This is a genomic window from Rhodoluna sp. (genome assembly GCF_024639375.1).
In the GTDB taxonomy this organism is placed as follows: Bacteria; Actinomycetota; Actinomycetes; order Actinomycetales; family Microbacteriaceae; genus Rhodoluna.
In genome coordinates this window covers 1-57,054 of sequence record NZ_JAHEIM010000013.1, presented here as the reverse complement: position 1 = coordinate 57,054, position 57,054 = coordinate 1, and the positions used below count along the sequence as shown (strand labels likewise).

Here is a 57,054-nt window from a genome sequence, read left to right as displayed (position 1 = left end):
CGAACATCAAGTTTGAAGTTGAAGTCGATCGAATCGACCAGATTGCGCCGGTGCTTGCAGCAAATGTCGACATCATCATGCTCGACAATTTCACTTTGGTTGAACTGCGCGAAGGTGTTGCATTGATTGGTGGCAAGGCCGTGGTTGAGGCATCCGGAGGGGTTAATTTGAATACCGTTGCGGCAATCGCAGCAACTGGCGTAGATGTGATTTCAGTTGGCGCGTTGACTCACAGTGCACGCGCCCTCGACCTCGGGCTCGACGTAAAGATCAACTAATGATCTATCTCGACAACGCAGCCACTACCCCGGTTAAACCCGAGGCTCTGCAGGCTGCGTGGCCATGGTTGACTTCTGAGTTTGGAAACCCATCGAGCCAACACGAGCTTGGGTTTCGCGCCAAAGATGCGCTTGCCGATGCACGCGCACGAGTTGCCAAGTTCTTCAACGCCAAGGCGAGTGAAATTATTTTCACTTCCGGTGGCACCGAGAGCGACAACCTTGGCATCGTGGGCTTGGCATTAGCTATGCCTCGCGGCAAACACATCGTGAGCGCTCGCACCGAACACGAAGCCGTATTGCAATCGCTCGATTACCTTCAACGCGTGCACGGTTTTGAAATCACCTGGTTGCCGCTCGATGAGTTTGGTCAGGTGAGCGGTCTTGAAGCAGCACTGCGCGACGAAACAACTTTGGTCACGTTGATGGTTGCCAATAACGAAATTGGCACGTTGCACCCGATTGCCCAACTTTGCGCAATTGCTCACGCTCGCGGTGCCCTTTTTCACACGGATGCGGTGCAGGCCGTTGGCTGGGTTGACCAGAATGTTGCCGAACTTGGCGTTGATGCCTTGAGTATTTCGGGCCACAAGTTTGGTGCACCCAAAGGCAGTGGCGCTTTGTTTTTGAAGGGTCGCACCGCAGCTGAACCGCTGATTCACGGTGGCGGCCAAGAGAGCGGTTTGCGATCGGGCACCGAAAACGTGGCCTGGGCGGTTGCACTGGCCACAGCGCTAGAACTTTTAACACCAGCGGCCGCCGCAGCCGAACGCGTTGCAAAACTTCGCGATGACTTCATCCGAAGTGTTTTGCAGGCAACACCGAACGCAATATTGACCGGGCACCCAACCAACCGTTTGCCAAACATCGCATCGTTTTGTTTTGACGGTGTGAGCGGCGAGGCACTTCTGCTAGAGCTCGAGCGCCGCGGAGTAATCGTTAGCAGCGGGTCGGCATGCGCGGCTGGTAGCGATGAACCTTCACACGTATTGACTGCCATCGGCATCGACGCAGAGCTTGCCCAAACCGCTGTTCGCTTTAGCTTTGCGCACGACACCTCGGCCGAAGACCTACAGAACGCAGTTGGCGCGCTTAGCAGAGCATTTGAAGGCTTTAAATAAAAAACTCGCCTATTGGCGAGTCAGTTTGTGCACCCCCCGGGACTTGAACCCGGAACCCACTGATTAAGAGTCAGTTGCTCTGCCGATTGAGCTAGAGGTGCGTGTTTCGCAATAAGCGCAACGAGACAAAACATTACCACAACAACGCCTAGAATCGAGCGTATGAGCGCAGTTGAAAAGCTAGAAGAGGGCTCGAAAGCCCCAAGTTTCAAGATTCTTGACCAAGACGGCAACAAGGTTTCGCTTGCCGACTTCAAGGGCACCAAAGTTGTGCTCTATTTCTACCCTGCCGCAGCAACCCCTGGTTGCACCAAAGAGGCCTGCGACTTCAACGACAGCCTCAACCCATTTAAGAAGGCTGGCTATGTTGTGCTTGGTGTTTCACCAGATGCCCCAGAAAAGCTTGCCAAGTTCAAGGCTGCCCAAGGCCTCAACTTTCCGCTACTAAGCGACCCAGAGCTTGCCGTGCACGAGGCATACAGCGCCTATGGCATGAAGTCGATGTATGGCCGCGAGTATGAAGGTGTGATTCGATCAACTTTTGTGATCGACGAAAAGGGCAAGATCGCCCACGCGCTTTACAACGTGAAGGCCACCGGCCACGTAGCCAAGCTTCGCGGCATTCTGGGCATCTAAAGCCCGATCATTTAGCTAGTCTTCGGTCTTTTCCATCGTGGCTGCGATTGTGGACTTTTGAAAAAGCAGCACCAAAACCAATGCACTCGGCAAAATCAGCGCCCAGCCGATTGCAGCATTTCCAAACTGGCCGGTAAAACTGCCCGTTGCCACAGCCAATTGAACCAACTGCCAAAACAGTGCCCCGCTGCGAGCCCAGCGCTTTCCTTTGGATAGCGCCAAGGCCACTGAGATAACCCAGGCACCGGCTGCTGCCACCAGAACAACAAGTGCAATCAAGGTGACCACACTGCGTGCCTCACCGGTTAGCAGGCCCACCAGCATGCTGCCAGCCAAACCCAACACAAACAGGCCTTCTAGCCCCACGAGGGCCGCTACCAAGCGCAGGCTGACTGGCTTTTCGGCCTTTTGTTTGCTCATAGTTCCTCAAATTGGGTATTGCCAAACGGGGCTGGGTGTGAAACGATTTTCAAAGGAAAATTCGACTGAAATCGCTGTTCAAGCGTATGACAACTTCGATTAATTCCAACAATCTCCGTTCGGCTTTGTGCCGAAGTAACACCCAATACAAAGGAATAGCTCCATATGGACATGCAGTGGCTGAACCAATCTCGTTGCCTAACCGAAGACCCAGAACTTTTCTTTCCGGTAGGAAACACAGGCCCTGCAGTAGACCAAATTGATCAAGCTAAAGCAGTTTGTCGCGAATGTGGTGTGGCAACTCAGTGCCTTGAATATGCAATCAAAGAAAACCAAGACACTGGCGTTTGGGGCGGCCTAAGCGAAGACGAGCGCAAGTCACTAAAGCGCAAGTACGCTCGTGCACGCCGTGCTGGCTAAACCTGCCGGCTAAACCAAGCCTCTAAAAACATCAAAAGACCCGTCCATTCGGACGGGTCTTTTTTGTGCTCAAACTTACAGAGGTATTGAAATGGCAACTCTTGCGCCACCCTCGTGCGGTGACGACCAGTGAATCGATCCGCGAAGCTCACCCTCAATCAGGGTGCGAATAATTTGCGTGCCAAGACCGCTGCCAACTTGGCCATCGGGCAAACCCTTGCCGTTATCCGAGACGGTGATCAAAAGTTGCTTTTGCTTGCGCTCGGCGTTGACGGCAACCACACCGCTGCGATCTGCCAATCCGTGTTCCACCGCATTGGTAATAATCTCGGTTAGCGCCACCGCCAATGGTGTTGCAATCTCACTTCGCAGCTGACCAAACCGGCCATCCATCAAAGTCTTGATCGAGGTGTTCATGCTTGAGGCAACCTCGGCAGCCAACATCAAAATTCGGTCGAAGACCTCATCGAAGTTAACATCCTGAGCCAGCCCCTCAGAAAGGGTGTCGTGCACCAACGCAATTGCCGAAACGCGACGCATCGCTTGGTCAAGGTTTTCTTTAACTTCTTCGCTCTTTGAACGACGTGCCTGCATGCGCAACAAACTTGCCACTGTTTGCAAATTGTTTTTCACTCGGTGGTGAATCTCGCGGATGGTCGCATCCTTAGTGATTAGCTCACGCTCTTGTCGGCGCAACTCAGTCACGTCACGGCACAGCACGATCGCACCGATTCGTTCATCGTGTGACTTGAGTGGAATCGCTCGCACAGTCAGCGTCACGTTGCGTGACTCCATGTCGGTTCGCCAAGGTGCGCGGCCGGTCAGCACCAGTGGCAGCGACTCATCAACGTTTCGACCCTTAAGCACCGGGGTTGCGGCTGTTGCCAGCGACTTGCCCTCGAGCTCACCCAAAATGCCAAGGCGGTTAAACGCCGACAACCCGTTGGGGCTCGCAAAGGTGACATTGCCATCGACATCGAGTCGCAACAATCCGTCGTTGGCACGCGGTGCACCGCGACGTGGGCCGGTTGGGTTGCTGAAATCTGGGTAGGCGCCATCGGCAACCATAGCCAGCAAGTCGTTTCCGCAGCCAAGGTAGTTAAGTTGCAAACGGTTTGGTGCTTTTGCTTCGGATAGGTTGGTGTGCCGAGTTATGACCGCAATTGGATGTTCGGTGGCCTCATCCGACTTGGTCGACAATCGACGACGCACCGGAATAGCGCTGAGCCGAGTTTTGATTCCATCGGAACTTTGCACATTTACATCAACGGCCTTGCCGGTGGTGAAAGCTTCGTGTACCGGGGCAAGCCATTCTTTGCGAATTTCTTCGCCAAAGATGTCGCGGTAGAAGATTGTGGCTGCACTTGATGGGCGGGCGTGGCCGCCGGCAACAAAACCACCTTCTTTGGTTGGCACCCAAAGCACTAAGTCGGCGAACACTAGGTCGGCAACCAATTGCCAATCGCTAATTAGAAGGTGCAGCCACTCAATGTCGGCGCTGACCGCCCGACCTTTGCTTCTGATTAGCTCACTGAGTGTTGACACCTAAATGAGTTTAGCCACGCGCCTATCAAGGTCACTGCGCTCAGCCAAAATTTGGTTGCGCACAAACAGCGCGATGGCCTGCCTCGCCGAGGAACTGCGCTTCGCCAGACTCAATGGCATTGAATCGCGCAGGGCCAAATCGGCAGCTATCGGATCATCTGGAATGTAGCCAGAAACAGAGGCCTGGGCCAACCGGGAAAGCGTCTCGGCGATCTGCTGTTTGGCCGAATTGCCAAGCACGGTGTTGCGCAAACGATTTACCAAAATGTGCTGTTGCCCGTCGATCTTGAGAGACTGAAGATTTTCTAGCTGGGCCAGATATCGATGAACGCCAATCGGGTCGGCGTTCACAACAGTTATCAATTCGTTAGCGCTGCTGGCCAGCCAGCGAGTCAGCGCATTTCGCTCCAAACCGGTTTGAAAATGTCGCAGCCCAACTTCCAGCGGGCTCGCTAGATCACAAACAATGAAATCAAAATGTGCACTCGCCACCAGCAACACTTGTTCAACTCGATCGGTGGTGAGTTCAGGCCAACGCGATGGCGTGCTGAGGCCGGTCATCAAGGTGAGGTTCCTGGTTCCCGTTGAATAAGTGACGCTCAACCGAAGTAATTGCTCAAGATCAAAACGCTCGGCACTCACTAAGCGACAGGCGGCGGCAATTCCGGCTGGGTGATCGGTTAGGCCCAGCATCAAATCCAGCGAAGGCGAAACTACGTCGGCATCCAACAGAAAGACCGAATGATCGGCCTCGGCTATTTCAGCAGCGATTGCCAAAGCAAGTGTTGAGCGCCCTGCTGAACCGGGTGGGCTCCACACCGAGATCAAACGCGCATTAGCCATCGGCAAATGTTGGTCTCAAGATTAACGAGATTGAAGCCCCCGAAGCCTTTGCTTGCAAAATAGGCCCCACTGCTTCGGTTGGCACCCAAAGCTCGACTCCAGGTTTTGAATCGGCAAACATAGTGTTCTTTTCAAGCACCTTGGCAACCTCTGCGCCAAGTACTAATCCAAAGGGCTCGCCAAAATTATTCTCTGCATCTAACGGGGTGACCCACACATCCACCGATGCTCCACCCACTAGCCCTGTTGGAAGATCCATCTCAGACTCGACTACGACTGGAACTCGAGAATCAATTACAGCACTTGCCAACATGCTTCGTGGAATGAGCTGCCCTGCGCGAATTGGGCCAAGCAAATATGAACCCACTGGCAACTCGCCCGAACGAAGGTACATGGAATTGCTTGAGCCAAGATTCACCGCAATCAAATTTGCTTGCGAGTTTGCTAGCGTGCTGCCAGCGGGTAAGTCTTCAGCAGCAATTAAATATTCTTCGGTTTTGTTATTCGTTTGAATTACAAAAACTACTGCGAGCATGGAAACCAAAATCAAAAATGTAGCAAGCAAAAGCTTTTGAAATCTCTTGCGCTGTGGTGAAAGAAGTTTTCTTGTTATTTGCATGCCTTGATTTTGCAGACGAATCAAAAATCGCCATTTAACTTATCCACAGATTCAATCGATAGTTCTTGAATGCTTTGGATGGGCACGGCTACAAGGCCACCTTCGGATGGGTCAACCAGGCAAATTAGATTGCCAACCAAGCCAACTATTTGACCCGCTCGTTGGTGCTCAATAGCGCCTAGAACCCGCCATTTTGCTGGGTTTGGCATGGGTGTTGCACCTAAAAACTCAACGAGAGTTTTGTTCAACTGGCGCACTTTTGGTAAGTCTTCGGTTAATTCATGGACGAACCTTATGTTGCGCACTGCATGAAATGGCATCACATGCCAAATTGGCACCAGCAGGTCTAGTCCGGCAACAAAATCCGTGGCAATTATTGGTGCAATTAATTCACGCTGCAGGCTATTTGCAGTTTTCACAATCACCAAGTTTGTTGAATCAAAATTCGAAATCGATGCGTTCGACATGTGCGCATTTGCAAACTGTGCTTCAAGATCTTCAAACAGATTTTCAAAATTCATAACGGCATTTTGATGAATGTTTAATTTCCGGTAAATAGTTATCCACATTTTGATAATTGCTCTTGTTTACAAAATCATTTTCCAAATATATTCACAAATGGACACAAACGTGTTTGTACGAACAGTCGCTCGGGGGAATTATGGAAAAGGCAACAAAAGCTACAAACCAGACCAGCGCAGCAAAACAGCGCAAGCACACAGTTATCAATCCACTTGAATCTGAAGAATTTTTCGGTCAGCAATACAACAGCACTTCAGAATTGCCCGACCCTGAGTCGCGAATCAAGGTAATTGCCACCGGGGTTATCGAAGTTATCAAAGGCATGCGTTCCGCCGAACAACTAAGCCGCGACTTGACCGAAGATGCATATATGCAATTGCAATACGAAGTGGCCAAAGAGCAGCGCCAAAGAACCAAGGCCGGTCAAAAAGCGAAATACATCTCGTGCACTTTTAGGAATCTAATGAAATCATCGCCCCGCGATGGAGTGGTTGAATCAGTAGCTTTGGTTAGCGTGGCAAACCGACTTCAAGCCGTGGCCATTCGGCTCGAAGGTATTAACCATAGATGGCGAGCGACCTCGGTTCGATATATCTAAGACTTGAAGAAAGAGCTACCAGCTTCACCTTGCTCAGGCTTTTGCTGAGCCGGTGCTGCTGGTGGCTGCTTCGGGGCACGCAGCTCAGAGCCACTGTGCACTTCGGCAGCGCCATCTTCGTTAGGAGCGGTGTAAGTCAACTGAGACTGGTCGATAGTTGGCTGTGACGGGGTCACCTCAACTTCGATGTTGAACATGAAGCCAACCGCTTCTTCCTTAATCGCGCCCATCATCTGCTGGAACATCACGTAGCCCTCACGCTGGTATTCAACCAACGGGTCACGCTGTGCCATGGCACGAAGACCAATTCCCTCTTTCAGGTAATCCATCTCATAAAGGTGGTCACGCCACTTGCGGTCAACCACTGACAGCACAACGCGACGCTCTAGCTCGCGCATTGCCGACTCACCGATCTTCTCGGTGCGCGCAGCGTAGGCAACGCGAGCGTCACTAACTAGTTCCTTGGTCAGCCAATCCTTAGTTAGACGAGAACGGTTGCCCGCTTCTGCCAAAACTTCTTGAATCTCTAGACCAACCGGGTAGATTGCCTTGAGCTCTGCCCAAAGTGCTTCGAGATCCCAGTCAGAACCAGCGTGGTCTGAGATGTGACCGTCAACAATTGCGCCAATCGCATCAGCCAAGAAGCCATCCACGCGAGCCGCGATGTCATCGCCCTCAAGAATGTGGCGACGGTCGCTGTAAATTGCCTCACGCTGGCGGTTAAGCACATCGTCATACTTCAGCACGTTCTTGCGAATCTCGGCGTTGCGGCCTTCAACCTGTGACTGCGCCGAAGCAATCGCACGGCTAACTAGCTTTGACTCGATTGCTGTGTCGTCTGGCACACTTGCGCGGTTCATCAGCGAGCTAGCAGCACCTGAGTTGAACAGACGCATTAGGTCGTCGGTTAGCGATAGGTAGAAACGAGACTCACCCTTGTCGCCCTGGCGGCCGGCACGACCACGCAACTGGTTGTCGATGCGGCGAGATTCATGGCGCTCGGTGCCCAAAACGTAGAGTCCGCCAACCTCAAGAACCTTGTCGGCTTCTTCTGCAACGCCCTGCTTGATGTTGGCAAACTCGGTTGCCCAAGCCGCTTCATATTCTTCTGGGGTTTCTTCGGCGTTCAAGCCACGCTTGTTCAAAGCATCAACGGTTAGGAACTCGGCGTTTCCACCAAGCATCACGTCGGTGCCTCGACCAGCCATGTTGGTTGCCACGGTGACGGCACCCAGGCGACCAGCCTGCGCAACAATTGCTGCTTCGCGAGCGTGGTTCTTGGCGTTCAGCACTTCGTGACGAACTCCTGCCTTAGCCAAAAGTTTTGAAAGGTACTCGCTCTTCTCAACGCTGGTGGTACCAACCAAAACTGGCTGACCCTTGGCGTGACGCTCAGCGATGTCAACGACAACCATGTTGAACTTGATTTCTTCGTTCTTGTAAATCAGGTCTGCTTGGTCGATACGAATCATCGGCTTGTTGGTTGGAATCGGCACAACACCCAACTTGTAGGTGCTCATGAATTCGCCCGCTTCGGTTTCAGCGGTACCGGTCATGCCCGAAAGCTTCTTGTAAAGACGGAAGTAGTTCTGCAGGGTTACAGTTGCCAGAGTTTGGTTCTCGGCCTTAACCTCAACGCCTTCTTTAGCTTCAATTGCCTGGTGAATACCCTCGTTGTAGCGGCGGCCGGCAAGAATACGACCGGTGTGCTCATCCACGATTAGAACTTCGCCGTTCATCACAACGTAGTCTTTGTCGCGCTTGAACAGAGCCTTCGCGCGAATCGAGTTGTTCAAGAATGAAATCAGCGGGGTGTTGGCCGACTCATACAAGTTGCCAATGCCGAGGTAGTCTTCAACCTTTTCGATGCCAGGCTCAAGAATTCCAATGGTGCGCTTCTTCTCGTCAACTTCGTAGTCAATGACTGGCTGAAGTTTCTCAGCAATCTTGGCGAACTCGGTGAACCAGCGGTTGGCTTCTCCGGATGACGGACCCGAGATGATCAGAGGCGTGCGAGCCTCGTCGATCAGAATCGAGTCAACCTCGTCGACAACTGCGAAGAAGTGACCGCGCTGAACCATGTCGGCCTGCTGCCATGCCATGTTGTCGCGCAGGTAGTCAAAACCAAACTCGTTGTTGGTTCCATAAGTAATGTCGGCAAGATACTGCTCGCGTCGCTCGGCAGGGTCTTGACCAGAAATGATGCAACCGGTGGTCATGCCAAGGGCACGGAACACGCGACCCATTAGGTCGCTCTGGTAGCCAGCCAAAAAGTCGTTAACGGTAACCACGTGCACACCGCGGCCAGCAATTGCATTTAGGTATGCCGGAAGGGTTGCCACAAGGGTCTTACCTTCACCGGTGCGCATTTCTGCGATGTTGCCAAGGTGCAGAGCTGCACCACCCATCAACTGAACATCAAAGTGGCGCAATCCGAGGGTTCGCTTTGAAGCTTCGCGAACGGCAGCAAAGGCCTCTGGAAGCAAGTCATCTAGGCTCTCGCCGGCAGCATAACGCTCACGCAGAACCGTGGTCTCGTTGCGAAGTTCATCGTCGGTCAATCGAGCGAAGTCCTCTTCAAGGTGGTTCACTGCGTCGGCATAATTGCGAAGCTTGGCCAGAATTCGGCCTTCGCCAGCGCGCAGGATTTTGTCGATGATTGATGCCAAGATTGTGCTCCAGACCGTTGATTGGGACTTGTTCAATCTTAGGCTAGAAGCCCCGACCCATAAGGGCCGAGGCTTCTATCGCTGGGTTTGCCAGCAAACTCTAAGCGAGCGTAATTACTCCATAATTCCAACCCTTGCGGCGGTAAACCACGCTGGCTTTATCGGTCTCTGAGTCGTGAAATAGGTAGAAATCGTGCCCAATTAGCTCCATGTTGTAAAGCGCGTCGTCCACGGTCATTATCTGATCGGCAAACTCCTTGCGGCGAATAACCACAGGGCTTTCGCCCAGGTCGGTGGCGGCAGCCTCATCCGAGGCAACTTCACCGGCTTTTGCCTTGCCTAGCAGCACATCGCCATCAACGGCATGAATGTCGAGCTTGGCAAAATCATTAGCGGTCAGCTCGCTGGTGCCCACTGAGCCGTGACGGCCATGGTGCACCTTGCGGCGGTCGGCTGCCCGGCGAAGACGCTCTGAGAGCTTGCCAAGGGCAATGTCGAAGGCGGCAAACTTGTCGCCGGCTTGGGCCTCGGCGCGAACAATGTTGCCTGGTTCATAAACGGTTAGCTCTACCTGATCTTCGATTCCGGCAGATTTGCTGTGGTCATGTCGGGTCACCTTAATTTGAAGGGACTCTACTTTGTGGGCTAGCTGTTCAACCTTGTGCGTGCGATCGGCAACATATTGGCGAAAGCGGTCTGATACCGCGAGGTTTCGGGCTGTGATTTTGACTTCCATGATGACCTCCGTCTGCAGGCTACTTTGCCTGTGTACTGAAAGGTACTCCTTAATTTGCAAACCCGTTGCCAATTTTGCGAATTGTCTCGGCAAAAGTTACAAAAAAGATTGGCAGCCCGCCGGCTTGGGTCACAGCTCGAGCCGCCTCGTTCAGGGTGGCACCGGTCGTGACTATGTCATCCACCAAAATCACTGATTTGCCTCGGATGGCTTCGCTTGCTTGCATGCTGTGCATCACGTTGGTGGCACGCTGCTCTCGCGTGAGAGCGGCTTGGTCGGCAATTTCTGCGACGGGTTTAATGGCACTGAAATTTGCTAGGCCACATTGCTTGCTCAATTGGCGGGCTATCACCTGTGCTGGTTGAAAACCCCGAGTGGCAGTGGTTCGCTTTCCACTCGGCACAGGAACCAAAATTGCATTAATTTGCTTCAGGCTTGTCAGCCGCGGTGCAATTAGCGATGCAAAATATTTTGCCAAGGAAGTTTGTCCGCGCTCTTTAAACTCGAAAATAAGTTTGGCGGCTTCTTCGGAATAAGAAGTAGCGGCAAACCCGCTGAGAGTTTTGCGGCGAATATCAAAATCTCGGGCGCTGAAATTATTTTCGCAGTTTCGACAGATCGGCGGCCCGCTCAAACCGCACAAGGCACAACCACTCGGCAGCAATAAATCGAGCAGTTCCATTCGCCAATTTTGACGTTGGTATTACCCCATAAAGTCCGATGACAAAAAGTTGTTGAAAACTAGTCACTAGAAACGTGAATGGCAACAACGTCTTCCCTAAGTGGCATCCATGATGAATTTCTATAGAAGTAAAGTTCTCCATCAATCGTATGCACGTAGAAACCATTCACGCTGCTCGTGCTTGCAATATTGGTCGCGCCTGCAACAGCTGGCAATTCAAAGCTCGCACCGCCGAGAGTCGCGATTATCGGAGTGACCATGTTGTTTCCGTCATCGTGCAGCATCGCAACCGTGGAATCCTTCAGCCAAACCGCTTTGCGAATCGATTTTCCGTTCAAGAACGGCTCAATGGCATCACCGAGGCCAATTGGCACTCCGTTTTTATCGCGAATAACCACTGCCGCATAAACCGAACCGCCAGCACTGGTAAGAATGACACGCGAACCCTCTGGGCTCAATGAGAAGCCGGCTCGCGAGCGGCCATTAAGCCAACCGCTGTAGAAACCCACCGGTTCACCATTGGCGTTGAAAACCGAAACCGGCTGGTCTTTGTCTTTTGGCACCGCCCAAATAAAGCCAGAAGAGTCAATGATTGGCGCCAGCAAGCGCTTGGCTTTGAGCAGCAATTGCGGCGCGGTTCCAACTCGGGATGTGTTGTAGGCATAAAGGCCAAGCCCATTTAAGAACACAGCACGTTTGCGATCTGAAGTGATGGCAAAGTCGGATGGGCTTATTGCTTTCATCGGAGTGTTAAATTCACTCAGGGCCATGGAGTTGCTGCCGCTGAGCTCAATCAAGTTGCTGTTTTGCAATATCACTGGCTGATTGGCGAATCCAAATCTATTTGGGTTGGTGAAGGCGAGGATGTCTTGCGGTGCTCGTTCAATCAGCAGTTGCACCGAAAGCACATTGCTCAGTTGCATCAGAGTCTCAGTTATTTGCGCCATCATAAATTTGCGTTCGCTGGCAGAAGCTTGCAGGGCCGTATTTGAAAGGTCCACGGTGGCAACACCATTTGCCACTGCAACCGCACTAAGTGAAAGTTTCGTTCCACTTGGAATTGCAGTTTTCACACCTGGTCGAAGCCAGCTTGACGGCCCATCTAGCAACGCCGCAATGAGTCGAGTGCTCGTAGAGGCTCGGGATGGAAACCATCTCAGGTCGGGCACTAGATGTTGGAATTGGTTGTCGAAGAAATACAACGAGTAGCCGTGGAAAATAACATCAAACACCGGCTGAATGACCATGGTTAGATCTGGTGCGCTCGCGATGCGCCACTCGTCGGCCTCAAGCGCGAGTTTATAGTGAAGTTCTCGAGTGGTGCCATTTGGTAATTGCGTGTATTGCCCTTGGGCATCGACCTCTGCCTTGACTTTTAACTTCACGGTTGCGCCGTAGGCGTTATCAAAGGTGATCTCTGGTCGGCCCTCTTGAATCAACACATTTTTGTTTGGCACCCAGTTGGCTTTGAGATCAGAACTCAAATATTCACGAGCGGTGGCGTAGTCATTTTGCGGACCGGTTCCGGCATTTAGAAATCCCGCCAAAATTTCATCCGGAGTTGAACCAGCAACTGGGCTGCCCGGTGAGTAGTAAAGGTAATCACTCTCTAAGCCTGATTGAAGGTCTGGGCCAATTTGAATTTGGCCATCTCGAGGCAATTGCGCGCAGCCGGTGGTTGATGCCAGCAACAGGGTTGCAATTATCGCAATCCAGGTTTTTAGAAATTTAGGCATCTTGCTTGCCCTTCTTGAGCGGCTTAGGCGGCAAAGGCAATGGAGACTGTGTGAATACAGCCCCCTGACGCCTTGGCAAAGTCAATCTGAAGGATGCGCCTTCATGCGGCTTTGCCCAAACCTGCAGCCAACCGTTGTGCAGGTGAGCGTCTTCGAGTGAAATCGCCAAACCAAGGCCGGTTCCGCCAGTGGTGCGCTTTCTAGCCGGGTCTGCGCGCCAGAAGCGGTCAAAGACTCGATCAACCTCGGCACGAGTCATGCCAACACCGTTATCGGTAACACTGATGGCAACCGCATGTTCATCAGCACCAACCGCCACCCGAATTGGCTTGCCCTCACCGTGTTCGATTGCGTTGGCCAACAGGTTTCTAATTAGGCGCTCAATGCGTTTGGCATCAATTTCGGCCTCAACTTCACCACTGCCAATTTCAACCAGAATTTGAGATCCTTTGCTCACCGCTAATGGCTCGAGGCCTGCAATGGCCATGCCAACAACGCCATTCAGGTCTTGCATTTCAAATTCGGCCGCAACCGCACCCGCGTCATAGCGTGAAATTTCGAGCAGGTCGTTGAGCAAAACTTCAAATCGAATGATTTGATCGTGCATCAACTCGGCCGATCGTTTTGCGGCCGGTTCCAGCTTTTCGCGACTAGCAAAAATCACATCGCCGGCAAGCTTGATGGTGGTGAGTGGTGTGCGCAGTTCGTGGCTAACGTCTGACACAAAGCGCTGCTGCATTTTTGAAACCGAAGCCAGTTTTGTAATTTGGGTCTGCAGTGAATCAGCCATGCGGTTGAAGGATCTGGCCAAAGTCGCAATAACGTCTTGGCCGCGCTCAGTCAATCTTCGATCAAGCGCACCTTCGGCAATTTGCTCTGATACATCGGCGGCCACCTTCACCGGTTTTACCAACCAGTTGGTCACGAAGAAACTCACCGCACCAATCAGCAAAATAAGAACTAGGCCGCCCACCGCAAGAGTGTTTTGCATGAAGTCAAGAGTTTGCTGCTCGCGCTGCAAATCAAAAACAAGATAAAGCTCATATTTTCCAGCGATTGGAATTTCCAGCGGTGAGCCGACCACGATGCCAGGGTGCACAGATCCATCAATCATTGGAATTCCAATTGACTGGTAAATCAGGTTATTTGCTGCGGCTCGAACACGATGTTTGAAATCCACCGGGATTATGCCGACGTCAAGGTCTGCTGAGATTGGGCTCTGCAAAATTAGATTTGAGCCTTGTTCTGGGGTGCGCAACATTGCAACTTTGCGGGAACCCGAAGTGTCAGTGGATTCAAGCGTTGGAATCACGGAGTTAAGCAAAGTTTGCAAAGTGATTTCATCGGTAACCGCAGATGCCGAAAATGTGTTTTGAACCTCTACAACGCCGCGTTCAGACTCGGCAAGAATCTGATTTAGTCGAGTGTTAAAAAGACCGTTACCAATTGAGTAAGAAAGAAAACCACCAACCACCACGAAGGCGATAGTGCCAAGCGCAACGGTAGTGAAAACTGCACGCACCTGAAGCGAGCGCCGGAATAATCCGAGCGCCCATTCAAAGGCGGCGCGAACCTTCACTTAGTTCTGGCCAGCCTTATAACCAATGCCGCGAACGGTGGTCACAATTTGAGGGTTGTCTGGATCGTCCTCGATTTTTGAACGCAAGCGCTGAACATGAACGTTCACCAATCGGGTGTCGGCTTTGTAGTGGTAACCCCAAACGGTCTCAAGTAGCATCTCGCGGGTGAAAACCTGCTTTGGTTTTAGCGCCAAAGTTAGCAACAGGTTGAACTCAAGTGGAGTCAGCGGAAGCTTTTCGGCGCCACGACGAACTTCGTGGCCAACGATGTCTACGGTCAACGGGCCAATCTCAACTTTTTCTTCGCTGGCAGATGCGATTGGGCGTAGGCGTGCCTTGATGCGAGCAATTAAAACTACTGGGTCGAAAGGCTTCACAACGTAGTCATCTGCGCCGGCCTCGAGGCCACGCACAACATCGTCGCTCTCTGTTTTAGCGGTGAGCATGATGATTGGAGTGCCAGAAATTGCGCGAATCTCACCGCAAACTTCAATGCCGTCCTTGCCAGGCAACATCACGTCTAGCAGCACTAGATCTGGTTGAGTGGTTTGAAAAACCTCAACGGCGCCGGTTCCGGCATCGTGATAGGCAACCTCAAAGCCCTCGGCTTCAAGAATGATGCCAACCATTTCTCTAATCGAGCTCTCGTCATCGATTAGCAAAATCTTGTGCGCCATGAATTTCCCCTGTTTCCGTGTTGCTTCTAGTAGCGGTAGTGGTCGACCTTGAAAGGACCATCAACAGACACGCCGATGTACCTAGCTTGGTCAGAAGACAACTTAGTCAATTCAACACCAAGTGCGTCTAGGTGCAAACGCGCTACCTTCTCATCGAGAGACTTTGGCAGGATGTGCACACCCAGCTCGTATTGTTCAGGCTTCGAAAACAGTTCAATCTGCGCCAATACCTGGTTGCTAAATGAGTTGCTCATTACAAAGCTTGGGTGGCCGGTGGCGTTACCCAGGTTCATTAGGCGACCCTCGCTCAGAATCAAGACTGAACGACCATTTGGCAAACGCCATTCGTGAACCTGAGGTTTGATTTCAACCTTTTCAATGCCCGGGATGCGGTTGATGCCCGCCATGTCAATTTCGTCGTCGAAGTGACCGACGTTGGCTACTACGGCAAGGTGCTTCATCTGCAACAGGTGCTCAGGCTTGATGATGCCGGTGTTGCCGGTTGCAGTTACAAAGATGTCTACTTCAGCAATTACCGATTCAAGAGTGGCAACCTGGTAGCCATCCATAGCAGCTTGCAAAGCACAGATTGGGTCGATTTCGCTAACGATTACTCGAGCGCCTTGGCCGCGAAGTGCTTCGGCCGAGCCCTTGCCAACATCGCCATAGCCTGCAACGAAGCAAACCTTGCCGCCAATCAAAACATCGGTTGCGCGGTTGATGCCGTCTGGAAGCGAGTGGCGAATTCCATATTTGTTGTCGAACTTAGATTTGGTAACCGAGTCGTTCACGTTGATTGCCGGAAACAACAACTCTCCGCGCTTGTGGAATTCATAAAGGCGGTGAACACCTGTGGTGGTTTCTTCGGTCACGCCAATAATCTCGCGAGCAATTTTGGTGAAGCGATCAGGTGTGCTTGCAATGCTGCCGCGCAGCAAATCAAGAATCACTGAATATTCGTGGCTGTCGTCGACAGCAGTTGGTGGCACAGAACCGGCCGCTTCAAATTCGGCACCCTTGTGCACCAAAAGCGTTGCATCTCCGCCGTCATCCAAAATCATATTTGGGCCAACGTAGTTTGCGCCCTCTGCTGCTGCTTCTGCAGACCAGTCGAAGATGCGGTCAGTGCACCACCAGTACTCCTCGAGCGATTCGCCCTTCCAAGCGAAAACTGGGGTGCCCTTTGGCTCGGCTGGCGAACCGTTTAGGCCAACCACTACAGCCGCGGCCGCTTCATCCTGAGTAGAAAAAATATTGCAAGAAGCCCAGCGCACCTGCGCACCAAGGGCAACCAAGGTTTCAATCAATACTGCGGTTTGCACTGTCATGTGCAACGAACCAGCAACGCGGGCACCCTTTAGCGGCTGGGCGGCAGAGAATTCGGCGCGCAATGCCATTAGGCCAGGCATCTCGTTTTCGGCCAAACGAATTTGGTGACGACCGGCTTCTGCCAAAGCAAGGTCGGCAACTTTGAAATCAAAAGTGGTTAGAGTCTGAGACATTTTTAGCCCTTCTGCTGAATGAGGTTTAACACTTCATCGCGAATCTGAATCATCTTGGCTTCGGATGAAGCTTCGACGTTGAGACGCAACAGTGGTTCTGTGTTTGATGCACGCACGTTGAACCACCACCACGACCCGGCTTCGGCAGGCTTGCCTAGCTCTTGGTTATTTGTTGCTGTGATGCCATCGAATTCGTCAAAGTCTGCGCGATCTGCAAAGGCAGACTGCACGCGAGCTTTGGCGGCTGCGACGTCTGAAACGGTCGAGTTAATCTCGCCGCTCAAAAAATAAGGATTGTACTTTTTAGCAAATTGCGAAAGTGGTAATTCTTGAGAACCAAACTCGGCAAGCACGTGCATCGCAGCAAGCATGCCGTTGTCCGCTCCCCAGAAATCTCTGAAGTAATAGTGCGCTGAGTGTTCGCCACCAAAGATGGCATTGGTTGCTGCCATCTGGTCTTTGATTAGCGAGTGGCCAACCTTGGTCTTTACGGCGCGAGCGCCATCCTCGGCAATAACTTCTTCTACTACTCGTGAAGTCAGCAAGTTGTGCAACACAGTAATCGGCGCACCGGGGTTGTTGTTGCGCTCGCGAGCAATTTCGCGACGAGCCACAATTGCCGCCACAGCTGATGGGGTTACCGCGTCGCCGTTTTCGTCGATCACAAAACAACGGTCGGCGTCACCATCAAATGCAAGACCGATGTCGGCCTTGTGCTCAATTACCGCACGCTGAAGGTCAATTAGGTTTTTTGGGTCAAGAGGGTTTGCCTCGTGGTTCGGAAACGTGCCGTCAAGCTCAAAATACATCGGGATGATTTCGAGCGGCAGTTGCTCTAGGTCGTTGGCGTGACCAAGCACGGCAGGCACAGTCATGCCACCCATTCCGTTGCCGGCGTCAACTACAACTCGCAATGGGCGAATTGAATCAAGCGCCACAAGTTCGCGAAGGTAGCTGGCGTATTGAACCAAGATGTGAAGATCGCGGAACGAACCAGGCTGCTCTACTTCGTCAATGCCATCTGCTAGGTACTTCTTGGCACGGTCGCGAATTGCGGCAAGGCCGGTGTCGAGGCTGATGCCTCGGGCACCTGCTCGAGAAAACTTAATGCCGTTATAGGTGGCTGGGTTGTGGCTGGCCGTGAACATGGCGGCTGGGGCATCGAGCACACCTGAAGCGAAGTAAGACTCATCTGTAGAGCAGAGGCCAATTGAAACCACATTTGCGCCACGAGCCTGGGCGCCATAGGCAAAGGCATCGGCAAATTCTGGCGATGAATCGCGCATGTCATGGCCAACAATCACGTCTTGACCGGCAGCGCCAAGCTCGTCAACAAAACCCGCAGCCAAGGCTGAAACCACCTCGGGGGTTAGGGCCTCGCCCACCAGCCCACGAACGTCATAGGTTTTGACCAGGGCATCAAGAATTTGGGGATTTTTCATCGCCTCAAGGATACCAAGGCCCCAGTTCGTAAACTTGACCCATGGCAGACAAGGCAGCCCCAAGAGGCACCCAGAGCGACCGACATGGCCGCGGCATTCGCCAGCCATTGATGAGCAGCCTTTTTAGAAAGGGAAGCCGTGCCAAAGGCTTCGATCAAATTGTTGCCGGAGCTTGCGATTATCTTCAGGCCTCATGGCCAGAAGAACTGGCCGACCTCAAATGGCAAGTGCTGGATGCACCCACCATTACTAAGGATGCAAAAGCGGTTCGTCGTTGGGCGGTGAAGCGCGAGGAAATGACCATCGTCATTTATCGCCTGCCAATTGAGCGCCTTGGGCACCATCGCAGAACCGATGCGCTGCACGAGCGCATGCACATCGAAGAATATGTTTTTACCGCAGTGGGCAACCTGCTTGGAAAAGATCCTTGGGAACTGGTTCCCGAAAAATATCGCCCTTAGGCAGCTAGCGAAACTTAGCGAACGCTGACGGCAACTTTGCCGCCCGAGTTCCTTTGATCAAGCACTGCTATGCCGGCGACTGAGCCATCCACGTCAACAATCAGGTTTGCAAAAAGAGCAGCGCTGGTACCACCGAGTGAAACGGTTGAACCGGCGGTTGCCAAATTCACTTCATAACTTTGTGTGGCCTGGTTATAAATTGCTAGCTTGCTAATGCCTTGAACCGGCACTGATATTTTTCTAAGCGCGCTTGAGCCTTCGGCAGCCGCAAGCCAGGCAAAGTCAGGCGCCTTGGCTGAAACAACTCGCGAAAGGCGCAAAGCTGTTTGCACCTTTACATTTGAATTCACCAAGACTGCATAATCGCCATCGGCAACCGAACCGAATGGCAGATCAATAACTGAACCACCTTGCACCGTGGCTTGAATTACTGTTCCAAAAGTTTTTGCCGTTGAACCAACCAGCTGAGCTGTCACAGTTGCCGATTTGGCTCCTGGCACATAAACACGCAACACAGTTTGCAAATCTCCGTAATCGGCATCCGCTGCGATTAGTTTTTTCGCCAACTTAGCGCCACGAATCAAAACTCCAGGAATCACCTGTTGCTTTGCTGGCTGCGGAGAAGGAGAAATGTAATCAAAACCCGAAGCGGTCAAACCGTGAACTGTACGCTGCTGAATCCAGGCTGCAATTGCGCCGCCCTTTGCAGTCACATGAGTAGCAAAACTTGTAGTCTTCGGAATCAATCCAGACAGCGGAATGATTGTCGTCTTGCCACCGATAACTGAGATTCCAGTTAATCCAGGGGCGTCAACTAAACCACCCTCGCTAAAAACCTGAAGGTCCACAGTTGAATCAACGGTGGTTGGGTTTTTCAAAATGAGCAACGCCTCGCGACCAACGCGGGTGTCACCGCCTACCAACCAAAGGTCTTGAGTGGCGCGTTGGCAGGCCGTGCCTGAGAGCCCTGCCAGCGTTGCACCATCGAGCGCTTGCACCTGGTTCACATTCAACAGTGCTGAGCCCTGGGCGTCGCTGCCTGCCGGGTCACTCACCGTATAAACGCCGTCTTGAACCGATAGCGAAGTGCTTGCCGAGCCGTTGAATTGCGACGAAATAAGCGGCGAGCCAATTTGTTCGAACTCACCCAGTTTCGAAGTGGCTTTGTAGGCGCCGCCGACACAAACCAAAGAAAGATCACGCGCTTTCACATCGAGGGTTGTCGTGTTTGGCAACTCTCCAATCTGAAGGCTGATTGCTGGTGCCCAAACTACGGATGCCGCCAGCGCGGCAGCGACCACCAAAATCGAAGCAATTCGCTTTAGCATCAGTTGTCTTCACCAGCCTCAACAAAGATGGCGCTATCGGTTTGTTTCGCACGAGCGGCACGAGAAGTTGGCAGCGCCAACAAAATAAACGCCAACAACACTGCCAGTTGCACGGCCTTGGTGATTGACCACATTGATTGCGCGACTGGTTGGCCGTGCTGCAAAGCCTGGTCTGGTGATTTAACTCGCCAGAGTTTGCCAAATTCAGTGATACCAACGGCTTCAAGCTCTTTGATCGAGTCGAGGCCAATGGCCAAATCGCCTGACGCTTCGGATGTGCTGGTGGGCAACAAAACATAGCCAACCCGAACGCGATCAAGTTGTGCTTGCAGGGGTTTGCCATTTGCCGAAACTAAATCGGCTACCAGCTCAGCAGCTTGTGCGCGTCTGGCAATCAACTCATAACCAAAACCGTTTGCGGTTGCTCCAACAGCAAAGCGGTAGCCAAGACTCACGTCTTCAAGTTGAACGCCGTCGCCGGCAACCAGCTCCGCGGCGTAAGCAGGTTTGCCTTCAGCGTTTTTTATTGGATTGATGACCAGCAAATTAAGTTGACTGCCCTGCTCTGCCTCAGCAGCAACAATGGATGGCACCACTCGGCCATCGTTATAGCTGAGGGGGTTAACGGCTGTGGCAGCCATTGCAGCCGCTGGCACAATTGCCAGAATCGTTAGCAACACCGCTAAGACTTTTTTCAATTTTGTGCTGTTGAGTGCTTCGAAAAGAATCGCGATCAAAACAACCACACCTAGTGCCGCAAATGTCATCAAAGCAAATGGTGAACCGTTTACAAATTCACCAGCAAAGGTTGCTGAACCGATACCCACGGCCACGAAGTCAAAGTTTTCGACGACATAACTCCAGGTGGCAATCACTAAAACAACAATCCAAATAATTAGTGACAACAAGGCTTTGCGGGTCAGCAAAGCTAGCAGAGCGAGTGCTACCGGAACCGCTGCAACCCAAAACGAAAATGCGCCAATTGCACCTAGATCAATTGAGCGAGAGGAACCGCCCAAAAGAATTTGCCAAATTGCAAATCGGGTTGAAGCTTGCGGCAAACCTGGGTCGGCAAAGATGGCAAGCGGTTGCCAAAGGCTCAGGTAATAAAGCACCGATGGCCCGAACAAGGCAGCTGTTGGCAGTGGGATCCAAATTAGGTAACCGAATTTGCGAACCTTGGCAAACAGGATCACCAAAAAAACGAGAGCCAAAATTGGCAGAAGGTTGGGTGAAGACGCCGCGACAATTGCCAGCAGCAAACCAGAGACTCCTACCCACACCCAAGTTTGCGAGGAAGTGAGAGATCGTCGGCTGAAGCCCGCCGCAACCGCGGCTGCATAAATCAACCAAGGCAGCGCCAACGTTGCAATCAAGCCAGGCGACCTTGCGTCGCTTTGCAGTTGTGAAACCACCGGCCATAAGGCAAAAACCAAGGCCGCTAGATTGCGAACCAGTGCTGAATTGCTAAAAAGCGAAACCACGCGCCAAGCCCCAGCAAACGCGATTACCTTTGCTAGCCAAATCAAAATAACCATTGCCAACGAGGGCGACCAAAAAGTGAAGGCGCTTAGGAAAGTGAGCACCCAAACAAACGGATCACTAGGACCATAGAACCCAAAACCGATTGGCTGATAAGAGGCGCCAGCATGAGCAAAAAGTTCTAGCCAAGCCGAAGACAAAGGCAACAGACCGCCACCCGCTGCCGCCACATCGCCTGGCCAAAAAGCCACGTTGAGCGCGGCCAGTGCCAACGAAATCCAAATTGCTCCAGACGCTACGAACCCAGCAGGTTTCACGAATGACTCGCTCTCACCCGATTCAAAGGCGGCAAGCTTGGCTTGAGTCTCTTCGTGATCAAGTTGGGCACGATTATTTTGGCGCACCTGCGCGGTAGTTGCCCGCAAGGCCTTTAATTTTGAGAACTTGAACTTGCTGGTCTTGCTAATTTTTGCTCGACTTGAAAGTCTCGAAAATAATGTGAAGTAACCCCAAAGGCCTGCGGTGATTTCAGACCACAGTCGATCTGGGCGCTTTGTTGCAACTCGCCAAAAAACTCGCACTAACGAAATGAGAGGAAGAAAAAGCCAAAACAACAGGGCGCTTGGCAACGGCGCATAAGCCAGACGCAAGTGAATCGCGCTGCGCCGCAGCGCAGCCTTTGGTGAAGTGCCCAACCAACGTCGCGGGCGTTTGCCTTGCATCGAAAGCCCCGCGTGAGCAACCTTGGCCTGCGGCACCACAATTACTCGGTGGCCAGCTAAACGAACGCGAATTGAGTAGTCAATATCCGAAGCAAGTGCTGGCGCTTTTGAGTCAAAGCCAGAAAGTTCATCAAAAACATCTAAGCGAATTAATGCGCCGGCGGTGCCAACTGCAAGAACATCATCGACATCATCGTGTTGACCCTGATCAAGTTCACCGCGCACCATTGAGAACAGGTCGCCCATTGGTGTGAGTGTTAGCCCTTGCTGCGTGACAATGCGATTGTCATTCCAGTCAACTTGTTTTGGCCCGGCAATTGCAACCGACGGTGAAAGTTCTGTTGCTCGAAGCAATTCGTTTAGAGCATCCGGTTTTGGCGCGCTGTCATCGTGCAAAAACCAAAACCACTCGGCATCCAAGCTAGAGGCGCGGGCGGCAGCCAAAATTTGAGACAAAGTGGCTTTGTTAGAAAGTTTTGTAATTTGTGTAACGCCTTGGGCTTCGGCCAAGGTTGCACATTCATCCGTGGTTGAAGTGTCAATCAAAACAATTTGATTAGGCGCACGGGTTTGCGACTGAACTGCTTCAAGAGTTGCCGCAAAATAACCTGCTTCATCGTGCGAGACGATGACGGCGGTAACTAGGGGTTTCATAATCAACGGCTAAAAGCCGTTTGCTTAGGCGCGCTTCTTGAGCTTGCGACGTTCGCGCTCTGACAAACCGCCCCAAATTCCAAAACGCTCGTCATTTGCAAGTGCATAGTCAAGGCACTGAGCCTTAACTTCGCAACCAGTGCAGATGCGCTTTGCGTCGCGAGTCGAACCGCCCTTTTCTGGGAAGAACGCCTCTGGGTCAGTCTGCGCACAAAGTGCGTCGGCCTGCCAAGCTAGTGGGTCGCTTTCTGGATCTGAGTACGCCCCCGCGACACCAAGTCGAATTGGATCGATAAACCAGTTTTCTGGCACACGATTACGACTGTCCATAACTTCTATTCCTAACCCGACCCCCGGCTTTTATGCCATTCGGAATCTTTCGAATACTTTTGTAGTTGTAATTACACTCTTGTAGTTCGGGTTGTGTCAAGTTGAGTTTCGGCAAGTCTTAACTCGCCCTTGAGGCTTATCTGGTAGGCGAAACGGCTATAAAGCCCGTGCCCGCGCCTGCAACAGTGAATAAAGTAGGGGTTTCCGAAAGATAGGCAGCCTCGCCGCGGCGCAGGGTCAACATTTCGCCCAAACTATCGCTCACCAAGATTTCACCTGCCGTACACAAAATTACGCACTCACCCGGCAAATTCATGTCGGCCAAAACCCGCAGGCCACTCGGCTCCACGCGGTAAAGCAAGAAGTCATCCACGGCACATGGGTAATGGGTTAGCCCTGCAGAAAGCTCAATTGGCTCAACCCGAGGCAACTCCCCCGCCCCAAAATCAATCACACGCTCGAGCTCATCAACGTCGATGTGCTTTGGGGTTAAGCCACCACGAAGCACGTTGTCAGATGAAGCCATCAGTTCAACTGCTAGGCCACCTAAATAAGCGTGAATGTTGCCGGCCGGCAGAAACAGCGCTTGATTTGGCTTCAGTCGAACATGGTTCATCAGCATGGCAACGACAACACCAGGGTCCCCCGGATAAATCAGATTCAATCGTTCAGCCAAAGCAAACTGTGCTTCGCCGTCGGCTAGGGCGGTGAGTTCGGCATTGAAGCCGTCTAAATTGCCGCGACGGTGAATGATGTCAGAAAACAATTTCTGCAAACCGTTTTCTTGGTGCAGCAAGTCTTTCCAGTGCGCAGACAGTGTTCTAAAACCTTCGCTCACCCCGGAATGTGAAACAAAATCTTCGAGCAGTTCGTCAATGGCTTTGATCGATTTGAATCCGCAGAGCGCTTCAAAATCGGTTAGGGCAACCACAATTTCGGGCTTGTGCCGATCATCTTTATAGTTGCGGTTTTTTGCATTCAGCGGAATGCCTTGGGCGTTCTCACGTTCGAAACCAGCGGCAGCCTGAGCACTGTTTGGATGCGCCTGAATCGAGAGCGGCGAACCCGCTGCCAGGATTTTGAGCAAGAAGCGAAGTTGATGACCACCAAGTTTGTCTACCAAAGTGACATCAGGTTCTTCAACCAGAAAGGCTGGCGAGCCCGCGTGAGTGCCAAACCAAATCTCGGCCATTGGCCCGCCCTTGGCTGGAATGCCGAAGTAATCAGGAATCAGGTCGTGCGAACCCCAGGCGTAATCACGCGCGGTATTGGCAATTTTGACCAGCACTGAATTCCTTTCAACTAGCGGCTCTAAGCCTAATCAGGGTGAGCCGAAATAGACTTGAACAAGCCCAAACCGGAAAGTTGCAATGAACGCACTTACTAGACCAATTCGCGTGGTCTTCAATACCCGAGAAAAGGGCTATCGAACCAAAACCACGATTGCCTCGGTGGGCCTCTTTACCCTTCTGGCCGGCGACGCCGTGCGCTACAGCTTGGGATGGTGGGGCTGGGGCATCATTCTGGCGGGCGTTGTTGCCGGTGTGGTGACAATGTTAATTAAAAATCGAACCACTGCAATTTTTAATGAAATTCCGCTGCCTCTTTATTTGCTTCTTGCCTGGATGGCCCTGAGCACAATCTGGTCGGCCTATCCAACTTTTTCTGCACTCGCCACTCTGGCTCAACTACTCACGACCCTGGTGGCAATTTTTCTGGCTGCTCTGCTCAGCTGGCGCCATCTGCTGAGAGTTTTCGCAAATGTCATTCGATTTATTTTGTTGAGCTCATTGGTTTTCGAATTCGTGGCCGCAGCATTTGTTCGCGGCCCAATCGCACCGATCTTTAAAAACTACGAAGGTGATGTTCCGCCAGCACCCGCTTTCTATTGGACTCAAGGCCATCTGTTTGACGGTAACCGCATTCAAGGCATTGTTGGTAATTCAAATTTGCTTGCCTATGTGGCCATGTTGGGTGTCGTTATTTTCTTTGTCGAATACTTGATCGTGGGCACCTCAAGATGGCTTAGCGCATTCAGTTTGGTTTTTGCGTTGGGTGCAATCTGGATGGCAAAATCCGCTGGCGTAGGTTTTGCGATGGCTGCAATTGCACTTTCTGCTGTGGTGTCAATTGCCGCCGAGGGTAAAGATCGCGAAACTCGCCACAAGTATTACCGCATTGCCTGGGCTACCGCTGGCACCATCGCAGTGATCGTTTTATTCTTCAGAGCCCAGGTGTTTGAACTAATCGGCAAGAGCCCAGACATGACCGGCCGAAGTGGCATCTGGAAAATCGTGCTGAACCTGATTGAGCAAAAGCAATGGCTTGGTTGGGGTTGGATTAGCTATTGGGTGCCGGGCGTAAAACCATATGACGGCCTCGTGGTTATCAATAACGTGCCTTACTTTCAGGCACACAACGCCTATTTGGATATCTGGCTGCAGCTAGGCATTATTGGCCTGATGATTTTTGCGGCACTCGTTCTTGTGACATTCATTAAAATTTGGCGCCTTGCTGTGCGACACACGAGTCCACTTTATTTGTGGCCGGTTTTGATTTTGATCGGGCTTTTGGTTTGGTCACTCACAGAAAGTCGCATGCTCATCGAGAGTGGCTGGCTGATTTTCACATTGTTGGCAATAAAAGTGAACGAGCCATCAGAGAACCTTGAGGCATTGGGTCGTTCGCCAAAGCGAGCAAAGATTTTGAATTTCGACTGGATGCGAATTTCGCAAAAATAAAGTGCGATTACGGAATGATCAGCACTTGACCAATTTTGATCAAGTTGGCGTTCGCGATTTTATTTGCGGCCATCAGTGCGGTTGAGGTTACGCCAAACTTTTTGGCAATTGCCGTGATTGAGTCACCGGCAACAACTTTGTAGGTTTTAGCTGGTGCGCTAACGCTCGGAGACGGGCTAGGTGTTGGGCTCGCTTTTGGGCTCGGGCTCACGGTTGGCGTTGCCGAAACAGTTGGCTTTGGTGAAGCACTGGGGCTAGGGCTTACGGTTGGGCTCGGCGAAGTTGATGGAGACGGGGTGGCCTCTGTAGCCGCTTCACTTGCTGGCATAGTCTTTGGGGCGGCAGTTCCAGTTGCAATCTTTGAAGCAAAGTACGGGCCCACAACTACATAGGCAAGGCCGTCGCCACGAAGTTTTTCATAAGCTGCCGTTGAGGCCACCAAGCGCTTTTTGCCGTCGTCAATCAGAAAGATCTTCTTGGTATCTGAGGTCTTGATGAACCGACCCATGGCAACAGTTGCCTTGGTGATTGCCAAGCAATTGTGCTCACTGAGTTTTAGAGCTGTGCCCGGATAGTCAGCTGCGTCGCTGGCCGAGATTGAATGGAACTTGCCAGTCACCACAACGTAGTACTGGTCATCGCAACGATATTTGATTCCGTTGGCTTTGGTCTTTTTGTAGTACCCAGCAAGTTGTGAAGCGGCGACACGCTTTGCTGAGCCCAGGCCCAGAAGCGCCGCTTGATCAGCGCTGCTAATTACCAGCGCACGCTTCAGCCCGTCAATCCAGTAGTTTGCAGAACCGGTGGTTACGTAAGACGCTGGAGCTAGAACGGGGTTGCCCAACTCAATTTGCTCGATTGCGCTTTCAGGCACCGTCAACAAAGTGTTGTCAAAAACAGCGGGGTTGAACTTAACTCGATCGGTTGCTGTTGGCAACAAACGCTTGGCGCCATCCGCAGCCAAGTAAACGTCTTTTTTGGTGGTGCTCTTGATGAATACTGGTGTGTTCAACGTGGGCGCTGTGCTGTCAGAAATAGCGCTCAGTAAGGAGTCTGAGATTGTTGGCGCGTCGCCAACTAATGGTGTTTGCGCTGAAACTTTGCGCTTGCCGGCGGCAGTCAAAAGATATTGCTGACCAGCCGCAGAATTAACAATTGTTCTTATGGTTTGCTTTGAAGCAATCGCAGCCAACGCTTCACTCTTCATCACGCCGGCAGACGCCGTGAACCAAGGGGCAAAGTTGATGTCAGCTTGGCTGTCTGCGGCAATGTCGTAATAGAGCTCGCCGTCATAAATGGCAAGTTTTTTAGTTGCCGCGTTGGTGAACAAGCTGCCCTTGCGCATTATCGGTTTACCCCAAGGCAAATATGCCAGCGCACTGATTTTCAATTTAGAAAGTGCCGGCACACCAATGCGTGAATCGACCAGCGACTCGTTATCCAAGATTTGACGCTTTGCGCCTCCCTGAATCAAATAGGTGTCGCCGTCTACACCCGAGACATACTCAGTGACTGGTCCGCCAATGCCAAGAGCTGCAAGTTGGTTCGCGGTCAACTGAATTGCCTTGGTGCAATCAAGACCAAAACCGGCAACCTGATCACAGTTTGTGAAGGTGTACTTTTGTGCGTCAGCCAAGAAGTAATAAATTCCAGCGGCAGACTTCACCAATCGGGTCAACTCTCCCGCACTGGTAAATGAGTCAAGGTAGGTCTGCGAAATTGTTCCCAAAGGGCCGAGCGGCTTCAACGCAGTCACCAGAGCAGGCTCGTTGATCAAGTATTTTTTGTCCTCAACAATTAGGTAGGTTCCGCTGGTTTCGCTCTTCAGCAAGAAACCGCCACCAACCGGGCTGCCGAACCAGTCGGTGTAATAGCGCCAAAAGTTGCGGTTGCCATAGGCGCTGCATGCGTCACCGCTGCCGTAAAGATTTGCCATAGCAGCAGCATTAGGGGTGTAAGGCGTGTAGTAATAAAGCGCAGCGGTTGCCTGGCTCTTAAGTTGAAATGTCTTTGAGCCGCAGTTAATGCCCTTGGCGGTTTCAACCTGTTTGTCTTGATACCGGCGGGTGATGTTTTGCCCCACCTTCAAAAAGGTGAAAGACCCTCGAGGGTCTCCATACCACTGCAACTGGCCTGCGCCTTTATAGAGCTGCCAAAAGAAACCCGCGGATGACGCGCTGCAGCCGCTGGCCGTGTCTGGGCAGTTCATGCCAAGAGCGAAGTCATATGAGCGTTTTGTCGGGTTTCCATTGGTGATTAGACCCTGCTCTTTTTGCAGAGTCACAATAAGAACGCGTGGATTAATTTTGCAGGCGTTGGCAATTACATAAATCATTCGAGCAGCAGATTGATTTACCTGTGATGGCAAAGATTCACAGCGGCCATCTTCACCATTTACCGCTGGTGTGTCCATTCGAAAATCTTTGATGCACTTCATGCCGTTTGCGTTATTGCAACTTGGTAGTTTGCTTTCCAGAAATTTCTGCACGTCATCGGCAGTCATGGTGCCAAAGTCATAAAAAACGCTGTCGCCAATAATTAGGCCAGGGTCAAACTGTGAGGCCACCGCAGCCTCGGAATTATCGGTGTTGCTGGTGGCAGCAATTGCTATGAAGCTAGCTGCGACCAGAAGTGTAGAAGTGAGAATCGCAACCAGTCTTGAAAACCGGCGAGGAATCAAGGGATGTTCACCGCGTAATTAGCTAGCGTGCCCTGGTATCCGGTGGAAGCATAAGAGATGGTGATTTTTGCAGCACCCTTAGGCAGGCCGGTCAGCGGAATATTTGCTGGAAAACATTGAGTAGCGGTTGCGTTAGCCTCGGCATTCACGGTCACCGCTTTTGAAACTCCACCTGCAACAACCGAGATGGTGCACTTGCCGCCAGTCTCACTCACATTGGTAACTTCGGCTACTACCAACAACGTGCCCGAGCCAGTGTCGGCCATTGCTTCAATCACATTTAGTTGAGCGTTTTGCTTTGCAACCGAGGCTGACGCAGATGGCGATGCCGAATCAGTTGGGGTCGCAGATTCGCTGGCACTTTGTGAAGGTGATGCTGAATCACTTGGCTTGGCACTGGTGCCCCAGTTTGGATACAACAAGGCGCAACCGCTGAGAGCAATTGAACTAGCAGTAAGAATGGCCAGGATTGCGATTTTTCTCATAGTCATAACCTCTCTTCAAAACTAACTAATTGCTGGGGCTTGGTGTCTGTGAAGTTGCTGCCAATGTCTTCTTGACCAGAGCATGAATAGCAACGAAATCTGGGCGAACAACATCGATAGTTGGTGGCACCAACGACAGTTCCTTGAGGCCGGTCTTTCGTGCTTCACCAGCCAATTGCACATACTGAGCCAACATGCCGCTTGGGATGTCGGTCTTCACAAGTTTCTTGCCTGCGGTTGCAATTGATTGAAAACGGGTGAGCACATTTGCCGGATCAAGCTGATTTAGAACCGTGTTTTCAACCTCGTGTTGGCGACGCATTCGGTCATAGTCAGAGGTGCTGTGTCGTGAACGTGCATACCAAAGCGCGGTGTAGCCATCCATGTGCTGTTGACCCGCTTCGATCCAACCCTTGACGTCAGATAGATCGTCACGCTGGCCACCAATTGGCAGACGCTCTTTCACGTTGATGTCGATGCCTCCGAGCGCGTCAATCAACTGGGTGAAAGCAGCCATATCAACCATCACGTAAGACTGAATCTGCAAGCCGGTCACATATTCAACGGCGTCACGAGTCGCTTCCACTCCCGGAGTTGAACCGTGCGCTTTGGCTTCTGGATAAAGATCGGCGTGGTTATCCATAGTGTCTTTGTAAATTGCGTTGATTAAACACTCAAGGCCACAGTTCCAACCATTCGGATAAACGGTGAGCATTGGCGAGCCGGCCGAAAAACCAACATGTTGCAAATTGCGCGGAATTCCGATGTTTACCGTTTTGCCGGTTGCTGCATCGATGCTCACAACACTGATGCTGTCGGGGCGAATTCCAAAACGGTCTCGACCCGAATCGGCACCAAGCAACATGATGTTGTAGCGACCATCAACCGGTGAAGTGAAACCGCCTTGATTAAAGATTGTGCCCACCAAACTGGCCTGAACGCCAGCCAAGTTTCCAGCGTAAGAAATTGCCGAGGTGCCCAAAACTCCAGCCACAACCAGTGCCGAAAATGCTATCCAGCGTTCGCGGTTGTAAAGCCTGCCCAACTTCATTAATCGAAGAGTGTCAATTGCAAGCACCGCAAACAAAATTGCGTAGGCAATCAAAACCAAAGCCAAGATGCCCACTAAAAATGGAACCGTGGCGAGCCAAATAATTGCTGATCGGCTTATCAAGCCAATGATCAGCAAAACCAAGATGATCGCCCAAAAAGTAAGGGTCGCGGTGATTCCAATTCGAGCCATTTTGCGATTGCCAGCAACCAATTGAGCTGAGCCCGGCACCAGGAGGGTAAGCAAAATTAACCACCAGGCTCGGCGGTTCATTTGATCTGGCGTGGCTCGCTCAAAGTTGCGAAACGGCCCAGACGCGCGGGTCGAACCTTGTGCGCGCTGGCTTAGCCTTGGGTTCAAATTTGTGATTTCAGTTTCGCATTCTTCTCGGCGACCTGGTCTTTAAGAGATTCACCATAGGCGGCCATTTTTGCTGAGATTGCTGAATCAAACGCACCAAGAATGCGCGCAGCCAAAATTCCTGCATTCTTTGCGCCGCCGATAGAAACGGTGGCAACTGGAATTCCCGCAGGCATTTGCACAATCGAAAGCAATGAGTCCATGCCATCAAGTTTTGAAAGGGCAACTGGAACACCAATTACGGGCAATGTGGTGACCGAAGCAAGCATGCCTGGCAGATGTGCTGCGCCACCGGCGCCAGCAATTACAACTTTGATGCCACGGCCGGCTGCTGCCTTGCCCCACTCGATCATTCGCTCTGGGGTGCGGTGGGCTGAGAGCACCTCTACTTCATACTCAATGCCGAATTCCTTGAGCACCTGAGCCGCGTCAGACATGACGCTCCAGTCGCTGTCAGAGCCCATGACAACGCCGACGATTGGGTTAGACATAGGGCTCCTTTGTTAAGTGGTAACCCCAAAATTTTACCTAAGCGGGTGAATTATCCCCGTAGCAAAACGGCTGCAGCGCCCTTGGCTTCAGCCAAAATTGCCTCGGCAGAGTCACCAACCACGGTGATGTGGCCCATCTTGCGGCCCGCGCGGGCACCCTTGCCATAGGTGTGAATCTTCACGGTTGGGTGCGCCACCAAAGCCGCCGGGTAAGCCTGCACGAAGTTGTTTTTATCGTCAACACCTAAGAGGTTCACCATCACGGCGTGAGTAGCTCGCATTTCGGTTGAACCCAACGGCAAATCCAAGACTGCACGAAGGTGCTGCTCAAATTGGCTGGTGACCGAACCCTCAATGGTGAAGTGGCCCGAGTTGTGCGGGCGCATCGCCAGTTCATTAATCAAAATTCGACCGTCTCGTGCCTCAAATAGCTCAACGGCAAGCACGCCGGTCACACCCAAACCTTCGGCAACCGACTTTGCAATTTGCGCAGTTTGCTCGAGCACCGATTCGCTAGCATTTGGTGCCGGCGCAAGCACAACTGAACAAACGCCGTTTTCTTGAATCGTCTGCACCAATGGCCAGGCAGCAAACTCGCCACTCGGGCGACGAGCACTCAACTGGGCTAACTCTCGAACAAAGTCAACTTTTTCTTCGGCCAACAAGCTACCGCCATAGGCCGCCAAATTATTCAGCCAATCAGCGGCATCCTCGGATGACTTGACTACGCGCACACCTTTGCCGTCGTATCCACCGATTGGAGTTTTCAAAATTGCAACTCCGCCGTGCGCGTTGATAAACGCATCCAAAGTATGGGCATCTTCAATTTGGGCCCAGTCAGGCATCGGCAAACCGAGTGCACCGAGTTTTTGACGCATGTGCAATTTGTTTTGAGCAAACGCCAGAGCATTGCTTGGTGGCTGCACATTTACACCGGCAGCCTCGAGAGGTTCGAGCACCGCCATCGGCACGTGCTCGTGATCAAAAGTAATAACGTCGACTGTGCCCGCGAATTCGCGAACTACATCGAGTTGGTTGTAGTCGCCAACTTGAGTTGCGGCTAATGCAGCCGAAGAGCCTTCAGCTTCGGCAAGCACTTTGAAGTCGATTGCCAGGTTGATTGCCGGCACAGTCATCATTCTTGCCAACTGGCCGCCACCAATTGCGCCCACCTTTAAAGTGGCTGGGTTCTGCTGGCTCATCTGCGGCTCCAAATCAAATCAAGAAGTTCTATATTGACGCAGCTAGGCGGTCAATTTCTAAAGCTACGGTTTTGTGGTTCGGAATCCCTGTGATTACAAGGGGTTCCTGCCCGTTTACCTCAATTGTGAAAGCGCGCCTTTTAGCTAATTCAACTCGAGAGATGTCGGCGATTTTGATTTCTTGGCGGTGTTGGCCAAAAAGCCCTGAGCGACTAACCACTCGCGTGGTGGTGATTTCAAGATATGTAGTTGCATATCTAATCAGCGGCAAAAACCAAAACAAGAAAGCAAAGGTGCCACAAGAAATCCACACCACAAGGTTTTGCCATTGCTCGGTGAATCGACCGGCAAAAAATGAAACCACAAAAACTGCAAAGAAAAGTGCCACGTTGGGCCAAAACATTTGCGACAAGCGTGGTCGCAGTTTTGCAATTCGGGTGTCGGCTAGGAAACTCATCTGCTTAATTGTGGCGCAGGTGCACAATATCGCCGGCAGCCACGGCCATCACAGATTTTGCACCGTCTGGCAAAAGAATCAACCGGCCACTGTCATCAATGCCAACTGCTTCGCCAATAACCTCTTTGTTGCCAGGCAGGATTGCCTTCACGCGCAAACCTAGAGTCTGGCAATTATTCATCACTTGATAGCGCAACCCACTCAAAACAGCATCGCCGCGGTGAATCACGAATGAGTCATACAAATCACGCAGGTGCTTTAGGTATAGAGCAAGTACCTTGTCGTGACGAGGTGCGCGGCCCAACTCAATTTTCAGCGAGGTGGCATTTTCGATTGGCAGTTCGGCTTGTTTTTGCTTGATGTTGATTCCAGCGCCAATCACCACGCCACTCAAATCAGATACCAACTCACTGAGCACTCCAGAAATTTTATTTTGTTCAATCAGCACATCGTTTGGCCACTTAAGCGAAGCACGCTTCTCAAGTTGAAGTTCATTTAGCGCTTTGCTAATTGCCAATCCGGCAAGCAATGGTAGCCAAGACATTTTTGCCGGGGATAAATCCTTCGGCTTTAGCAGTACCGACACAAAAAGTGAGCTTCCCGCAGGCGCCTCCCACTGACGTCCAGAACGACCTCTGCCACCAGACTGGAATCCGGCAACGAGAACCGAGAAATCAGGCAGGTTGGCGGCTTGATCCACTAAATCGGTATTGGTCGAACCAGTTTCTTCAACGAATTGAAAGTGCTTGGCTAATTTGCTGGCATTTGGAAACTCCATGTCTACAGGGTAGCGCCTGTAGGTTTTCACCAGTCAAATAAGCAATTCGCAGTAGGAACCCTTCAACAAAATGAGGCAAACCACTAGGTAGAGTGATTTTCATGACCTTTGAGAACACCTTTACGTCAGCCATTCGCCTAAACCCAGACATTGCCACCACCAAGGGCAAACTGGCTGATTTGCGCGAGCGTTATCACGAGGCGGTCACTGCTGCCGGTGAAAATGCAATTGCCAAGCAACACGCAAAAGGCAAGAACACGGCTCGTGAGCGCATCGAGATGCTGCTAGACCCAGGTTCATTCGTCGAGCTAGACGAATACGTTCGCCACCGTTCAACCGCATTCGGCATGGATGCCAAGCGTCCTTACGGTGACGCAGTAGTCACCGGTGTAGGCACCATCCACGGTCGTCAAGTTGCCTTGTTCTCACAGGACTTCACAATTTTTGGTGGCTCACTTGGTGAAGCTGCCGGAAACAAAATCATCAAGGTGATGGACCTAGCTATTGCTACCGGTGTGCCAATCATCGGAATTCTTGACTCTGGAGGCGCGCGTATTCAAGAGGGCGTTATTGCTCTTGGAAAGTACGGAGAAATCTTTAAGCGCAACACCATGGCTTCTGGTGTGATTCCGCAGATCTCGATCATCATGGGCCCTGCTGCCGGTGGCGCGGTTTACTCACCGGCGCTGACTGACTTTGTAATCATGGTTGATAAGACCTCAAACATGTTTGTCACCGGCCCAGACGTAATCAAAACCGTGACCGGCGAAGACGTGGGAATGGAAGAGCTCGGTGGTGCTCGCACTCACAACGAGCGTTCGGGTGTAGCGCACTACCTAGCCGACGATGAAGTTGACGCAATCGACTACGCGCGCTCTCTGTTGAGCTACCTTCCAGAAAACAACTTGTCAGAAACCGTGGTCTACGCGCCTGAGGGTGAACTTGAAATCACCGATGCCGACCTAAAACTCGACACCATCATTCCTGACTCACCAAACCAGCCTTATGACATGCACACCGTTATCGAGGGCATTGTTGATGGAGCAGAATTCCTTGAAGTGCAGCCTTTGTTTGCGCCAAACATTTTGATTGGATTTGCTCGCATTGATGGACGCAGCGTTGGCATCGTTGCAAACCAACCACAACAGATGGCAGGCACCTTGAATATCGAGGCTGGTGAAAAAGCAGCTCGCTTTGTTCGATTCTGTGATGCGTTCTCGATTCCAATTCTCACTTTGGTAGACGTGCCAGGCTACCTACCCGGCACCGATCAAGAGTGGGCCGGAGTTATCCGCCGCGGTGCAAAGTTGCTTTACGCATATGCAGAAGCAACCGTGCCACTTGTAACAGTCATCACTCGCAAAGCCTATGGAGGCGCATACATCGTTATGGGCTCAAAGCAGTTGGGCGCAGACATCAACCTTGCTTGGCCAACCGCAGAGATCGCCGTGATGGGTGGCCAGGGTGCGGTCAACATTTTGTTCCGCGACCAAATTAAAAAAGCCGAAGAAGCAGGAATGGATGTTGCCGCAGTTCGAGCAAAGCTTGCCGCCGAATACACCTACAACGTTGCTTCACCATTCTTAGCTGCCGAGCGTGGCGAACTTGATGGAATCATCGAGCCAAGCGCTACTCGAATCCAGGTGATTAAGGCAATGCGTGCCCTGCGCACCAAGCGCTCTAATTTGCCACCAAAAAAGCACGGAAACATTCCACTTTAATGAGCGCTAAACACTTGGCGCCCAAGGGCGAAGACAAAGAACTGCAAGAGCTATTGCAGGTGGTTCGTGGCGAGCCTACGCCTGAAGAACTGGCCACCATCATCGCCGTTCTCGAAGCTGCCCGGGCCGAAGAAGAAGCGGCCTCGGATGGCTACGAGCGGCCACTCAAGTCCACCTGGTCTCGCAACTCAGCCCAACTGCGACATGGAATTGTGCCTGGCGCTGGCCAGTGGCGCGGTGCCTACCGCAACGGACTCAACTAAGGCCAAAGCCTCTCGCACAAGCATGAACAAAATCGTTACCTTTTGTCCCCCAAAGAGGGGACCCGATTTCGCACCTTATGTTCCCAATCCCAAACGATACTTGAAGTGCTAAGTGTTGTGGCTTCATCAGGGGAAATGCCGCAACATTTTGGGGTCAGGCGAAAGCCTGAATGGGGACTATGAAGAGCGGCTTTCGGGCCGCTCTTCTTCATTTAAGTTTCAGCCAGATATCTGGCTTTGCCACGCCAGAGCGAGTGGCCATAACAGTTACATTCCAGGCTTCGCCCTGAGGTGCACGCACAGTGATTCGACCGGTTTCAACTTTGTTTACCGCGGATGCCACTTGGCGCAAAATGCGCTTGCGGTCGTCATCGGGCAAGTCTTGCAAACCGCCCTCATCCAATAGCGTGACATCGATTCCACGGCTGCGAGCAGCATCTACTGCTTTGCGCACGGCTGGGCTGATTAGGTCTTGGCCGCGAATGTCGTCTCGCAGCGATGCCTCGAGTTTTCGGGCCTCGATGCGATCTACAGCCGACAAAGGTTTAGTTGATTTTGAAATTTGCATCAGCAGCGGCTGGGCTTTGCGAAGTGCCTTATCGACTCGTCGTTGACGCTCGGTGCGGGTCGCAGTCTTGAAAGCTGTTTCGGCAGCAATGCGCACAGTTTCGTTGTTGTGCTGTTCAGAGTCGCGCCCGGTGCTGCGCAAACCCGCAGCCATCAACAATCCTGCTGCCAAATAAATGACTGTTCCAATCGCGCCGGTATTTGCCAGAACTCCAACGCCACCCCACATGATGATTTGAACCAACAAAGTAATCGCCATAAGGGTGGCGATGATGCCGTGCAATCTAAAAGCAGTTGCCGCTATCAAGCAGCTAAGTGCACCCACAAACCAGGTTGAATATCCGCCTGCCAAAGAAGTTGGAATAGTTGGGAACATCACCAGCGGAATCACTAGTGCCACGAATAAATTGAATAGCGCAAGAGCCGCCGGCATCTTTAGTGTTCTAAAGGCGCTGACGCTTGGCAAAATTACAGAAACATAAAGCACTACCGTGAGGGACGTCCAGCTTAAGTCTTCGATCTGGTGCAGGTTGCTAATAGCCAGATAAACCGGGTACAGGCCAAACAAGCCAGCTGAGACTGTGATGTAAATTCGCGGGAGGGTTCTCATTTAGCGGTCCACTCCAAGATCACTGATGTGCCTCGGCCTGGTGCCGAGTCAATAACGGCGCGACCGCCCGCCGACTCCATGCGTTTGATAATTGACATTCTCACGCCAAGGCGATTTTTTGGGATTCGCGAGACACGAAAACCGCGACCGTCGTCTTTGATCACAATTTTAATTTTCTTCGCAGTGCCGCGAACCGAAATAGAACGTTGCACATTTGGCCCTGCATGCACCAAGGAATTCTCTGCGGCCTGAAGGGTGGCTTCAGCAAGGGCAGCAACAACAGCTTTGGGAACATTCAAGTCGCTGGCACCGGTTTCGCTAAACGCAAATTCAGAATCATCTCGGCGGTAGCGATCGAAAAGCACTCCAAAAAGCGAATAACTGGTGATTGCTTCATCTGACTCATCGGTTTCAGATTTTGCTTCTTTGAGCGCTGACAGTGCTTGCCTCGCCAGACTGCGGGCGTGTTCAAATTTTTGTTTGGTTTCCGCATTGGCCGCAACTAACAAAGTGGTCAAAACTTTGTCGTGAATTAGTGCATCTACTCGGGCACGCTCTTGTTCGATGGCATCAATCTGTGCCGCGCGGGTTTTGGCCGCAACCATCTGCTCGTTTGCGAGGTCAACCTTGCGCGCCTCATACCTAAGAAACAAAAGAAGCATCGAGAAGCAAGCGCTCCACAAAAATGTATAAACGGCATCCTGCGTAGCGCGCTGAAAACTTGCGGCACCGCCAAAATCTGCAATGTGAATCAGAAACCAGGCAATCGGTTGCAACACCAAATACGATGCCCCATAAATCAATGGCATTGAAAGCGCCGCGGATAGGCTCGCCGCCCCCAAAGCCCACCAGACCCAAGGCTGAAATCCTTCTGGCAAAGGCTGGTCAGCTGGCACCTGCACGTGCCAAAACAACAAAATGCCAGCAACCACCAACGCATACGAAGTTAGGGCCCAATTGTATTCAGGCGCAAACCATGCTGTGGCAAAAATTAGTAATTGGCTAAGCGCTAAAAGCGCCATAGCAATCAAAGTAGGAACGGTATTCAAATGCGGCAACTGCGAAAAAGCATTTAGCAAAGTTTCGGCACCCGAAAGTAAAAGACCAATCGAGAATGCCCTGGCTGTTAGTCGAGCAACACGGTTTACCGCATATGAAGAAGTTTGCTGGGCAATAAACAACTCGGTCTTTACCGAAGGCTGCATTACATTGAACTTTCTTCGATGATGCCGTCTTCGATTGCACGAATCAGCAGATCAGTTTTGGTTGATGCAGTTCGGCCCACGCCCGAATACTTTGCGCGCACACGATCGATGTGTTCTTTTGCCGTGCTGATTGAAATATCCAACTCAGTTGCAACCTGCTTTAGAGCAAAACCAGATGCATAAAGAGAAAGAACCTCGCGCTCACGAGGTGAAAGGTTGGCTTCGTCTTTAAATTGGGTATCGGCATCAATTACTGCGGAAGTCTCGGTGTTGTTCACCACGAGCCCGGTGGCTATTAGGCGAATGGTCCTAGCCAACTCCTCCATGCTTTGCGACTTGCGAACCAGTGCCGCTGCGCCAGCGCGCAAGGCTGCTCGCACCATGTTTTTCTTATCTCCGATGCTGAAGATCACCACTTCGGCGCCTGTCTTGAGGAGTGCTTGCACGTTATCGGTGACGATTGAGCCATCGGCAAGTGAAAGATCGAGAACCACAACTTCGCAATCAGCGATTTTGTCTGAATCTAAAAGCTCTTGCACCGTGGCCGCAGATGCAACCAATTTCAAACCATATTCTTGACACGCACCCTTGAAGCCAACTCTGATTGCTTCGTGATCGTCAACGATCGCAACCTTAATTTCTTTGTCGGTGAGCAATGAAGCCATGAACTTACTTTCGCACCAAGCTTGCTACTGCCTCAACGTGGTGGGTGTGCGGAAACAAGTCAAATGCACGAATGTCTTTGAGCGCATAGCCGCCAGCCAAAAGTGGCTTTAGATCACGCGCAAGAGCTACTGGGTCACAGGCAACATAAACGATGTGCTTCGGGTTCAGGGTGATCAATTGGTCAACCACCTTTGCACCGGCACCCGAGCGTGGCGGATCAATCACAATTGTCGCTTGGTCATCAGTGACGCCGGACTTTTTGACGGCACCGACTCGTTCGTTCAAGAAGCGCTCGACCGCAGAACAAATTGCTTTCACCTTTGGCAAGTCGGCTAGGTTCAAGGTTGCATCTTCGGTGGCCTGTTTGAACGACTCAACCGAGGTCATGCGAATGTCTTTGCCGAATTTGCCTGCCAGAGCGCCAGTGAATAGTCCAACTCCGCCATAGAGGTCAAGGTTGTCGGCATCCTTCGCAAAACCAGCAGCGCTAAGCATTTCAATGACCGCACTGGTCAATACATCGGCGGCCTTCTTGTGAACTTGCCAGAAACCGCCACCAGAAATTCTGAATGTGCGGCCGGCGGCGCGTTCAATCAAACGCTCGTCGCCCTTGAGTTTCTTGTCGATGCGCCATTGCACCTGACCAGAACTTGAAGCTGCTACTTCGATCTTCTTTACGTCTTGAAAATTCTTGTTCTGAAATTCGAGTTCGCGAATTTCTTCAACCGCAAGTGGCAAGTCGCGAACCTTAACCACTTCGTGGCTGCGCTCGCGGTAAGGGCCAACGGTGCCAGCCTCGTCAACGTGCAGTTGCACGCGGGTGCGGTAGCCCAAACCATTGGCTTCGTCGTCGCCAGGCGCCGCTTCAACCGGCACACGCATGTCGATGCCAGCCATGCGCGACAAAGCTTCTTGGAGTACATCGGCTTTTAGTTCCCGCTGACGCTTTAGTGAAATGTGGCCAAACTCGGCGCCACCGGCACCACCAGGGCCAGCCTGCTTCCAAAAGTGCTTCACGCGATCAGGCGAAGCCTGCAAAATTTCGGTTGGTTCGGCGCGGCAGAATGAACCGCCGCGGTCTTCATAAACCACAGCCTTCACAACTTCGCCAGGCAAAACGTGGGACACAAACACCACACGGCCATCGTGACGCGCAACGAAGATGCCGCCATGGGCAACCTTCTCAATGGTTAGTTCAAGATTCTGGCCGACCCAGTTTGTTGTTTTACTCACCATTAGAGGTTACCTTGCGCCGCAACCTGCGACCTGGGCTGTTTGTTCTCTGGCAGACTGAGCGAGTGACCAGACTTGTGCTCGCCTCAACCTCTCCAGCTCGGCTTGCGCTTTTGCGCGCCGGTGGCATCGAACCCACCACCATTTCACCTGGCGTTGACGAAGATGCTGTCGCCGAGCGCGCGACATCCATGGGGCTAATTAATTCAACCGCCGAGATGGTGCATGTTTTGGCCAAGGCTAAGGCAGAGGCAGTGATTGACCACCCGGATGCCCGCGGCGCTTTGATTATCGGCTGTGACTCATCGCTTGAGTTCGATGGCGAAGCACTTGGCAAGCCACACGAACCAGAAGTTGCGAAGGCGCGTTGGCTTTCGATGCGAGGCCGTGCCGGAACTCTCTATTCAGGCCACTGGTTGATTGACAACCGCGAACCTCAGCCAGGCGTAGCCGCACCCGCAGCAGGTCGAGTTTCGAGTTCGATTGTTCACTTTGCCGATCTAACCGATCGAGAGGTCGATGCCTACGTTGCTACCGGTGAACCACTCAAAGTTGCCGGAGCGTTCACCATCGATGGCCTTGGCGGAGCATTCTTGCGATCGATCGAGGGCGATGCCCACACCGTGATCGGTTTGAGCCTGCCAACCCTGCGCGAATTGGTGCGTGGCCTTGGCGTTGAGTACACCTCACTTTGGAACCGCTGACCCATCCGAAGCTCGCGGTGTGTGTTCTCACAGTAGTTTCGTGAATTTTTTGTGATTCAACGCCAATAAATCGGTGTTTTTAGCCAATAGGCTTGGGCATTATGACTTCAGCCAAGATCACCAAAGTTCTCATTGCTAACCGTGGCGAAATTGCAGTTCGCATTATTCGAGCCGCTAAAGACTCAGGAATCGCCTCAGTTGCGGTTTATGCAGATCAAGACCGCGATGCAATGCACGTGAAGCTGGCAGACGAGGCCTATGCGCTGCACGGCACCACCGGCCCAGAAACTTACTTGGTTATCGAGAAGATCTTGGCGGTGGCTAAGAAGTCAGGCGCCAACGCAGTTCACCCCGGATACGGTTTCTTGGCAGAAAACGCTGCGTTTGCTCAGGCCGTGATTGACGCCGGAATGATTTGGATTGGCCCATCACCCAAGGCAATCGAACAGCTTGGTGACAAGGTTTCAGCACGTCACGTTGCCGAAAAGGCCGGTGCTCCCCTAGCCCCAGGAACCCTCGACCCTGTGTCGGGTGCCGAAGAAGTTTTGCAGTTCGTGGCTCAGCACGGTTTGCCGGTTGCGATTAAGGCAGCATTTGGTGGCGGTGGCCGTGGAATCAAAGTTGCATATAAAGAAGAAGAAGTTGCAGAACTTTTTGAATCGGCAACTCGTGAAGCAATTGCAGCGTTTGGTCGCGGTGAATGTTTCGTTGAAAAATACCTTGAGAAGCCTCGCCACGTTGAGACTCAGTGTTTGGCAGATGCCTACGGCAACGTAGTAGTTGTTTCTACCCGTGACTGCTCACTGCAGCGTCGCCACCAAAAACTTGTTGAAGAAGCTCCGGCTCCGTTCTTGACCGATGAGCAGAACCGCCGACTATACGAATCTTCAAAAGCGATTCTTAAAGAAGTTGGCTACCAGGGTGCAGGCACCTGTGAATTCTTGGTTGCCCAAGACGGAACCATTTCATTCCTCGAGGTCAACACTCGCTTGCAGGTTGAGCACCCGGTATCCGAAGAAGTCACCGGTCTTGACCTTGTGCGTGAGCAGTTTCGCCTAGCTGAAGGAGGCGTGCTGGACTACGCCGACCCAGCCATCAAGGGCCACTCTTTCGAGTTCCGCATCAACGGCGAGGACGCCGGTCGCAACTTTATGCCGGCGCCTGGTCCAGTTCATGTGTTCAAAGCGCCATCTGGCCCTGGTGTTCGTGTTGACACCGGTGTTGAATCTGGCGACGTCATTAGCGGTTCATTTGACTCGATGATTGCAAAACTTATTGTCACCGGCGCGACTCGCGAAGAGGCGTTGGCGCGTTCACGTCGTGCGCTTTCCGAAATGGAAGTTGCTGGTTTACCAACAGTGCTGCCATTCCACCGCAAGATTGTGAACGACCCAGCATTTATCGGCGACCACGCCGCTAACAAGTTTGGAATTTACACTCGCTGGATCGAGACCGAGTGGAACAACGACATTCCTGCATGGAGTGGCGTTGCAGACCCGGCCGCGGAGCCTGCAGAACGAAACAACGTTGTTGTTGAAGTTGGCGGCAAGCGCGTTGAGATTTCATTGCCAAAGCGTTTGCTAACCGGCGGTGGCGCTGGCGGCCCTGCAGTTGGTCACGCACCAAAACGCAAGACTCACTCACACGCAACAGCTGGCGCTGGCACTGGCAACTCAATCAAGGCACCGATGCAGTCAACCGTGGTTAAGGTTGCGGTTGCCGTTGGTGACAGCGTGCAAGAGGGCGACTTGGTTGTTGTGCTTGAGGCTATGAAGATGGAACAGCCTATGAACGCCCATAAGGCTGGAACCATCAAGTCAATTACCGCAGTGGTTGGTGAAACAGTTCCTGCTGGAACAGTTTTGCTCGAACTCGAATAATTCGAGTTTCTAAAAACTCTTAGTAACTTGGCGAGTGCAGCGCACGAGCCGCATCGCTGATGCTGCCAGAGAGTGACGGGTACACCGTAAAGGTCTTCGCCACTTCATCCACAGTCAAACGGTTTTCAATTGCAATAGCAATTGGGTGAATCAAGTCAGAAGCACGCGGTGCCGCAATAACGCCACCAATCACGGTTCCGCCTGAAGAACAAATCAATTTTACGAAACCGTCTTCGATGCCCAGCATTTTTGCGCGTGGGTTGGCGTTCAATGCCAACTTCACCACGTGGCCACGAACGCGGCCTTCTTTAATGTCTTTTTCGCCCCAACCAACCGATGCAATTTCTGGCGCAGTGAAAACGTTTGATGCAACGTTGCGAAGTTCGGTTGGCGCAGCCACGTCACCCATGGTGTGAAACACAGCGGTGCGACCCTGCATTGCAGAAACCGAAGCAAGTGGCAAGAAAGTGGTGCAGTCACCAACCGCGTAGACGTTTGCGCGTGAGGTGCGGGCAACCTTGTTTACTTCGATGTGTCCCGACTCGGTGAGAATTACGCCAGCTTCTTCTAGACCAAGGCCAGCGGTATTTGGAATTCCACCAACCGCCATCAAACAGTGCGATCCCTTAATAACTGAGCCGTCGGCCAGAGTCACTTCTACTCCGTCGCCGGTGTTGACAACTTTGTCGGCGCGAGTCTGGCTATAAATGTTGATTCCGTTGCGGCGGAACACATGTTCAATCAAATCTGCGGCGTCTTCGTCGTTGCCCGGCAACACTTTGTCGCGGCTAGAAATTAGCGAAACTTCTGAACCAAGACCGCGATAAGCCGATGCAAACTCCGCGCCCGTGACTCCAGAACCAACCACAATCATGTGCTCTGGCAACTCTTGCAAGTTATAAAGCTGAGTCCAGGTGAAAATTCTTTCGCCATCTGGTTTTGCAGCGGGCAGCTGTCGAGGGTGAGCACCAACAGCGATGATGATGGTCTTTGCCTCAAGGCGTTCGCTCTTGCCGTCTTCAATAGCATCGATAACCACGTGGTGGTTGCCGTCAAGTCGCGCGCTGCCATGAATCACTCGCACACCAGATTCGATGAGCTGCTGCAACATATCCGAAGACTGATCCTCGGCAAGATCTAGCAATCGACGGTTTACTGCAGCCAAGTCGATTTCAATTTTTGGTTTGATGTGCTGGCCAGCAAACGAAAGCTTTACGCCCAATGCGCCTGAATTAGCAACGCGCTGTGCGGCATCCGCGGTGGCAATTAAAGTCTTCGAAGGAACCACATCGGTGAGCACCGCGGCGCCACCAATACCGTTGCGTTCAATCAGCGTGACGTCTGCTCCGAGCTGACGACCGGCTAAAGCTGCTTCATAACCGCCAGGGCCACCACCGATAATCACGATGTGGTGCGGCACTCGCTGGGGTGCCGATGGTGAAGTTGCCGGGGTTTCTGGTGTTGCTGCAGATTTGCTCACTGTTTCATTCTGCCAGCCAAAAGCAAACAAAAAGCAAAGAACTAGACTCGAGACATGCAGAACCCTTTAGAGAATTCATCGTCGAATCCCTTTGAAATAGCAGCCGAGGCGGCCGCAGCCATCGCTCGACTCACCGGCGTGGCCAATCACGATATTGCATTGACGTTGGGCTCCGGATGGGCCAAAGCTGCCGATCTGATAGGTGAAACAGTTGCCACAGTGCCAGCCACAGACATCCCAGGATTCTCTGCTCCAGCGGTAGCCGGCCACGTAGCCAGTATTCGTTCGATCAAATTGCCTAACGGAAAATTCGCATTGGTGCTTGGTGCCCGCACTCACTTTTATGAAGGCCACGGAGTGCGCCGAGTAGTTCACGGTGTGCGCACTGCCGCCGCGACCGGGGCAAAAACCATGATTCTCACCAATGGTGCCGGTGGCATCAAAGAAACTTGGAAACCTGGCACACCGGTTTTAATCAGCGATCACATCAACCTCACTGCTTCAAGCCCACTCGAAGGTGCAACTTTTGTTGACCTAACCGATCTTTACTCTTCAAGACTTCGTGCAGTTGCTCGCGAAGTCGATGCCACTTTGGATGATGGTGTCTACTGCCAATTCCGCGGACCGCACTATGAGACTCCTGCTGAAGTTCAAATGGCCAAGCACATTGGCGGGCACATCGTGGGTATGTCAACTGCGCTTGAGGCAATCGCCGCCCGCGAATCCGGAATGGAAATTCTTGGTCTTTCACTAATCACCAACTTGGCTGCTGGAATTCAAAAAGAGCCACTGAGCCACGCTGAGGTTTTGCAAGCAGGCAAAGACGCCGAAGTGCGCATCAGTGCGTTGCTGGCACAGATCATCGCAAAGATTTAAAAATGAATTCTGAACTTCTAGCAGCTGCAAAGGCATGGGCCGCACAAGACCCAGATAAAGAAACCCGGCACGAACTAATTAGTTTGATAGCCGCCGGCGACGAAGCTGGCATTGCTGCCCGCATGAATACCCGCCTCGAATTTGGCACCGCAGGGTTGCGTGGCGAACTTGGTGCAGGGCCAAATCGCATGAACCGCGTATTGGTGGCACAAACCGCAGCCGGCATTGCAAAGTTTTTACTTGCCAATGACAGCAGCGGTGAGCCGAGCATAGTGATTGGCTTTGATGGCCGAATTAACAGTGCTGTGTTTGCTCGAGATTCTGCCGCCATCTTTGCTGGGGCTGGAATTCGCACTCTGTTATTTGATGGCGTGGTGCCGACTCCGGTGTTGGCATTCGCAGGAAAGCACCTGGGCACATCCGCGGCAGTAATGGTGACCGCATCGCACAACCCGCCGCGCGATAACGGATACAAGGTTTACCTTGGCGGCGCTAATGGTGGTTCGCAGATTGTTTCGCCGACCGATAAGCAAATAGCAGCCGAGATTTCATCCGTAGCTTCGAACCAAACATTTGATGAGATACACAAGAGCGACGACTTCGAAATTATCGGCGATGAATTGCGCCAGGCCTATGTTGCCGAAACGGCTGGGCTCGCCAACGAACTGCACAATGGCGAAGCGCTCAAAATTGTTTACACCGCAATGCACGGCGTTGGTTGGCATGTAATCAAAGAAGTTTTCGCTGCGGTCGGCCTGCCTCAACCAATCACGGTTGATCGACAACTGCTACCTGACGGCACTTTTCCAACCGTGGCTTTTCCAAACCCCGAAGAACCGGGAGCAATGGACCTTAGCTTTGCGAAAGCCCGCGAAGTGAATGCCGACTTGATTCTTGCCAATGACCCAGACGCCGATCGTTTGGCCGTCGGCATTCCCGATGCCACCAGCCCCGAAGGTTGGCGTCGCCTCACCGGTGATGAAATCGGTTTGTTGTTGGGCCACGAGATGGCACGCAAAACCGCCGCACTTGGCAACAGCGGAACACTAGCTTGTTCAATTGTTTCTTCGTCGGCGCTAAGCAAAGTTGCTGATCACTTCAAACTTGATTACCGCGAGACCCTCACCGGTTTTAAATGGATTTCAAAAGTTCCAAACCTAGTGTTCGGTTACGAAGAGGCTCTGGGCTACTGCGTTGATCCGCAGCACACTCCCGACAAAGACGGCATCTCGGCGGCTTTGATTGTGGCGGCCATCGCTTGCGATTTGGCAAGTGCCGGCAAAACCATTGCCGATCAACTCAACGAGCTGGGGCGACTTTATGGCCACTATGCAACTGGCCAAATTTCGATTCGCGTTGCCGACCTCGTCTTGATTAAATCGGCGATGGCCGGCTTGCGCGCCAACCCACCAATTTCACTTGCTGGCACCGGCGTGCAGTTCACCGACCTAAGTGTTGCGAATGAAAAATTAGCTGCCACGGATGGCTTGCGCTTTGACCTAAGTGATGGCCGTCGAGTAATCATTCGCCCATCGGGCACAGAGCCAAAACTCAAGTGCTACCTGCAGGCGATTGGTGATTCAGAAGTTGAAGCGAAGCAACTGCTCAGCGAATTAGAGCAGAGCTGCCGAGAGCTTCTCGGTGATTTCTTCTAAATCAAAAAAGTGATCGATGGTAATTACCTCTGCAGGTGAATCCTCGATCAGTGACACCAAATCGGGTGTAGTCAAAATAATTTGGGCATCCCGCGATTCACGCGCTGTCTTCATGTCAGTTGCTTCAACAGTCGCGTCAATCCCCATTTGACGCAAAACTTTTTCAGCATTCATTTTTAGCAAAACAGACGTGCCGATGCCCATCCCACATACGGCAATAATCTTCATAACCCCATTCTTACCTATGGGGCTAGAGCAACTGCCTGATCTCTTCGGTATCCCCCGCATTTAACAGAGAATTCACAAACTGTTGATCCGAAAGTGCGTCTGCAAGCTCTTTCATCATGTCCATGTGCGAATCATGATCAAAAGCAGCCAAGCCGATTAGCAGCGAAACGGGGTCATTTGCAGCGTTACCAAAGACCACAGGTTCTGCCAAGGTGAGCAAACTAAGGCCCGTTTCAATAACTAAATCCGAGGGTTTAGAGTGCGCCAGCGCGATGCCTGGCGCAATCACGATGTAAGGGCCATGCGTTTCAAGCACGGCTACCATTTCTTCGGTGTAGGCCGGGGTGGTGCGCCCCGAAGCCACAAGCAGCTCGCCAGACATCTCAACGGCGTGCTCACGATCAAGTGCAATGGCGCCAACTCGAATTGCCCCCTCGGCAATACTTTGCGCCAGCACCGGAAAACGCATTTTTACTTAGATGCCTCGGCGAAACCATCCGAGATTAATTCAATTAGCTCTTCGCGGTCATCGATGGCCTGAAAACTTGCCTCTGCGGCATTCACCTGGAACAACTCCAAGTCAGCAAGGTTGTAACCAAAGGCATCAACCAAGAGCTCGAGTTCGCGAGTCAGCGTAGTGCCGCTCATCAAACGGTTGTCAGTGTTTACGGTCACCTTGAAGCCAAGGTCGTAAAGCACATCGATTGGGTGGTCGGTCATTTTGTCGCCAAGCATTTCGATAGCACCAGTCTGCAAGTTTGAAGAGGGTGAACACTCAAGTGCGATGCCGCGGTCGTGCACCCACTCGGCCACTGGGCCAAGCACAACCAAATCGGTGTCGCCCTCGGTGCGACTAAACATGATGTCTTCAATCAAGCGCACACCATGACCAAGGCGAAGAGCGCGACCGGAAACGATTGCATCCTTGATGCTCTCGATGCCATCGGCTTCACCTGCGTGAATAGTGACCGGAAAAAGTTCTTCGGCTAGGTAATCAAAAGCCAACTTGTGGCGGCTTGGCAAGAAGCCTTTTTCGGCACCTGCGATGTCAAAACCAACCACACCATTATTGCGGTGGCGAACTGCAAGCTCGGCAATTTCAAGACCGCGGTCGGCGTGACGCATTGCGGTTACCAATTGACCGGTGCGAATGAATCCGCCCTGCTCATCAACTAGATCCATGCCCTGCTCCAGGCCATCCTGAACTGCTTCAACGGCTTCATCAAGTGACAAGCCGCGGGTTAGGTGCTGCTCGGGTGCCCAGCGAATTTCGCCATAGACAACACCATCGTTGGCAAGATCCAAAACAAATTCACGAGCCACTCGGGCAAGTTGTTCTTTGGTCTGCATCACTGCAGTGGTCACATCGAAAGTTTTTAGGTACTCCACCAATGAACCAGAGTCGGCTGACTTCTCGAACCAACGCTTTAGATCTTTGGCGTTATCTGCCGGCAACTCAAGGCCAATTTCATCAGCCAACTCAATAATGGTTTGAGGGCGCAGGCCACCATCAAGGTGATCGTGCAACGAAATCTTCGGCAGTGAACGAATGTCGAAGTTAGCCATGGTGGTGCCTCTCTTGGTGGTTTAGCCGTTGATTCGCTCGAGCACAATTTGGCGCTCGGATGGCTTGCCTGAAACCTCAATCTTAAATGAACCTTCAAGAGCTGCTAGCGCGCCCTCGAATCTCGCCGGCTCATCGGTGTGCAAAGTCATGAGTGGTTGCCCGCCGGTGACACGCTGGCCAACCTGTGCATGCAGCGTGATGCCAGCGCCAGCTTGAACCGGATCCTCTTTGCGTGCGCGCCCAGCGCCCAAACGCCAAGACGCGGTGCCCACCTGCAGGGCATCAAGGTGGCTCAGCATTCCATCTGCCGGGGCCAATATCACGTGTTGCTCCTTGGCCACTGGCAACGGCGCATCTGGGTTGCCACTCTGTGCCGAAATCATTTGGCGCCATTTATCCATAGCTCGGCCATCGTTAAGGGCAGCCGCCACATCAACATCGGTCTTACCCGAAAGGCGAAGCATCTCGGTGGCTAGCTCAACAGTTAGTTGCACAACATCGGCAGGGCCGCCACCAGCAAGAACCTCAACCGACTCTTTTACCTCGAGGGCGTTTCCGATTTGCAGACCAAGTGGTGTCGACATATCGGTGAGCAAAGCCGTGGTGTTTACTCCGGCATCCTGGCCAAGCTGCACCATTACGGTGGCTAGCTCGCGGGCACGCTCAATGTCTTTCATAAAGGCACCTGAACCCACCTTTACGTCGAGCACCAAAGACTTTGTGCCTTCGGCAATCTTCTTAGACATGATTGAGCTAGCAATCAGAGGAATAGCCTCGACGGTTCCGGTGACATCCCGCAGTGAATAAAGTTTGCGATCAGCCGGGGCCAAACCTGAACCAGCTGCGCAAATTACCGCACCAACTTCGGCTAGCTGTTTGTGAAATTCTTCATTGGATAGCGAGGCACGCCATCCGGGGATTGATTCAAGCTTGTCGAGCGTGCCACCGGTGTGACCTAGCCCGCGACCTGAAAGCTGTGGCACTGCAACACCAAACACAGCAACCAAAGGAGCAAGTGGCAAAGTGATTTTGTCACCGACACCACCGGTTGAGTGCTTGTCGGCAGTTGCAACACCAAGGTCGTCGTAGTTGAGCTTTTCGCCCGAAGCAATCATTGCCATGGTTAGGTCACGAATTTCGCGACGGTTCATGCCATTTAGCAAAATGGCCATGGCCAGTGCCGACATTTGTTCATCGGCAACTGCACCTCTGGTGTAGTTTGCTACCAACCAATTGATTTGTTCGGTGCTGAGTTCACCCTTGTCACGTTTGATGACGATAAGTTCTGGTGCAGAGAACGATGCCATTACTTTCTTTCTTCAAGATCACGCGGACCAAAAGCATCAGGAATTACCTGATTTATGGTTTTGATTCCAGAAACGGTTTCGAGCAACATTACTTCGGCAGAGTGTTCAAATAAAAGCTGACGGCAGCGACCGCAAGGCATCAGCACATTGCCGTGGGCATCTACGCAGGTGAAAGCAATCAAGCGCCCGCCACCGGTGGCAAATAAGTCACTCACTAGCGAACACTCTGCACACAGGGTTAAGCCGTAAGAAGCGTTTTCAATGTTGCAACCCGAGACAACTCGACCATCTTCGGTGATTGCAGCGGCACCCACGGGAAATTTTGAATAGGGCACGTAGGCCTTCTTCATCGCCGCGTTTGCTTTGGCTCGCAGGGCATCCCAGTTTATTTCAGACATGTTTGCCTAACTCTTTATGTATGCTTTGCCAGATGCAGCTGGGCCGGTTACCTTGCCAACCAAACCAGCCACCGCAATCACGGTTAGCGCGTAAGGCAGCATCAACAAGAATTCGCTTGGCACAGGTGAACCGATGATGGCCAGGCCATATTGCAAGTTCTGCGCAAAGCCAAAGAGCAAACCAGCAAATGCTGCATAAATAGGGTTCCATCGACCGAAGATCAAGGCTGCGAGCGCGATGTAGCCCGCACCGTTAGTCATCTCCTTGCCGAATGAGCCAACTTGGCCCAGGGTGAAGAACGCACCGCCCAAACCAGCGAACGCGCCACCGATGATCACGCTGATGTATCGAGTGCGGAAAACCTTGATGCCCACGGTGTCTGCTGCCTTTGGATACTCTCCAACCGCGCGCAACCGCAGACCCCAACGGGTCTTGAACAAGGCAAACCAAATTCCAGCTACCGATAGATACATCAAGTAGACGATCAAAGTTTGGTTGAACAGCACTGGACCAATTACCGGAATTTGACCAAGCAATGGAATCAGGATCTTTTCAAATCTTGGCGGCTGGTTAAACACTGTGAGGTTGCTAACCATCAGAGTGCTGAACAGGAAGTTGGTAACGCCAACCACAAGCACGTTCAACACAACACCAACAATGATTTGGTCAACGATGTACTTAATGCTGAACACCGCAAGCACCCATGAAACCAAGGCACCGGCAATGATGGCTCCGATTAGACCGAGGTACATGTTGGCCGAAAGTGATGCCACAAGCGCCGAGATGAAGGCACCGGCAAGCAATTGACCTTCGATGGCGATGTTGACCACACCCACGCGCTCACTTAGAACACCGGCAAGGGAACCAAAAATCAGCGGCACTGCCAAAGCAAGCGAGCCCTGCAACAGCGAGGTGATGGTCATGGTCTTGCCCGCAAAAAGCAAAATCATAATTTCAACGACTAGCGCGAGGCCAAAAACCAAGACCACGAAGCGTGGGGTTTTGTGCTTGCGAACCAGCACAAAGAAACTTGAGTAACCCGTTGCCAATAGTTGGAACGCGAAAGCAATCGCGCTAACCAACTGAGCATTCAAACCGAATTCGGCAATCTTGAAAATATCGCTGTCGGTTGAAATCTTGATTGTGGTGTCAATGGCTGGGGCTGAAACCAGCATCCAAAGCCCCAACAGGGTGAGCACTAGAAGTGAAATTGGTGTGCGTTTGCTTTGCTTCACTTTGCGTCCTCCTTCTGTGGCTTAATTCTGAACATCGACCGAACCAGAGGTGGGGCCGCGATGAACAAAACGATCATCGATTGCACCACCAAGACAATGTCAATTGGAACACCCTGGTTGGCTTGCATCGTCACCGCTCCGGCGCGAAGGCCACCAAACAAAATGCCTGCCATCAGCACGCCCCAAGGGTTTGAGCGGCCAAGCAGCGCAACTGTAATAGCGTCAAAACCAAAGCTTGCGGCAACACCCAGCGTCAAGAACTTTTCAGTACCCATAATCTGCGATGTGCCAGCTAGGCCAGAAAGCGCTCCGGATACTGCCATTACCAAAACAGTGGTGGCACCAATGTTGATGCCGGCTACCTTTGCGGCATTTGGGTTGTGACCAAGTGCTCGAAATTGAAAACCAATTGAAGAACGGTTTAGCAACCACCAAACGAACACCACTGCAATCAACATGGCGATCAAACCAGCGTGCACTCTAAATTGGTCGCCCATCAAAAGAGCATATTTTGCGCTGTCGTGAACCGGTGGAGAAATTGGGTTAACCGACCCTGGAGCCTTAAGCACCGGAGTCTTTAAAAGATAACCGAGCAACAAAATCGCAATGTAGTTGAACATGATCGTGACAATCACTTCGTTTGCGCCGGTGGCTGCTTTTAGAAAACCGGCTAATGCTCCCCAAAGGGCACCGCCCAAGATGCCGGCAAGCAATGCGATTGGAAAGTGAATGTAGCCAGGCAGGTCAACAAAAATTGCTACCCAACCGGCAAACATGGCACCAAACACAATTTGACCCGCTGCGCCAATGTTGAACAACCCAGATTTAAACGCCACCGCCAAACCGAGACCCGACATCACAATCGGAGTTGCGTAGGCAAGTGTCTCAGTGATTGGGCGAATCATGAAGGTTAGGTTGTCGGCCTTGTAATTGAAAACAGCTCCGCGGAACATTGCGTCATAGGCGCCAAACACTGCATTCCAAACAGCACTAATGAAGTCAGTTGGTCGAGCTGTTAGATAGGTGGCTGTGGTTTGCACGGTCTCGCTCGAAAACGCGATGAGGATTCCGCCCACTATAAACGAGGCAACGACTGCTAGAAATGACAACCAGATGTTGCCATTCACGATTTCTCGGAATGCCTTTTTCATGCGCTAATTCCCGCCATCATTTGCCCCAGGGTCGCTCGCGGAGTATCCGAAGGCACAATGCCAACGATTTTGCCGCGGTACATAACCGCAATGCGGTCGCCTAGTTGAGCTGCTTCATCAAGTTCAGTAGCAACAATCAAAACCGGAATTCCGCTGTCGCGAGTGGCGACAATCTTTTCGTGAACGAATTCAATGGATCCAACATCAAGACCTCGAGTTGGCTGCGACGCAACGAGCAAACGAAGTTCTCGTGAAAGCTCTCGCGCCAAAACTACCTTCTGCTGGTTTCCACCAGACAGTTGGGAAGCTTTAGATTCAATGCCCTGTGCGCGCACGTCATATTCGGCGATTTTTTCGGCTGCGAATTTCTTCAAGAAATCAAGCTGCAGATTTAGGCCCTTTACAAAAGGTTTGCGATCGCTGCGGTCGAGCATTAGGTTCTCGGCAATCGTAAAATCGGCAACCAGCCCATCTTCGGTGCGGTCTTCAGGCACAAATCCAACACCTAGGTCGAGAACCTGCTTTACGTTTTTGCCAATAAGTTCACGGCCATCAAGCTCAATAGAACCAATGGTTTTGCCGTGCATGCCAATGATTGCTTCGGTTAGTTCGGTCTGACCATTGCCTTGGACTCCAGCAATAACCAGAATTTCGCCTTCGTGAATTTCAAAGTTGATGTCGTCGAGCACCTTGCTGCCTGCGTGATCCCAGGCAGAAAGCCCGGCCACTTTAAACAAAGGCTTGCCAGGTTTTGCGGCGGCTTTATTAACGTCAAGGTCAACCTCACGGCCTACCATCATCGAAGCAAGTTCATTAGCCGAGGCGGTTGGCTTTGCTTCACCAACAACTTTGCCCAAACGAATCACAGTGATTTTGTCGGCTACTTCTTTAACCTCACGCAGCTTGTGCGTGATGAAAACAATTGACTTGCCTTCATCGCGAAGCTGCTTCATGATGACCATTAGCTCATCGGTTTCTTGAGGAGTGAGAACCGCAGTTGGTTCATCAAAAATCAAAATTTGCGCATCGCTCATCAGAGCCTTGATAATTTCAACGCGCTGCTGCACGCCTACTGGCAAGTCACCAACCAAGGCGTCTGGGTCAACTTCAAATCCAAATCGTTTTGAAATATCTAGAACTCGCTCGCGTGCTTTTTTAATATCCAGAACGGTGCCGAACTTAGTTGGTTCGTGGCCAAGAATTACGTTTTCAGCAACTGTGAAAACTGGAATCAACATAAAGTGCTGGTGCACCATGCCAATTCCGGCGGCCATTGCATCGCCGGGTCCAGAAAATTTGACGAGCTTGTCGTCAATCAAAATCTCGCCGCCATCGGCTTGATACAAACCAAAAATAACGTTCATCAACGTTGACTTGCCTGCGCCATTTTCGCCAACCAAACAGTGAATCTGCCCTGGTTCGGCAATTAGGTTCACATGGTCATTGGCGGTCATGGTGCCGAAGCGCTTGGTGATACCACGCAGTTCCAGCTTCATTGCTTTGCCTCGTTCAGTTCTCATGCTCTTGCGAGCAACTTGATTTCAGTCTAACCAGACCGAAGAAAATAAAACCGGGGAGTACGCCTAAGCGCGCTCCCCGGTTTTATTTTTTTATAGCAATTACTTCTTGTAGATCGAGTTAACAACAACCTTGCCCGAGATGATGTCAGCCTTTAGAGCGTCTAGCTCTGCTTGGATGCCATCTGGGTAAGCAACGTCGTGCTGTGCTGAGATCTGCACGCCACCGTTGGCTAGATTGCCAACGTACTGGTTAGCGTCGCCACCAGCGAATGCGCCGTCAACACCGGTCTTGATAACTTCAAGAACAGCCTTAGCCATCTTCTTCTCGATTGACGTCAAGATGTTTGCCTTGTAAGCAGCGTGAGTTGCAAGACCGAACCAGTCAGAGTCAACACCGATTACTAGAGTGCCTGGCTTGTCAAGAGTTGCCTGACCTGAACCAATACCAACTGGGCCTGCTACAGGAAGAACGATGTCTGCACCCTGTGAGAAGAAACCTTCGGTAAGAGTCTTGCCCTTTGCCTGGTCGTTGAAGTCACCGGTTGCAGCCCACTTCGAGCTGTCGGTGCCGTCGGCTCCAAGAACCTTAATCTTGGTTCCCTTTGCAGCGTTGTAAGCGTCAACACCCTGCTTGAAGCCATCCATGAAGATGGTTACAGATGGGAACAACATTCCACCGTAGGTTGCAACCTTGCCGGTCTTGCTCTTTGCAGCAGCAAGGTAACCAGCTAGGTAAGCAGCTTCAGCGGTGTCGTACTGAATTGGCTTTACGTTTGGCAATGACAACGGTGAGTAGTCATCGTTTGAGAGTGCTGAGTCGATGATTGCGAAGTTCACGTCTGGGTGAGTCTTTGCTGCATCGCGAGTTGCGGTTGCAAGTGCAAAACCAACGGTGATGATGAGGTTACAGCCCTCGCCAACCATTGAGTCAAGACCAGAAACATAGTCAGTCTGAGTTGCCTTCTCTGGAGACTCAACTGATGCAATCTTCACGCCAAGCTCAGTTTCAGCTTGCTTTAGACCTGCGTATGCTTCCTGGTTGAAAGATGCGTCATTGAAACCACCGGCGTCTGAAACCATGCACGCCTTGTAGTCAATTGGAGTAACGGTTGGCTCGGCCGGAGCTGAGGCACAACCTGCAAGGGTTAGTGCTGCAATTGCTGCAACTGCTAGGCCCTTGAAAACTGGGTGTGAAATCTTCACTTAATTTCCTCCTGAAAAACGACCAATGGCTTTCATCAGTCGCTACAGAAGTCAGCCTAGACCGGATAAAAAATTGGAAAGCGAAAGTATGCGGTTAGAACGAATATTTAACCGAGCCGTTACATATCGCTCAAGTTGAGCATGAAGGTTGAACTTAGAGAATGTCTGAGTGACCCGTGGCTTTAAGAACATCCACCAAGCTCTTTACTCGCTGCGCGTGTTCTTTGGTAGTCACCAAAAGCGCATCCGGGGTGTCAACCACAATGATGTCTTCGACACCAATCAGTGCAATCAAGCGATCGGTGTCGCTCACCAAAATGCCACTCGATGAATCGGCCAAAACTCGCGCATTACCCAGCACCGCTAGGTTGTCGCGACGGCCCTGCGACTGCAATTCGGCAATCGCTGCAAAGTCACCCACGTCGTGCCAGCTAAATGTGGCCGGAACAACGGCCACCAGACCAGCCTCGGCGGCAGGTTCGGCAACCGAATAGTCGATGGCGATCTTCTTTAGGCTCGGCCAGGTCTTTTCCAGCACAACCTTGCGGTCGTCGGTATCCCAAGCATCGGCAATTTTCATCAATGACTCATAAAGAGCCGGTTCGGACTTTTCAACCTGCTGCAATAGCAACGACGCTGGGGCAATAAACATGCCGGCATTCCAAAGGTATTCGCCAGATTGCACGTAAAGACGGGCATTCGCCATGTTTGGCTTCTCAACGAAGTTCACTACGTGCTTGGCACTCGGGGCGCGCGCCACATCCAGCGACTCCCCTACCTTTATATAGCCAAAACCTACGGATGGCTCAGTCGGTGCAATTCCAATAGTCACGATCTTGCCAGTGGCCGCTACAGCCACTGCCTCGTGCACGGCCGCCTGAAATGCAACATCCTCGGTGATCACGTGATCGGCTGCAAAAGAGCCAATGATTACGTCTGGTTCGCGCTTCATCAGAATGGCTGCGGCCAAGGCGATTGCAGCGGTTGAGTCTTTTGGAGAAAGTTCGAGAACTAGGTTGTCGGTTGAAAGATCTTCGATCTGCTCTAGCACCGCCGACTTGTGCACCTTGCCGGTGACCACCAAGATGCGATCTTTTCCGGCGATTGGCACCAGGCGATCCCAGGTGTCTTGAAGCAAGGTTTGCCCCGAACCGGTTAGGTCGTGCAAAAACTTAGGGGCCGAGGCGCGTGACAGTGGCCAAAGTCGACTGCCGATGCCACCGGCAGGAATGACGCTGAAAAAGCGGTCGATTGGAGCTCGATTATTAGACATATGTAAAAAACCCTAGCCCAATGCCTGGGTTTGGGCGAGGGCACAAGCAGAACAGGCATAGACTTTTAGAGGTTTGTGAAAAATCCGTATCGAGGAGGATATTCTTGCCATCTATGCCTGCAGGCACCCTGTACCGCGGAAAAGTCGGTATGTGGTCATGGGTTTTGCACCGTATTACCGGTGTGGCCATTTTCTTTTTTCTGCTTGTTCACGTGCTTGACACCGCTTTGGTTCGTCTGAGCCCTGAGGCCTACAACGCCGTGATCGGCACCTACAAGACTCCAATCATCGGCCTGGCCGAGCTTGGTTTGGTAGCCGCAATTTTGTACCACGCCCTAAACGGTGTGCGTGTGATCTTGATCGACTTCTGGCGCAAGGGCGTCAAATACCAGAACGTCATGTGGTGGGTAGTTGTCATCATCTCAGCAGTGTTGTTCCTCGGATTTGCTCCTCGTCACCTGTCTCACGTATTTGGTTGGTAGGAGAACACCATGTCAGTTGTAATCGAACAACCTCGTAGCCCGCGCAATCGCAAGCAAGCCAACTTTGAGAAGTACGGCTGGATGTACATGCGTGCATCTGGTGTGGTTCTAGTAATTCTGATTTTCGGCCACCTTTTCACGAACCTGTTTTTGGGTGAAGGCATCAAGGCAATTGACTTTGCATTTGTTGGCGGCAAGTGGTCTGACCCGTTCTGGCAAGTCTGGGATCTATTGATGCTCTGGCTTGCTTTGATTCACGGAACCAACGGCATGCGCACAATTGTGAATGACTACACCTCGCGCGAAGGCCTTCGCAAAGCTCTCGTGATTGCTCTTTGGGCAATTTGCGCAGCCCTTATCGTGCTAGGCACATTGGTGGTTTTCACCTTTGATCCATGCCCTGCTGGTTCACCGGCAAACCTATTGCCTTCGTTCTGCCCTGCTTCATAAAACAAAAATCCCAAAAGGAAAATAAATAAATTGAGCACAAAGCCAAAGGTTCATCACTACGAATACGACGTTGTAATCGTGGGTGCGGGTGGTGCAGGAATGCGCGCAGCAATCGAAGCTGGGCCACATGC

Annotated in this window: 54 protein-coding genes and 1 tRNA gene (1 of these 55 only partly in view); 15 read left to right on the top strand and 40 right to left on the bottom strand. The window is 51.9% G+C overall.

Annotation, left to right across the window (positions count from 1 at the left end; all coding sequences use genetic code 11):
- Positions 1-278, top strand: the 3' end of a protein-coding gene (gene nadC / locus Q0L28_RS05745; protein ID WP_296632816.1) for a carboxylating nicotinate-nucleotide diphosphorylase. 574 nt of this gene lie to the left of the window's left edge; 278 of the gene's 852 nt are visible here — the last part of the coding sequence; its start codon lies beyond the left edge, outside the window; its stop codon occupies positions 276-278.
- Positions 278-1,399 carry a cysteine desulfurase family protein gene (locus tag Q0L28_RS05740; RefSeq protein WP_296632811.1) on the top strand — a complete coding sequence of 374 codons (1,122 nt, stop codon included), beginning with the start codon at positions 278-280 and terminating at the stop codon, positions 1,397-1,399. The genes nadC and Q0L28_RS05740 overlap by 1 nt, the downstream gene beginning before the upstream one ends.
- Positions 1,400-1,427: 28 nt before the next feature.
- Here Q0L28_RS05740 and Q0L28_RS05735 read toward each other — a convergent pair.
- Positions 1,428-1,500: transfer RNA gene (locus Q0L28_RS05735), tRNA-Lys, on the bottom strand.
- A gap of 61 nt (positions 1,501-1,561) precedes the next feature.
- Between Q0L28_RS05735 and bcp the strand changes: the two genes are divergently transcribed.
- Complete coding sequence (gene bcp, locus Q0L28_RS05730) at positions 1,562-2,035, top strand: thioredoxin-dependent thiol peroxidase (RefSeq protein WP_296632809.1); 474 nt, start codon at positions 1,562-1,564, stop codon at positions 2,033-2,035.
- A 15-nt stretch (positions 2,036-2,050) separates the two neighbouring features.
- Here bcp and Q0L28_RS05725 read toward each other — a convergent pair whose 3' ends face one another.
- On the bottom strand, positions 2,051-2,455 hold the full coding sequence (locus Q0L28_RS05725; RefSeq protein ID WP_296632807.1) for a hypothetical protein: 405 nt from the start codon (positions 2,453-2,455) through the stop codon (positions 2,051-2,053).
- Between the two features lie 171 nt (positions 2,456-2,626).
- Between Q0L28_RS05725 and Q0L28_RS05720 the strand changes: the two genes are divergently transcribed.
- Positions 2,627-2,875: a WhiB family transcriptional regulator gene (locus Q0L28_RS05720; RefSeq protein ID WP_296632858.1), complete on the top strand. Its 249-nt coding sequence runs from the start codon at positions 2,627-2,629 to the stop codon at positions 2,873-2,875.
- A 75-nt stretch (positions 2,876-2,950) separates the two neighbouring features.
- Here Q0L28_RS05720 and Q0L28_RS05715 read toward each other — a convergent pair whose 3' ends face one another.
- The 4 genes from Q0L28_RS05715 to Q0L28_RS05700 are packed head-to-tail and all read right to left on the bottom strand — an operon-like array spanning position 2,951 to position 6,403.
- Positions 2,951-4,420, bottom strand: a complete 1,470-nt coding sequence (locus Q0L28_RS05715; RefSeq protein WP_296632806.1) for a sensor histidine kinase — start codon at positions 4,418-4,420, stop codon at positions 2,951-2,953.
- Positions 4,421-5,263, bottom strand: a complete 843-nt coding sequence (locus tag Q0L28_RS05710; RefSeq protein WP_296632803.1) for a P-loop NTPase — start codon at positions 5,261-5,263, stop codon at positions 4,421-4,423.
- Positions 5,256-5,882, bottom strand: a complete 627-nt coding sequence (locus Q0L28_RS05705; RefSeq protein ID WP_296632800.1) for an SAF domain-containing protein — start codon at positions 5,880-5,882, stop codon at positions 5,256-5,258. The genes Q0L28_RS05710 and Q0L28_RS05705 overlap by 8 nt, the downstream gene beginning before the upstream one ends.
- Before the next feature lie 20 nt (positions 5,883-5,902).
- Positions 5,903-6,403 carry a hypothetical protein gene (locus Q0L28_RS05700; protein WP_296632798.1) on the bottom strand — a complete coding sequence of 167 codons (501 nt, stop codon included), beginning with the start codon at positions 6,401-6,403 and terminating at the stop codon, positions 5,903-5,905.
- A 140-nt stretch (positions 6,404-6,543) separates the two neighbouring features.
- Here Q0L28_RS05700 and Q0L28_RS05695 point away from each other — a divergent pair, with 140 nt between their 5' ends.
- Positions 6,544-7,002: an Rv3235 family protein gene (locus Q0L28_RS05695; protein ID WP_296632796.1), complete on the top strand. Its 459-nt coding sequence runs from the start codon at positions 6,544-6,546 to the stop codon at positions 7,000-7,002.
- Here the strand turns inward: Q0L28_RS05695 and secA are convergent.
- The 8 genes from secA to Q0L28_RS05655 all read right to left on the bottom strand — a co-directional run bounded on the left by secA (position 6,999) and on the right by Q0L28_RS05655 (position 18,026).
- Entirely contained in the window at positions 6,999-9,671 is a 2,673-nt protein-coding gene (gene secA / locus Q0L28_RS05690) for a preprotein translocase subunit SecA (RefSeq protein WP_296632857.1), read from the bottom strand. The two genes, Q0L28_RS05695 and secA, sit on opposite strands and share 4 nt — an antisense overlap.
- 100 nt (positions 9,672-9,771) lie before the next feature.
- Positions 9,772-10,407 (bottom strand): ribosome-associated translation inhibitor RaiA, encoded by a 636-nt coding sequence (gene raiA / locus Q0L28_RS05685; protein ID WP_296632795.1) that lies wholly within the window; start codon positions 10,405-10,407, stop codon positions 9,772-9,774.
- Between the two features lie 49 nt (positions 10,408-10,456).
- Positions 10,457-10,885, bottom strand: a complete 429-nt coding sequence (locus tag Q0L28_RS05680) for a phosphoribosyltransferase family protein (protein WP_296632793.1) — start codon at positions 10,883-10,885, stop codon at positions 10,457-10,459.
- Positions 10,886-11,148: 263 nt separating this feature from the next.
- Positions 11,149-12,825 carry an LpqB family beta-propeller domain-containing protein gene (locus Q0L28_RS05675; protein ID WP_296632791.1) on the bottom strand — a complete coding sequence of 559 codons (1,677 nt, stop codon included), beginning with the start codon at positions 12,823-12,825 and terminating at the stop codon, positions 11,149-11,151.
- Positions 12,818-14,404 (bottom strand): MtrAB system histidine kinase MtrB, encoded by a 1,587-nt coding sequence (mtrB, locus tag Q0L28_RS05670; RefSeq protein WP_296632788.1) that lies wholly within the window; start codon positions 14,402-14,404, stop codon positions 12,818-12,820. The genes Q0L28_RS05675 and mtrB overlap by 8 nt, the downstream gene beginning before the upstream one ends.
- The gene (gene mtrA / locus Q0L28_RS05665) at positions 14,405-15,082 is read right to left on the bottom strand and encodes an MtrAB system response regulator MtrA (RefSeq protein WP_296632785.1); all 678 of its coding nucleotides are present in this window, start codon (positions 15,080-15,082) and stop codon (positions 14,405-14,407) included.
- Positions 15,083-15,108: 26 nt separating this feature from the next.
- A complete protein-coding gene (gene ahcY / locus Q0L28_RS05660) occupies positions 15,109-16,584 on the bottom strand; it encodes an adenosylhomocysteinase (protein ID WP_296632781.1) in 1,476 nt (491 codons plus the stop codon).
- Positions 16,585-16,586: 2 nt separating this feature from the next.
- Positions 16,587-18,026 carry a phosphomannomutase/phosphoglucomutase gene (locus Q0L28_RS05655; protein ID WP_296632779.1) on the bottom strand — a complete coding sequence of 480 codons (1,440 nt, stop codon included), beginning with the start codon at positions 18,024-18,026 and terminating at the stop codon, positions 16,587-16,589.
- Between the two features lie 41 nt (positions 18,027-18,067).
- Here Q0L28_RS05655 and Q0L28_RS05650 point away from each other — a divergent pair, with 41 nt between their 5' ends.
- Positions 18,068-18,487 carry a metallopeptidase family protein gene (locus tag Q0L28_RS05650; protein ID WP_296632776.1) on the top strand — a complete coding sequence of 140 codons (420 nt, stop codon included), beginning with the start codon at positions 18,068-18,070 and terminating at the stop codon, positions 18,485-18,487.
- Between the two features lie 14 nt (positions 18,488-18,501).
- Here the strand turns inward: Q0L28_RS05650 and Q0L28_RS05645 are convergent, their stop codons facing one another.
- From Q0L28_RS05645 to manA, 4 genes are all read right to left on the bottom strand, one after another.
- On the bottom strand, positions 18,502-19,815 hold the full coding sequence (locus Q0L28_RS05645; RefSeq protein ID WP_296632775.1) for a DUF5719 family protein: 1,314 nt from the start codon (positions 19,813-19,815) through the stop codon (positions 18,502-18,504).
- Positions 19,815-22,673 (bottom strand): glycosyltransferase family 2 protein, encoded by a 2,859-nt coding sequence (locus Q0L28_RS05640; protein ID WP_296632773.1) that lies wholly within the window; start codon positions 22,671-22,673, stop codon positions 19,815-19,817. Before Q0L28_RS05640 ends, Q0L28_RS05645 begins: the two co-directional genes overlap by 1 nt.
- Before the next feature lie 24 nt (positions 22,674-22,697).
- A complete protein-coding gene (locus tag Q0L28_RS05635; RefSeq protein ID WP_296632771.1) occupies positions 22,698-23,003 on the bottom strand; it encodes a WhiB family transcriptional regulator in 306 nt (101 codons plus the stop codon).
- 136 nt (positions 23,004-23,139) lie between these two features.
- Positions 23,140-24,291: a mannose-6-phosphate isomerase, class I gene (gene manA / locus Q0L28_RS05630; protein ID WP_296632768.1), complete on the bottom strand. Its 1,152-nt coding sequence runs from the start codon at positions 24,289-24,291 to the stop codon at positions 23,140-23,142.
- 82 nt (positions 24,292-24,373) lie between these two features.
- On the opposite strand from manA, the gene Q0L28_RS05625 reads away from it, so the two are divergent.
- The gene (locus Q0L28_RS05625; protein ID WP_296632766.1) at positions 24,374-25,744 is read left to right on the top strand and encodes an O-antigen ligase family protein; all 1,371 of its coding nucleotides are present in this window, start codon (positions 24,374-24,376) and stop codon (positions 25,742-25,744) included.
- Positions 25,745-25,751: 7 nt separating this feature from the next.
- Here the strand turns inward: Q0L28_RS05625 and Q0L28_RS05620 are convergent, their stop codons facing one another.
- From Q0L28_RS05620 to Q0L28_RS05590, 7 genes are all read right to left on the bottom strand, one after another.
- Positions 25,752-28,424: a LysM domain-containing protein gene (locus Q0L28_RS05620; RefSeq protein ID WP_296632763.1), complete on the bottom strand. Its 2,673-nt coding sequence runs from the start codon at positions 28,422-28,424 to the stop codon at positions 25,752-25,754.
- Positions 28,421-28,909: a hypothetical protein gene (locus tag Q0L28_RS05615; RefSeq protein ID WP_296632761.1), complete on the bottom strand. Its 489-nt coding sequence runs from the start codon at positions 28,907-28,909 to the stop codon at positions 28,421-28,423. The genes Q0L28_RS05620 and Q0L28_RS05615 overlap by 4 nt, the downstream gene beginning before the upstream one ends.
- Before the next feature lie 25 nt (positions 28,910-28,934).
- Positions 28,935-30,233 (bottom strand): LCP family protein, encoded by a 1,299-nt coding sequence (locus tag Q0L28_RS05610; RefSeq protein WP_296632758.1) that lies wholly within the window; start codon positions 30,231-30,233, stop codon positions 28,935-28,937.
- Between the two features lie 83 nt (positions 30,234-30,316).
- Positions 30,317-30,811, bottom strand: coding sequence for a 5-(carboxyamino)imidazole ribonucleotide mutase (purE, locus tag Q0L28_RS05605; RefSeq protein WP_296632754.1), 495 nt, complete (start codon positions 30,809-30,811; stop codon positions 30,317-30,319).
- A 50-nt stretch (positions 30,812-30,861) separates the two neighbouring features.
- On the bottom strand, positions 30,862-32,013 hold the full coding sequence (locus tag Q0L28_RS05600; RefSeq protein WP_296632752.1) for a 5-(carboxyamino)imidazole ribonucleotide synthase: 1,152 nt from the start codon (positions 32,011-32,013) through the stop codon (positions 30,862-30,864).
- A gap of 28 nt (positions 32,014-32,041) precedes the next feature.
- Entirely contained in the window at positions 32,042-32,470 is a 429-nt protein-coding gene (locus Q0L28_RS05595) for a PH domain-containing protein (RefSeq protein WP_296632749.1), read from the bottom strand.
- Positions 32,471-32,474: 4 nt separating this feature from the next.
- Complete coding sequence (locus Q0L28_RS05590) at positions 32,475-33,248, bottom strand: biotin--[acetyl-CoA-carboxylase] ligase (RefSeq protein ID WP_296632746.1); 774 nt, start codon at positions 33,246-33,248, stop codon at positions 32,475-32,477.
- A 101-nt stretch (positions 33,249-33,349) separates the two neighbouring features.
- Between Q0L28_RS05590 and Q0L28_RS05585 the strand changes: the two genes are divergently transcribed.
- Positions 33,350-34,969: an acyl-CoA carboxylase subunit beta gene (locus tag Q0L28_RS05585; RefSeq protein WP_296632743.1), complete on the top strand. Its 1,620-nt coding sequence runs from the start codon at positions 33,350-33,352 to the stop codon at positions 34,967-34,969.
- Positions 34,969-35,232, top strand: coding sequence for an acyl-CoA carboxylase subunit epsilon (locus tag Q0L28_RS05580; protein WP_296632740.1), 264 nt, complete (start codon positions 34,969-34,971; stop codon positions 35,230-35,232). The genes Q0L28_RS05585 and Q0L28_RS05580 overlap by 1 nt, the downstream gene beginning before the upstream one ends.
- Positions 35,233-35,440: 208 nt before the next feature.
- On the opposite strand, the gene Q0L28_RS05575 is transcribed toward Q0L28_RS05580, so the two are convergent.
- The 4 genes from Q0L28_RS05575 to Q0L28_RS05560 are packed head-to-tail and all read right to left on the bottom strand — an operon-like array spanning position 35,441 to position 39,513.
- A complete protein-coding gene (locus Q0L28_RS05575; RefSeq protein WP_296632738.1) occupies positions 35,441-36,409 on the bottom strand; it encodes a hypothetical protein in 969 nt (322 codons plus the stop codon).
- Positions 36,406-37,614 carry an ATP-binding protein gene (locus Q0L28_RS05570; RefSeq protein ID WP_296632734.1) on the bottom strand — a complete coding sequence of 403 codons (1,209 nt, stop codon included), beginning with the start codon at positions 37,612-37,614 and terminating at the stop codon, positions 36,406-36,408. Before Q0L28_RS05570 ends, Q0L28_RS05575 begins: the two co-directional genes overlap by 4 nt.
- Positions 37,614-38,279, bottom strand: coding sequence for a response regulator transcription factor (locus Q0L28_RS05565; RefSeq protein ID WP_296632731.1), 666 nt, complete (start codon positions 38,277-38,279; stop codon positions 37,614-37,616). The genes Q0L28_RS05570 and Q0L28_RS05565 overlap by 1 nt, the downstream gene beginning before the upstream one ends.
- Before the next feature lie 4 nt (positions 38,280-38,283).
- The gene (locus tag Q0L28_RS05560; protein ID WP_296632727.1) at positions 38,284-39,513 is read right to left on the bottom strand and encodes a TRAM domain-containing protein; all 1,230 of its coding nucleotides are present in this window, start codon (positions 39,511-39,513) and stop codon (positions 38,284-38,286) included.
- Between the two features lie 65 nt (positions 39,514-39,578).
- Here Q0L28_RS05560 and Q0L28_RS05555 point away from each other — a divergent pair, with 65 nt between their 5' ends.
- Both Q0L28_RS05555 and Q0L28_RS05550 read left to right on the top strand, forming a co-directional pair.
- Positions 39,579-40,217, top strand: a complete 639-nt coding sequence (locus tag Q0L28_RS05555; RefSeq protein ID WP_296632725.1) for a nucleoside triphosphate pyrophosphatase — start codon at positions 39,579-39,581, stop codon at positions 40,215-40,217.
- A 101-nt stretch (positions 40,218-40,318) separates the two neighbouring features.
- Positions 40,319-42,097, top strand: a complete 1,779-nt coding sequence (locus tag Q0L28_RS05550) for a biotin carboxylase N-terminal domain-containing protein (RefSeq protein WP_296632722.1) — start codon at positions 40,319-40,321, stop codon at positions 42,095-42,097.
- A 19-nt stretch (positions 42,098-42,116) separates the two neighbouring features.
- Here the strand turns inward: Q0L28_RS05550 and Q0L28_RS05545 are convergent, their stop codons facing one another.
- On the bottom strand, positions 42,117-43,517 hold the full coding sequence (locus Q0L28_RS05545) for an NAD(P)H-quinone dehydrogenase (protein ID WP_296632855.1): 1,401 nt from the start codon (positions 43,515-43,517) through the stop codon (positions 42,117-42,119).
- A 114-nt stretch (positions 43,518-43,631) separates the two neighbouring features.
- On the opposite strand from Q0L28_RS05545, the gene Q0L28_RS05540 reads away from it, so the two are divergent.
- Entirely contained in the window at positions 43,632-44,453 is an 822-nt protein-coding gene (locus Q0L28_RS05540; protein WP_296632721.1) for a purine-nucleoside phosphorylase, read from the top strand.
- Between the two features lie 2 nt (positions 44,454-44,455).
- Positions 44,456-46,108 (top strand): phospho-sugar mutase, encoded by a 1,653-nt coding sequence (locus Q0L28_RS05535; protein WP_296632718.1) that lies wholly within the window; start codon positions 44,456-44,458, stop codon positions 46,106-46,108.
- On the opposite strand, the gene Q0L28_RS05530 is transcribed toward Q0L28_RS05535, so the two are convergent.
- The 10 genes from Q0L28_RS05530 to Q0L28_RS05485 all read right to left on the bottom strand — a co-directional run bounded on the left by Q0L28_RS05530 (position 46,067) and on the right by Q0L28_RS05485 (position 55,991).
- The gene (locus tag Q0L28_RS05530) at positions 46,067-46,336 is read right to left on the bottom strand and encodes a PTS sugar transporter subunit IIB (RefSeq protein WP_296632715.1); all 270 of its coding nucleotides are present in this window, start codon (positions 46,334-46,336) and stop codon (positions 46,067-46,069) included. The genes Q0L28_RS05535 and Q0L28_RS05530 overlap by 42 nt on opposite strands.
- Positions 46,337-46,358: 22 nt before the next feature.
- Complete coding sequence (locus tag Q0L28_RS05525; RefSeq protein WP_296632712.1) at positions 46,359-46,805, bottom strand: PTS sugar transporter subunit IIA; 447 nt, start codon at positions 46,803-46,805, stop codon at positions 46,359-46,361.
- 2 nt (positions 46,806-46,807) lie between these two features.
- On the bottom strand, positions 46,808-47,902 hold the full coding sequence (locus Q0L28_RS05520) for an adenosine deaminase (protein WP_296632708.1): 1,095 nt from the start codon (positions 47,900-47,902) through the stop codon (positions 46,808-46,810).
- 21 nt (positions 47,903-47,923) lie between these two features.
- Complete coding sequence (locus Q0L28_RS05515) at positions 47,924-49,210, bottom strand: thymidine phosphorylase (protein WP_296632706.1); 1,287 nt, start codon at positions 49,208-49,210, stop codon at positions 47,924-47,926.
- Positions 49,210-49,608: a cytidine deaminase gene (locus Q0L28_RS05510; RefSeq protein WP_296632703.1), complete on the bottom strand. Its 399-nt coding sequence runs from the start codon at positions 49,606-49,608 to the stop codon at positions 49,210-49,212. Before Q0L28_RS05510 ends, Q0L28_RS05515 begins: the two co-directional genes overlap by 1 nt.
- 6 nt (positions 49,609-49,614) lie before the next feature.
- Complete coding sequence (locus Q0L28_RS05505) at positions 49,615-50,844, bottom strand: ABC transporter permease (protein ID WP_296632700.1); 1,230 nt, start codon at positions 50,842-50,844, stop codon at positions 49,615-49,617.
- Positions 50,841-51,995 carry an ABC transporter permease gene (locus tag Q0L28_RS05500; RefSeq protein WP_296632698.1) on the bottom strand — a complete coding sequence of 385 codons (1,155 nt, stop codon included), beginning with the start codon at positions 51,993-51,995 and terminating at the stop codon, positions 50,841-50,843. Before Q0L28_RS05500 ends, Q0L28_RS05505 begins: the two co-directional genes overlap by 4 nt.
- A complete protein-coding gene (locus tag Q0L28_RS05495; protein ID WP_296632696.1) occupies positions 51,992-53,491 on the bottom strand; it encodes an ABC transporter ATP-binding protein in 1,500 nt (499 codons plus the stop codon). Before Q0L28_RS05495 ends, Q0L28_RS05500 begins: the two co-directional genes overlap by 4 nt.
- Positions 53,492-53,614: 123 nt before the next feature.
- On the bottom strand, positions 53,615-54,718 hold the full coding sequence (locus tag Q0L28_RS05490; RefSeq protein WP_296632693.1) for a BMP family ABC transporter substrate-binding protein: 1,104 nt from the start codon (positions 54,716-54,718) through the stop codon (positions 53,615-53,617).
- A 154-nt stretch (positions 54,719-54,872) separates the two neighbouring features.
- Complete coding sequence (locus Q0L28_RS05485; protein WP_296632690.1) at positions 54,873-55,991, bottom strand: mannose-1-phosphate guanylyltransferase; 1,119 nt, start codon at positions 55,989-55,991, stop codon at positions 54,873-54,875.
- Between the two features lie 113 nt (positions 55,992-56,104).
- Here Q0L28_RS05485 and sdhC point away from each other — a divergent pair, with 113 nt between their 5' ends.
- Together sdhC and sdhD are read left to right on the top strand one after the other, a co-directional pair.
- Positions 56,105-56,473: a succinate dehydrogenase, cytochrome b556 subunit gene (gene sdhC / locus Q0L28_RS05480; RefSeq protein WP_296632687.1), complete on the top strand. Its 369-nt coding sequence runs from the start codon at positions 56,105-56,107 to the stop codon at positions 56,471-56,473.
- A 9-nt stretch (positions 56,474-56,482) separates the two neighbouring features.
- The gene (sdhD, locus tag Q0L28_RS05475; protein WP_296632684.1) at positions 56,483-56,923 is read left to right on the top strand and encodes a succinate dehydrogenase, hydrophobic membrane anchor protein; all 441 of its coding nucleotides are present in this window, start codon (positions 56,483-56,485) and stop codon (positions 56,921-56,923) included.
- The last annotated feature ends 131 nt before the right edge of the window (positions 56,924-57,054 follow it).

What these genes read in the sequence shown, in the direction of transcription:
- Q0L28_RS05740 (WP_296632811.1), top strand. Translation starts at nt 278, where the DNA reads ATGATCTATCTCGACAACGCAGCCACTACCCCGGTTAAACCCGAGGCT.
- bcp (WP_296632809.1), top strand. Translation starts at nt 1,562, where the DNA reads ATGAGCGCAGTTGAAAAGCTAGAAGAGGGCTCGAAAGCCCCAAGTTTC.
- Q0L28_RS05725 (WP_296632807.1), bottom strand. Translation starts at nt 2,455, where the DNA reads ATGAGCAAACAAAAGGCCGAAAAGCCAGTCAGCCTGCGCTTGGTAGCG.
- Q0L28_RS05720 (WP_296632858.1), top strand. Translation starts at nt 2,627, where the DNA reads ATGCAGTGGCTGAACCAATCTCGTTGCCTAACCGAAGACCCAGAACTT.
- Q0L28_RS05710 (WP_296632803.1), bottom strand. Translation starts at nt 5,263, where the DNA reads ATGGCTAATGCGCGTTTGATCTCGGTGTGGAGCCCACCCGGTTCAGCA.
- Q0L28_RS05705 (WP_296632800.1), bottom strand. Translation starts at nt 5,882, where the DNA reads ATGCAAATAACAAGAAAACTTCTTTCACCACAGCGCAAGAGATTTCAA.
- Q0L28_RS05700 (WP_296632798.1), bottom strand. Translation starts at nt 6,403, where the DNA reads ATGAATTTTGAAAATCTGTTTGAAGATCTTGAAGCACAGTTTGCAAAT.
- Q0L28_RS05695 (WP_296632796.1), top strand. Translation starts at nt 6,544, where the DNA reads ATGGAAAAGGCAACAAAAGCTACAAACCAGACCAGCGCAGCAAAACAG.
- raiA (WP_296632795.1), bottom strand. Translation starts at nt 10,407, where the DNA reads ATGGAAGTCAAAATCACAGCCCGAAACCTCGCGGTATCAGACCGCTTT.
- Q0L28_RS05675 (WP_296632791.1), bottom strand. Translation starts at nt 12,825, where the DNA reads ATGCCTAAATTTCTAAAAACCTGGATTGCGATAATTGCAACCCTGTTG.
- mtrA (WP_296632785.1), bottom strand. Translation starts at nt 15,082, where the DNA reads ATGGCGCACAAGATTTTGCTAATCGATGACGAGAGCTCGATTAGAGAA.
- ahcY (WP_296632781.1), bottom strand. Translation starts at nt 16,584, where the DNA reads ATGTCTCAGACTCTAACCACTTTTGATTTCAAAGTTGCCGACCTTGCT.
- Q0L28_RS05655 (WP_296632779.1), bottom strand. Translation starts at nt 18,026, where the DNA reads ATGAAAAATCCCCAAATTCTTGATGCCCTGGTCAAAACCTATGACGTT.
- Q0L28_RS05650 (WP_296632776.1), top strand. Translation starts at nt 18,068, where the DNA reads ATGGCAGACAAGGCAGCCCCAAGAGGCACCCAGAGCGACCGACATGGC.
- Q0L28_RS05645 (WP_296632775.1), bottom strand. Translation starts at nt 19,815, where the DNA reads ATGCTAAAGCGAATTGCTTCGATTTTGGTGGTCGCTGCCGCGCTGGCG.
- Q0L28_RS05640 (WP_296632773.1), bottom strand. Translation starts at nt 22,673, where the DNA reads ATGAAACCCCTAGTTACCGCCGTCATCGTCTCGCACGATGAAGCAGGT.
- Q0L28_RS05635 (WP_296632771.1), bottom strand. Translation starts at nt 23,003, where the DNA reads ATGGACAGTCGTAATCGTGTGCCAGAAAACTGGTTTATCGATCCAATT.
- Q0L28_RS05625 (WP_296632766.1), top strand. Translation starts at nt 24,374, where the DNA reads ATGAACGCACTTACTAGACCAATTCGCGTGGTCTTCAATACCCGAGAA.
- Q0L28_RS05615 (WP_296632761.1), bottom strand. Translation starts at nt 28,909, where the DNA reads ATGAGAAAAATCGCAATCCTGGCCATTCTTACTGCTAGTTCAATTGCT.
- Q0L28_RS05610 (WP_296632758.1), bottom strand. Translation starts at nt 30,233, where the DNA reads ATGAACCGCCGAGCCTGGTGGTTAATTTTGCTTACCCTCCTGGTGCCG.
- purE (WP_296632754.1), bottom strand. Translation starts at nt 30,811, where the DNA reads ATGTCTAACCCAATCGTCGGCGTTGTCATGGGCTCTGACAGCGACTGG.
- Q0L28_RS05600 (WP_296632752.1), bottom strand. Translation starts at nt 32,013, where the DNA reads ATGAGCCAGCAGAACCCAGCCACTTTAAAGGTGGGCGCAATTGGTGGC.
- Q0L28_RS05595 (WP_296632749.1), bottom strand. Translation starts at nt 32,470, where the DNA reads ATGAGTTTCCTAGCCGACACCCGAATTGCAAAACTGCGACCACGCTTG.
- Q0L28_RS05590 (WP_296632746.1), bottom strand. Translation starts at nt 33,248, where the DNA reads ATGGAGTTTCCAAATGCCAGCAAATTAGCCAAGCACTTTCAATTCGTT.
- Q0L28_RS05585 (WP_296632743.1), top strand. Translation starts at nt 33,350, where the DNA reads ATGACCTTTGAGAACACCTTTACGTCAGCCATTCGCCTAAACCCAGAC.
- Q0L28_RS05580 (WP_296632740.1), top strand. Translation starts at nt 34,969, where the DNA reads ATGAGCGCTAAACACTTGGCGCCCAAGGGCGAAGACAAAGAACTGCAA.
- Q0L28_RS05575 (WP_296632738.1), bottom strand. Translation starts at nt 36,409, where the DNA reads ATGAGAACCCTCCCGCGAATTTACATCACAGTCTCAGCTGGCTTGTTT.
- Q0L28_RS05570 (WP_296632734.1), bottom strand. Translation starts at nt 37,614, where the DNA reads ATGCAGCCTTCGGTAAAGACCGAGTTGTTTATTGCCCAGCAAACTTCT.
- Q0L28_RS05565 (WP_296632731.1), bottom strand. Translation starts at nt 38,279, where the DNA reads ATGGCTTCATTGCTCACCGACAAAGAAATTAAGGTTGCGATCGTTGAC.
- Q0L28_RS05550 (WP_296632722.1), top strand. Translation starts at nt 40,319, where the DNA reads ATGACTTCAGCCAAGATCACCAAAGTTCTCATTGCTAACCGTGGCGAA.
- Q0L28_RS05540 (WP_296632721.1), top strand. Translation starts at nt 43,632, where the DNA reads ATGCAGAACCCTTTAGAGAATTCATCGTCGAATCCCTTTGAAATAGCA.
- Q0L28_RS05535 (WP_296632718.1), top strand. Translation starts at nt 44,456, where the DNA reads ATGAATTCTGAACTTCTAGCAGCTGCAAAGGCATGGGCCGCACAAGAC.
- Q0L28_RS05530 (WP_296632715.1), bottom strand. Translation starts at nt 46,336, where the DNA reads ATGAAGATTATTGCCGTATGTGGGATGGGCATCGGCACGTCTGTTTTG.
- Q0L28_RS05525 (WP_296632712.1), bottom strand. Translation starts at nt 46,805, where the DNA reads ATGCGTTTTCCGGTGCTGGCGCAAAGTATTGCCGAGGGGGCAATTCGA.
- Q0L28_RS05520 (WP_296632708.1), bottom strand. Translation starts at nt 47,902, where the DNA reads ATGGCTAACTTCGACATTCGTTCACTGCCGAAGATTTCGTTGCACGAT.
- Q0L28_RS05515 (WP_296632706.1), bottom strand. Translation starts at nt 49,210, where the DNA reads ATGGCATCGTTCTCTGCACCAGAACTTATCGTCATCAAACGTGACAAG.
- Q0L28_RS05510 (WP_296632703.1), bottom strand. Translation starts at nt 49,608, where the DNA reads ATGTCTGAAATAAACTGGGATGCCCTGCGAGCCAAAGCAAACGCGGCG.
- Q0L28_RS05500 (WP_296632698.1), bottom strand. Translation starts at nt 51,995, where the DNA reads ATGAAAAAGGCATTCCGAGAAATCGTGAATGGCAACATCTGGTTGTCA.
- Q0L28_RS05495 (WP_296632696.1), bottom strand. Translation starts at nt 53,491, where the DNA reads ATGAAGCTGGAACTGCGTGGTATCACCAAGCGCTTCGGCACCATGACC.
- Q0L28_RS05485 (WP_296632690.1), bottom strand. Translation starts at nt 55,991, where the DNA reads ATGTCTAATAATCGAGCTCCAATCGACCGCTTTTTCAGCGTCATTCCT.
- sdhC (WP_296632687.1), top strand. Translation starts at nt 56,105, where the DNA reads ATGCCTGCAGGCACCCTGTACCGCGGAAAAGTCGGTATGTGGTCATGG.
- sdhD (WP_296632684.1), top strand. Translation starts at nt 56,483, where the DNA reads ATGTCAGTTGTAATCGAACAACCTCGTAGCCCGCGCAATCGCAAGCAA.